The 57671-nt window shown below is 65.7% G+C and carries 39 protein-coding genes and 3 riboswitches (1 of these 42 running past the window's edge); of the genes, 12 read left to right on the top strand and 27 right to left on the bottom strand.

Annotated elements, in window-relative coordinates; all coding sequences use genetic code 11:
- From IVA81_RS02590 to IVA81_RS02580, 3 genes are all read right to left on the bottom strand, one after another.
- Window positions 1–712: the 5' portion of an ABC transporter substrate-binding protein gene (locus IVA81_RS02590; protein ID WP_247311803.1), read on the bottom strand. It extends 890 nt beyond the left edge of the window; only the first 712 of its 1602 coding nucleotides appear in the window; the start codon lies at window positions 710–712; its stop codon lies off the left edge, out of view.
- A gap of 185 nt (window positions 713–897) precedes the next feature.
- On the bottom strand, window positions 898–2331 hold the full coding sequence (locus IVA81_RS02585) for a PepSY domain-containing protein (RefSeq protein WP_247311800.1): 1434 nt from the start codon (window positions 2329–2331) through the stop codon (window positions 898–900).
- A gap of 12 nt (window positions 2332–2343) precedes the next feature.
- A complete protein-coding gene (locus IVA81_RS02580; protein WP_247311796.1) occupies window positions 2344–4701 on the bottom strand; it encodes a TonB-dependent receptor in 2358 nt (785 codons plus the stop codon).
- Between the two features lie 116 nt (window positions 4702–4817).
- Window positions 4818–5020: riboswitch (cobalamin riboswitch) on the bottom strand.
- Window positions 5021–5092: 72 nt separating this feature from the next.
- Here IVA81_RS02580 and IVA81_RS02575 point away from each other — a divergent pair.
- Window positions 5093–5665 carry a histidine phosphatase family protein gene (locus tag IVA81_RS02575; RefSeq protein ID WP_247311793.1) on the top strand — a complete coding sequence of 191 codons (573 nt, stop codon included), beginning with the start codon at window positions 5093–5095 and terminating at the stop codon, window positions 5663–5665.
- Here the strand turns inward: IVA81_RS02575 and cobT are convergent.
- From cobT to cbiE, 8 genes are all read right to left on the bottom strand, one after another.
- On the bottom strand, window positions 5658–6710 hold the full coding sequence (gene cobT / locus IVA81_RS02570) for a nicotinate-nucleotide--dimethylbenzimidazole phosphoribosyltransferase (protein ID WP_247311790.1): 1053 nt from the start codon (window positions 6708–6710) through the stop codon (window positions 5658–5660). The two genes, IVA81_RS02575 and cobT, sit on opposite strands and share 8 nt — an antisense overlap.
- A 10-nt stretch (window positions 6711–6720) precedes the next feature.
- Window positions 6721–7470, bottom strand: a complete 750-nt coding sequence (gene cobF, locus IVA81_RS02565) for a precorrin-6A synthase (deacetylating) (RefSeq protein WP_247311788.1) — start codon at window positions 7468–7470, stop codon at window positions 6721–6723.
- A 40-nt stretch (window positions 7471–7510) separates the two neighbouring features.
- Complete coding sequence (locus IVA81_RS02560) at window positions 7511–8188, bottom strand: energy-coupling factor ABC transporter permease (RefSeq protein WP_247311786.1); 678 nt, start codon at window positions 8186–8188, stop codon at window positions 7511–7513.
- 36 nt (window positions 8189–8224) lie between these two features.
- Window positions 8225–8444: riboswitch (cobalamin riboswitch) on the bottom strand.
- Window positions 8445–8489: 45 nt separating this feature from the next.
- Window positions 8490–9221, bottom strand: a complete 732-nt coding sequence (cobA, locus tag IVA81_RS02555) for a uroporphyrinogen-III C-methyltransferase (RefSeq protein ID WP_247311783.1) — start codon at window positions 9219–9221, stop codon at window positions 8490–8492.
- Window positions 9218–10528 carry a cobyrinate a,c-diamide synthase gene (locus IVA81_RS02550; protein ID WP_247311780.1) on the bottom strand — a complete coding sequence of 437 codons (1311 nt, stop codon included), beginning with the start codon at window positions 10526–10528 and terminating at the stop codon, window positions 9218–9220. Before IVA81_RS02550 ends, cobA begins: the two co-directional genes overlap by 4 nt.
- Complete coding sequence (gene cobM / locus IVA81_RS02545) at window positions 10528–11313, bottom strand: precorrin-4 C(11)-methyltransferase (RefSeq protein ID WP_247311777.1); 786 nt, start codon at window positions 11311–11313, stop codon at window positions 10528–10530. Before cobM ends, IVA81_RS02550 begins: the two co-directional genes overlap by 1 nt.
- Window positions 11310–11678 carry a cobalamin biosynthesis protein gene (locus IVA81_RS02540; RefSeq protein ID WP_247311774.1) on the bottom strand — a complete coding sequence of 123 codons (369 nt, stop codon included), beginning with the start codon at window positions 11676–11678 and terminating at the stop codon, window positions 11310–11312. Before IVA81_RS02540 ends, cobM begins: the two co-directional genes overlap by 4 nt.
- Window positions 11675–12856, bottom strand: a complete 1182-nt coding sequence (cbiE, locus tag IVA81_RS02535) for a precorrin-6y C5,15-methyltransferase (decarboxylating) subunit CbiE (protein ID WP_247311771.1) — start codon at window positions 12854–12856, stop codon at window positions 11675–11677. The genes IVA81_RS02540 and cbiE overlap by 4 nt, the downstream gene beginning before the upstream one ends.
- On the opposite strand from cbiE, the gene IVA81_RS02530 reads away from it, so the two are divergent.
- Window positions 12855–13601 carry a cobalt-precorrin-6A reductase gene (locus IVA81_RS02530; protein ID WP_247311769.1) on the top strand — a complete coding sequence of 249 codons (747 nt, stop codon included), beginning with the start codon at window positions 12855–12857 and terminating at the stop codon, window positions 13599–13601. The genes cbiE and IVA81_RS02530 overlap by 2 nt on opposite strands.
- Here the strand turns inward: IVA81_RS02530 and cobJ are convergent.
- Genes cobJ through IVA81_RS02495 form a run of 7 tightly spaced genes read right to left on the bottom strand, consistent with a single transcriptional unit; the run spans window position 13577 to window position 21484 of the window.
- On the bottom strand, window positions 13577–14311 hold the full coding sequence (cobJ, locus tag IVA81_RS02525) for a precorrin-3B C(17)-methyltransferase (RefSeq protein ID WP_247311766.1): 735 nt from the start codon (window positions 14309–14311) through the stop codon (window positions 13577–13579). The genes IVA81_RS02530 and cobJ overlap by 25 nt on opposite strands.
- Window positions 14308–15039 (bottom strand): precorrin-2 C(20)-methyltransferase, encoded by a 732-nt coding sequence (locus IVA81_RS02520; RefSeq protein WP_247311762.1) that lies wholly within the window; start codon window positions 15037–15039, stop codon window positions 14308–14310. The genes cobJ and IVA81_RS02520 overlap by 4 nt, the downstream gene beginning before the upstream one ends.
- 2 nt (window positions 15040–15041) lie before the next feature.
- The gene (locus IVA81_RS02515; RefSeq protein WP_247311760.1) at window positions 15042–15671 is read right to left on the bottom strand and encodes a precorrin-8X methylmutase; all 630 of its coding nucleotides are present in this window, start codon (window positions 15669–15671) and stop codon (window positions 15042–15044) included.
- Entirely contained in the window at window positions 15671–16834 is a 1164-nt protein-coding gene (gene cobG / locus IVA81_RS02510) for a precorrin-3B synthase (RefSeq protein ID WP_247311758.1), read from the bottom strand. Before cobG ends, IVA81_RS02515 begins: the two co-directional genes overlap by 1 nt.
- The gene (gene cobN / locus IVA81_RS02505) at window positions 16831–20079 is read right to left on the bottom strand and encodes a cobaltochelatase subunit CobN (protein WP_247311754.1); all 3249 of its coding nucleotides are present in this window, start codon (window positions 20077–20079) and stop codon (window positions 16831–16833) included. Before cobN ends, cobG begins: the two co-directional genes overlap by 4 nt.
- Window positions 20079–21113 carry a cobalamin biosynthesis protein CobW gene (gene cobW, locus IVA81_RS02500; protein ID WP_247311751.1) on the bottom strand — a complete coding sequence of 345 codons (1035 nt, stop codon included), beginning with the start codon at window positions 21111–21113 and terminating at the stop codon, window positions 20079–20081. The genes cobN and cobW overlap by 1 nt, the downstream gene beginning before the upstream one ends.
- Window positions 21110–21484, bottom strand: a complete 375-nt coding sequence (locus tag IVA81_RS02495; RefSeq protein WP_247311748.1) for a DUF1636 domain-containing protein — start codon at window positions 21482–21484, stop codon at window positions 21110–21112. Before IVA81_RS02495 ends, cobW begins: the two co-directional genes overlap by 4 nt.
- 95 nt (window positions 21485–21579) lie before the next feature.
- Window positions 21580–21800: riboswitch (cobalamin riboswitch) on the bottom strand.
- Window positions 21801–21840: 40 nt separating this feature from the next.
- Between IVA81_RS02495 and cobO the strand changes: the two genes are divergently transcribed.
- Both cobO and IVA81_RS02485 read left to right on the top strand, forming a co-directional pair.
- Window positions 21841–22476, top strand: coding sequence for a cob(I)yrinic acid a,c-diamide adenosyltransferase (cobO, locus tag IVA81_RS02490; RefSeq protein ID WP_247311745.1), 636 nt, complete (start codon window positions 21841–21843; stop codon window positions 22474–22476).
- A gap of 5 nt (window positions 22477–22481) precedes the next feature.
- Window positions 22482–23930, top strand: coding sequence for a cobyric acid synthase (locus tag IVA81_RS02485; protein ID WP_247311741.1), 1449 nt, complete (start codon window positions 22482–22484; stop codon window positions 23928–23930).
- Here the strand turns inward: IVA81_RS02485 and cobD are convergent.
- Both cobD and cbiB read right to left on the bottom strand, forming a co-directional pair.
- Window positions 23919–24884, bottom strand: coding sequence for a threonine-phosphate decarboxylase CobD (cobD, locus tag IVA81_RS02480; protein ID WP_247311737.1), 966 nt, complete (start codon window positions 24882–24884; stop codon window positions 23919–23921). The two genes, IVA81_RS02485 and cobD, sit on opposite strands and share 12 nt — an antisense overlap.
- Before the next feature lie 11 nt (window positions 24885–24895).
- Window positions 24896–25837, bottom strand: coding sequence for an adenosylcobinamide-phosphate synthase CbiB (gene cbiB, locus IVA81_RS02475; RefSeq protein ID WP_247311734.1), 942 nt, complete (start codon window positions 25835–25837; stop codon window positions 24896–24898).
- 121 nt (window positions 25838–25958) lie between these two features.
- On the opposite strand from cbiB, the gene cobU reads away from it, so the two are divergent.
- From cobU to bluB, 3 genes are read left to right on the top strand one after another with little or no spacing between them, the layout of a single operon-like run.
- On the top strand, window positions 25959–26462 hold the full coding sequence (gene cobU, locus IVA81_RS02470; protein WP_247311731.1) for a bifunctional adenosylcobinamide kinase/adenosylcobinamide-phosphate guanylyltransferase: 504 nt from the start codon (window positions 25959–25961) through the stop codon (window positions 26460–26462).
- On the top strand, window positions 26459–27241 hold the full coding sequence (gene cobS / locus IVA81_RS02465) for an adenosylcobinamide-GDP ribazoletransferase (protein WP_247311727.1): 783 nt from the start codon (window positions 26459–26461) through the stop codon (window positions 27239–27241). Before cobU ends, cobS begins: the two co-directional genes overlap by 4 nt.
- Before the next feature lie 4 nt (window positions 27242–27245).
- Complete coding sequence (bluB, locus tag IVA81_RS02460; protein ID WP_247311724.1) at window positions 27246–27878, top strand: 5,6-dimethylbenzimidazole synthase; 633 nt, start codon at window positions 27246–27248, stop codon at window positions 27876–27878.
- 140 nt (window positions 27879–28018) lie between these two features.
- Here the strand turns inward: bluB and IVA81_RS02455 are convergent, their stop codons facing one another.
- The 3 genes from IVA81_RS02455 to IVA81_RS02445 all read right to left on the bottom strand — a co-directional run bounded on the left by IVA81_RS02455 (window position 28019) and on the right by IVA81_RS02445 (window position 47190).
- The gene (locus tag IVA81_RS02455) at window positions 28019–29707 is read right to left on the bottom strand and encodes a ShlB/FhaC/HecB family hemolysin secretion/activation protein (RefSeq protein ID WP_247311721.1); all 1689 of its coding nucleotides are present in this window, start codon (window positions 29705–29707) and stop codon (window positions 28019–28021) included.
- A gap of 11 nt (window positions 29708–29718) precedes the next feature.
- Window positions 29719–46359: a leukotoxin LktA family filamentous adhesin gene (locus tag IVA81_RS02450; protein ID WP_247311718.1), complete on the bottom strand. Its 16641-nt coding sequence runs from the start codon at window positions 46357–46359 to the stop codon at window positions 29719–29721.
- Window positions 46360–46440: 81 nt separating this feature from the next.
- Window positions 46441–47190 (bottom strand): hypothetical protein, encoded by a 750-nt coding sequence (locus IVA81_RS02445; RefSeq protein ID WP_247311713.1) that lies wholly within the window; start codon window positions 47188–47190, stop codon window positions 46441–46443.
- A gap of 294 nt (window positions 47191–47484) precedes the next feature.
- Between IVA81_RS02445 and IVA81_RS02440 the strand changes: the two genes are divergently transcribed.
- Genes IVA81_RS02440 through IVA81_RS02430 form a run of 3 tightly spaced genes read left to right on the top strand, consistent with a single transcriptional unit; the run spans window position 47485 to window position 51511 of the window.
- Window positions 47485–48516: an ABC transporter substrate-binding protein gene (locus tag IVA81_RS02440; protein WP_247311711.1), complete on the top strand. Its 1032-nt coding sequence runs from the start codon at window positions 47485–47487 to the stop codon at window positions 48514–48516.
- Entirely contained in the window at window positions 48513–51200 is a 2688-nt protein-coding gene (locus IVA81_RS02435) for a hybrid sensor histidine kinase/response regulator (RefSeq protein WP_247311708.1), read from the top strand. Before IVA81_RS02440 ends, IVA81_RS02435 begins: the two co-directional genes overlap by 4 nt.
- Window positions 51197–51511 carry a hypothetical protein gene (locus tag IVA81_RS02430; protein WP_247311705.1) on the top strand — a complete coding sequence of 105 codons (315 nt, stop codon included), beginning with the start codon at window positions 51197–51199 and terminating at the stop codon, window positions 51509–51511. Before IVA81_RS02435 ends, IVA81_RS02430 begins: the two co-directional genes overlap by 4 nt.
- Window positions 51512–51865: 354 nt before the next feature.
- On the opposite strand, the gene IVA81_RS02425 is transcribed toward IVA81_RS02430, so the two are convergent.
- Window positions 51866–52342 (bottom strand): hypothetical protein, encoded by a 477-nt coding sequence (locus tag IVA81_RS02425; RefSeq protein ID WP_247311702.1) that lies wholly within the window; start codon window positions 52340–52342, stop codon window positions 51866–51868.
- A gap of 271 nt (window positions 52343–52613) precedes the next feature.
- On the bottom strand, window positions 52614–53522 hold the full coding sequence (locus IVA81_RS02420) for a LysR family transcriptional regulator (RefSeq protein ID WP_247311699.1): 909 nt from the start codon (window positions 53520–53522) through the stop codon (window positions 52614–52616).
- A 128-nt stretch (window positions 53523–53650) separates the two neighbouring features.
- Here IVA81_RS02420 and IVA81_RS02415 point away from each other — a divergent pair, with 128 nt between their 5' ends.
- The gene (locus IVA81_RS02415) at window positions 53651–54589 is read left to right on the top strand and encodes a ring-cleaving dioxygenase (RefSeq protein ID WP_247311696.1); all 939 of its coding nucleotides are present in this window, start codon (window positions 53651–53653) and stop codon (window positions 54587–54589) included.
- Window positions 54586–55212, top strand: coding sequence for an alpha/beta hydrolase (locus IVA81_RS02410; protein ID WP_247311694.1), 627 nt, complete (start codon window positions 54586–54588; stop codon window positions 55210–55212). Before IVA81_RS02415 ends, IVA81_RS02410 begins: the two co-directional genes overlap by 4 nt.
- Window positions 55213–55252: 40 nt before the next feature.
- Here the strand turns inward: IVA81_RS02410 and IVA81_RS02405 are convergent, their stop codons facing one another.
- Window positions 55253–56227: a magnesium transporter CorA family protein gene (locus IVA81_RS02405; protein ID WP_247311691.1), complete on the bottom strand. Its 975-nt coding sequence runs from the start codon at window positions 56225–56227 to the stop codon at window positions 55253–55255.
- A 201-nt stretch (window positions 56228–56428) separates the two neighbouring features.
- Window positions 56429–57397 carry an ABC transporter substrate-binding protein gene (locus IVA81_RS02400; RefSeq protein WP_247311688.1) on the bottom strand — a complete coding sequence of 323 codons (969 nt, stop codon included), beginning with the start codon at window positions 57395–57397 and terminating at the stop codon, window positions 56429–56431.
- Window positions 57398–57671 lie beyond the last annotated feature (274 nt).

Raw genomic sequence — 57671 nt, 5'->3', positions numbered from 1 at the left:
ATTCGACACGATCGACCATGATCTGCTTGCCGCCCGCCAGCCACGACGCCTTCTCCTGCCGCGGCACGTAATCGGTGAACTTCTCGAACACCGACTTGGCGCCGGGGACCCATTCGCTCTTGGCGAACTTCATCGGACCCGAGCCGACATATTCGGTGATCTGCTTGAACGGATCGGTCTTGGCGATACGCTCGGGCATGATGAAGGAGCACGGCGCGTTGTTCTTGGCCAGCGCATAGAGCATTTTCGGGAAGGGCTGCTTCAAGACCCATTTGAAGGTGCGGTCGTCAACAGCGGTCAATTCCTGCTGGATCGCAATGATCATCAGGCCCATCGGATCGCGTGCAGCCCAGCGCGACAGGCTGGCAACGACGTCCTTGGCCAGCACCGGCTCGCCGTCATGGAACTTGAGGCCCGGGCGCAGTTTGAACGTCCAGATCTTGCCGTCGTCGGAGGTCTCCTCGGACTCGACCATTTGCCGCTGCGGCTGCAGCTGCGCGTCGATGCCGTAAAGCGTGTCCCAGACCAGCGCGGCGGCATTGCGCACGACATATTGCGTGCCCCAGATCGGATCGAAATTGGCAAGATTGGCCTGCGGCACGAAGCGCAGGGTGCGGGCTGATGCGCCTTGCGCGATGGCCGGGGCCGAGACGCCGGTCAATGCCAGACCGCCCGCGCCCGCCAGTCCCTTCAATACGGTCCTGCGATCCATGAAGTCCTCCCAGTAATGCCGTGATGCCGGCCATCGTTGGCCAAGGGCAGGTGAAACCAGAGCCCATTGGCCTGCAAATGGTATGCCACTAACCGGACCTTCGCTAGCAGGATCTCACCGCCATTTGGACCGGCCAAGCCTCAAAGACCCGCCGCACGTTGCGACCGTGGCTGGTTCGCCTGGGGTCAGGCTGTCAGGGAGAGCCGCAAGCGCCGCCAGCCGATGACGACACCGGTCATGGAGAACGCGAACCCTAGCGCACAGAGTCCGACGATCAGGGCATCACGCAGACGCGGACGCGCCATGAGGATCGGGAAATCGAGTGTGTGCAGCGCGCTGTACACCCAGCGATAGGCACGACGCGAAGGGTCCAGCCGTTGCAGCACGTTGCCATCGGCGCCGTCGATGTCGAACCAGAGCTCGCCGCAGCGCGAGCGGTAGACCGGCGCACCCTGGATGGCGGATCGCGCGGGATAGTCATCATTGCTGGCCAGAATGGCCGGACCGACGTAATCTGCGGCAAGACGGGTCGTCAAGCCCCGAACCTCGCGCGCGCTCAGAAATCCGGCCTGTCCCGCATCGGAGGCCTCTTCTGTTCTAGCCAGCGCCTGCGAATCCAGCGCGATCCGGTCGCGTCGATAGACATTGCCGTCGAAGGCGAACCATTCAATCTCCCGGGCCGACGACGATATCGGCTGCTGGTCGAGCGACGAGGCAGCCGCCCAATCCGGCGCGGCGTTCATCGCGTCTGCTTCCGCCGAGGTCAGTTGCCCGCGCGAGAACAGGCGGCCGTGATCCATGGAGAGCCAGCCGCTGAATATCCAGGTCAGCACGAACACTGTCGCCGCAAGGCCGAGGATGTGATGCAATGCGTGCCACCCGCGGTAAGGTGAGGACATCCGGCGTCCGCGCACCTTGATCTGCAGGATCCCGAGCAGAGCGCCGAGCATCGCTGCAATCAAGGCCAGCAGTGACAGTGTCCAGACCACGCGATCCCACAGCGCCCAATTGCTTCTCAGGACCGTCGGATAGATCCAGTGCAACACGCTGCCGACGAGATTCCAGCCCCGCTCGCTTCGCGTCGTATCCAGCACGATCTCACCGGTGAGCGACGAGACATAGACCTCCGTCCCGGCAGGATCGGCGAGAGCAACGCGAAACAAGGGCCGGTGGCGATCAAAGCCGTTCGGCACGCTCCACTGATCGTAATCCGCCTGCGCGAGGAGCGTTGTGCGCGCCGCGTCGAGCCCGCGGCTGCGGGCGTGATCCTGCGCGATGACGCGCGCGATGTCGGAAGACGTTACTCGTGCGTCCTGTCCGTCGGAGGCCCGGACCGCGCGCAGACGCGATGGCCCCGACACGACGTAGACCGGCCCGTCACTCCGCTGGATCAGCCGAACGCGCGTGGCGTCCGCGACCCCACTGGCAGCGACCGCGTCCGCAACCGTGATCCTCTCCGCTGGGCGATCCACCGGCGCAAGGCCGGCAAAACGCTCCGCTTCCGTCAGCGACGGGAACGGAACGAAGTGCATCGCGATGCCGGTCGCGAACCACATCGCGAACAGCAGGCAGAACGCGATCCCGAGCCAGCGGTGCAGCAGGATGATCGCGCTCATCATGCGTTCAGCACCCTACCATTTGAACGCAGCCGAGAGCTCATAGGTGCGCGGCGCGCCCAGGAGGATCTGGTCGGGATAGAACGGATCACCCCAGATCGCGTAGCGCTTGTCGGTGATGTTGCGGACGCGGAAGGTCAGGCGGGCCTGGTCGACCGCGCCGAACACCGTCTTGGGGATGTCGACGAAGGCATAGACGTCGGCAACGGTATAGGCCTTCATCGTCACCGTGTTGGCGTCGGTGTTGTAGCGGTCGCCGACATGGCGGCCGGTGATGCCGAGCTCGACCGGCCACGGCGTGAAGAAGCGCCAGGACGCGCCGGCATTGGCGACGATGCGCGGCACGTTCGGCGGCGTATTGCCGGAGAACGAGCCGCCGCCGAAATTGTAATCGGCATAGCGCGCATCGACATAGGCGATGTTGCCCCACAGCCGCAGCGGATCGATCGGACGCACCGCAGCCGCAAGTTCCACGCCCTTCGACTCCTGCCGCCCGGCGATGTTGAGCTGCATGCCGCCGGCCGCGGCGTAGACGTTCTTGCGCAGGATGTCGTAGGCCGAGAACGACCACTCCGCCCTGTTGTCCCAGAACAGGTGCTTGACGCCGGTCTCGTAGGTGCGCGCGGTGGTCAAGTCGAGCGGCTGGGTCGGGCCCAGCAGGAAGATGTTGTTGGCGGCGATGTCGGCGCCGGTGGCGTACTGGCTGAAGAAGGTCAGGCCGGGCACGGCCTCCCAAGTGTAACCGATGCGGCCCGTCACCGGCGCCCAATCCTTTGTGAACGGGAAGCCCGCCTTCTCCAGCCCGTTTTTGTCGGTCGAGTTGCGGTCGAGCCCGATATGCTCGACGCGCAGGCCGCCGACCAGTGCGAAGCTGCGCGTCAGCTTCAGCCGGTCCTCGAACGACAGTGCCTCGTTGTCGATGCGCGCGGTCTGCTGCTGCGTCGTGAGCAAGCCGTAAAAGCCGCGGTTGGGATCGACGAGCGAAACGGAATCGCCAGGGAAGTTTGCCGCGCCGGGCCTGACGAAATCGAGATAGCTCGACGACAGAGTCGTGACCAGCCGGTTGTCGAAGCCTGCGATATCAGTATCCCAGATCAGGTCGGTGATGTTGCCGACCAGGCGCTGGCTGTGCGCGACATAGAAGCGCTCGCGATCGACCAGGTTCGTGGTGGAATTGAACGCCTCGATCTCGTTGTTGAACCAGGTCCGTTCTGCACCGTAGCCATAGGCCTGGCTCTTCAGCGTCAGGTCAGGCGCGAGCTTCAGCTCGAAGCCGCCGCGCAGCCAGACCTCCTGCGCCACGTTGCGATTGTCGAGGACGTTGTAATTGGTGTTGAAGGTACGGTCATCAATGGTGACAGCACCGAGATTGGTTCCGTTGTAGTTCGAGACGTAATTGCCGGAGACAATCCCGGTCGTCGCGTGCGAGCCGCTGTAGGCGATTGGCACCAGCGGCGCGCCCCAATAGGCTTTCGAGCGGTCCTCGCGATACTCGATCGCGCCCCAGATCTTGAGGCTGTCGGAGATGCGGTAGTTGAGCTGGCCGGAGACGTCCAGCGTCTTGGTGTTGGTGTCGTCGGCAAAGCCGTTGAGCGAGGAACGGCTGATGTCGAAGCGATAGTCGAGCCCCTGGACGTTGGTGTTGCCGCCGGAGCCATAATGGGCGCGGAACGAGTTCAGCGAGTCCCAGGAAAAGTCCGCCTCGTTCCGGATCGGTCCGGTGTGCGGCTGCTTGGTGACGAGGTTGATCGCGCCACCGGCGGCACCCTCGCCTGACATCAGCGAGGCCGGACCCTTGACGAATTCCACGGCCTCCAGATTGGCCGTGTCGGTGATCCGCGAGGTCATGTTCTGCGGACCGATCTTGATGCCGTTGTAGAGCGTGTTGATCTGGCTGTTGGTGAAGCCGCGCATCGAGAAGGCCGAGGGCTCGGCCGGATTATCGCCGGAGGTGACACCGACCGCGCCCTGGGCTACGTCCGAGACGGTTCGATAGCCCTGCTCGCGGATGGTTTCGGCCGAGATCACCTCGACGGTTGCGGGAATTTCGCGCACGGTCAGCCCGAGGCGCGAGGCGCTTTCGGCGATCACATTAGTGTTGAGCGGCGTCTGCGCCGTCGCAGCCGGCACGATCGGCTTCGGCGCTGCGGATGCGGTCGCCGGCCTGCGCGCGGCGGCGCGGCGTGCATTCTGCGCGTCCCGACCCGCCGGCCTGGCCTGCTTGCGGGATTGGGCGGGCGACACCTCGACGGGCGGCAGGGGTTCGCGGGCCTGCTGCGCAAGGGCCGCGGGCAGATCAAGAGCGGCAAAGGATGTGAGTGCGGCGGAGGCGAGCAGGAATTTTCGCGGTCGTGCAATACGGATGGAAGACACGGTTTTCGGACCTCGGTATGACGTCAGTGGCACGTCACAGCGAACGAGGTCTCACCTTTTGGCCTTGCAGCCGTCCGATGAAGCCGAATGTCTGTACTCCCCGACCGACATCTTCGCGTGTGACCACGGCTGACGGCAGGTCTCCTGGCTCGCGGGTCAGTACCCTGCATCGCCTTCCCGGGACCGAGATACCCAGTGGCTCATGACGCAAGATTCGCCGCTTACAGTTGCGGGGGCAGCCACGGCATTGGGGACAACCTCCCCGCACCGCATTCCCTTTTCATCCCCTCTCGGGGAAACCGTCGCGAGCATCTAGGATTACCATCAAGACAGAGTCAATGTGCCAGTTGCGGCGTTATGGCCACAACGACCAACTTCCTTGGAGATGAGCATGGAAGGCGAGACCTTCCTCTGGCTGATCCGGCATGCGCCGGTCGACGGCATCAAAGGGATCATCCACGCCGCCGACGCGCCGGCCGATCTCGGCGATCGCGCGCAACTGGAGGCGCTGCGGCGGCGTCTGCCTGGGAATGCCGCCAGCTATGCCAGCCCGTCGCGGCGCACGGTCGAGACGGCGCGCGCCCTGGGGCTCGAACCCGAGTTGATCGATGAATTCCGCGAGCAGGATTTCGGCGACTGGACCGGCCATCGGCACGACGAGCTCGCCGCAACGGGCGGCGATGTTTATGCGCAGTTCTGGAATGATCCGGCTGGCGGACGGCCGCCGGGCGGCGAGAGCTTTGCGGATCAGGTCGCGCGCGTCCGGCTGGGTCTGTCGCGGATCGGGGCCGGATCGGCCACGCTCGTCGTGCATTCCGGCACCATCCGCGCCGCGCTCTGCATCGCGCTGGATCTCACGCCACAAGCAGCCTTGCGCTTCGTGATCGATCCGCTGTCCCTGACCCGGATCGATCGCCTCGCGAGCGGCTGGCGCGTCGTTTCGGTCAATCAGCGGATCAGCTAGGACGATCCGGCACGTTGGCCTGCGCGAATGTTGCCATGCCGTTGTGAAGCGCGCAGGCGAGGCGCACCAGCGGCAGCGCGATGGCGGCACCCGATCCCTCGCCGAGCCTGAGATCGAGGCTGATCAGCGGCTGCACGTTCAATGCGCGCAGCACCAGACGATGCCCCTGCTCCGCCGATTGATGCGAGGCTAGCAAGAACGGCTGGCACGACGGGTTCAGCCGTGCTGCGGCGAGCGCTGCCACCGACACGATGAAGCCGTCGATCAGCACGGGGATGCGGCGCTGCGCGGCCGCAATGATCGCGCCTGCGATCGCCGCGATCTCGAGGCCGCCGACGGCGCAGAGGATTTTTTCAGGCGACGCACCCGCAACGCCATGACGCGCAATCGCGGCATCGATCACGCGCGCCTTGTGCGCCCGGCCGGCCGCATCAACCCCGGTGCCGTTGCCCGCGATCTCCTCGGCGCTGACGCCGAGCAAGCTCGCGGCAATCGCCGCCGATGTCGTGGTGTTGCCGATCCCCATCTCGCCGAAGATCAACAGATCGGGCTGGTTGGTCGCCGCACGCGCAATCGCGTGCTGGCCGGCCTCGAAGGCAAACGCCAGCTCCGCAGGCTGGAGCGCGGCCTCCACGCTGAAATCGCGGGTGCCGCGGCGCGGCTTGTCGGTGAGGATGCCGGCCATCTCCTCCTGCGCCAGCGTACCGGCGTCGACGACTTCCAAGCTCGAGCCAAGCTCGCGCGCCAGCACAGAGATCGCGGCGCCGCCGGAGGCGAAATTCGCCATCATCGCGATGGTCACTTCTTGCGGATAGGCCGAGACGCCCTGCGCGACGATGCCGTGGTCGCCGGCGAAGATGATGATCGGCACGCGCGCGGCACGGGGCTGCTCCGTCGCCTGCAAACCTGCAAGCTCGATCGCAAGCTGCTCGAGCCGGCCGAGCGCACCGGTCGGCTTCGTCAGCTGCGCCTGCCGCGCGATTGCCGCCTCGCGATGGATCGCGGAGATCTCGGGGCACTGTTGATAGACCCATTCGGGAAGCATGCTGCCTCGCTTAGCGCGTGCGCTTGAGAATGTAGCTGTCCATGATCCAGCCGTGCCGCGCGCGCGCGTCCTGCCGCGCCGCGACGATGCGCGGGCCGATCTCGGCCAACGCGCCGGACATGATGATCTGATCGGGCATGCCGAGATAGGCGCCCCAATAGATATGTAGCCCGGCCGGATCGAGCGACTGGAACGCCGTGCCGCCGTCGAGCATCACAACGACAGTGTCGACACCTTGCGGCCAGCCGCCTTCGCGCAAGCGCCGCCCCGTCGTGACCAGAAATGGCTCGCCGATGTCGTTGAGCGGCAGTGCATGTGCCGCGCACAGCGTCTGGATCGAGGTGATGCCGGGCACGACCTCGATGTCAGGCAGGGGATTGAGCCGACGCGCAATGCGCAGCGAGGAATCGTAGAGCGAGGGATCGCCCCAGATCAGCAGCGCGACCTTGCCCTCGCCTGAAAGATGTTTCGCGATCGTCTGCGACCAGGTCGCCGCGACCGCGTCGTGCCAATCGTCCACGCCCTTGCGGTAATCCGCTTCACCGGCATCGCGCACAGGAAGATCGAACTCGGCGATATCAGTCTTGTCGCTGGTGAGCACGTCCGCGCAGATCGTCCGCCTGAGATCGGCAAGATCGGACTTCGCCGTCCCCTTGCGCGGGATCAGGACGAGATCGGCCGCGTTGATCGCCTGAATCGCGGCGCGCGTGAGCTGGTCGGGATCGCCGCAGCCGATGCCTATCAGGGAGAGCGTGAGCATCGCGAGCGCGAAGGGCGGCGTACCGCCCTTCGCTGATCTCTCAAGCCGCGTTGTGCAGGCGCGGGGTGACGAGGCCGGGCGCGGTGACGCCACGCAGCGACTTCGCCAGCGCCAGCACGGCGAGATCGGCGAGCGGCTCGATCACGATGACCAGCGCGTAAGAAGCCGCGAACGTCGCGATGCTGGCGAGGTTGGTCATGGCAAAACCGGAGCCATAGAGCGCCCAGAACGCCACCCAGGCGATCACGCCGGCCTGATAGGTCGTCGAGAGCGCCAGCGCCTGACGATACTTCAAATCAACATAGGCGGTGTTGCGCGGGATGATCCGCGTGGCGATTGCCTGGATCGCGAACAGCGGCACCAGCAGCGTGGTGACGTTCATGCCATATTGCGGCAGGTCCGGCGGCTCAAAGAAGATGCCCTGGAACAGCAGCCCGAATGCGAGACCGAAGGCGGCAGGCGCCGCACCGAACAGCAGAAAGAGCGTCGAGCCCAGGATGAAGTGTACCTCCGACACCCCGACAGGGAAGTGCGGAAGGATCTCGAAGAAGATGAAGACGAGCGCGGTCGTGGCCAGCGTCCGCACGGCGAACGAGAGGATGCCCTGCTCACGCATGGTCTCGGCCGCGAGCTTCAAGGCAACGCCGCCTGCGGCGATGCCGGTTGCGTAACTCAATACGAGCTTGGCGTCCGACACCAATCCGGGTTCGATATGCATGGCTCAGTTCCTTCCTGCCGTCACACCCGACGGCCTTGGCCTCAAAACGTGCAGGGCCGGTCTCCTGGCTCGCGGTTCGCTGGGATCTCCGGCCTTCCCGAACCTTGCGGCCCAGTGGCGGATCGAAGTCCCTCACCGCTTACAGTCGCGGGGGCGGCTGGGGTTTCGGGCGCCGCAACTTGGTCCGCCCATCCCCATTCCCGATTATGCTCCGGCGCTTTGCGCCGCGTCGAGCACCATGCCTCTCCTGTGTGCCCCTTTCGGCGAGCCTGCGTCAAGGGGAGAAGGGCGGCCGGGGCCGTCACGACGGATAATCCCCCGCCAGCGCGCCGAACAGGATCACCGCAGCCGTCGAGGCGGCGCCGCCGCGGGCAAGCTGCTCGGCAAGCTCGGCGATGGTGGTGCGGACCAGCCGCTCGTCGGGGCGGCCGAGGGACTCGGCAAACAGCGCCGGCGTATCAGCGGCGAGACCGTGCGCGATCAATTTTACGGCAAGCGCCGGAAAGGTACGCCGGCCCATATAGACCACGGTCGTCGCTTCGGGGTCGGCCAGTGCAGCCCAGTTCAGATTCGGCGGCAGCTCGCCGGTGACATCGGCCCCGGTCACGAACTGCACCCGGCGCGAGGTATGGCGCCGGGTCAGGGGAATGCCGGCTTGCGCGGCGGCCACACAGGCCGAGGTGACGCCGGGGATGATCTCATAGCCGATGCCGGCTTCGCGCAACGTCTCCAGCTCCTCCTCGAGCCGGCCAAAAATACCCGCATCGCCCGACTTCAGCCGCACGACGCGCGACCCCGTTGCGGCATAGTCGACCAGGAGACGGTTGACATGGTGCTGCTTGGTCGAGGGTCGCCCGGCCCGCTTCCCGACCGCGACGAGATTGGCGCCGGGCCGGGCGAGATCGAGGATCGCGCCGGACGCAAGATCGTCATAGAGCACGACGTCGGCCTCGCGCAGCCGCGCGGCGCCCTTGAGCGTGAGCAGTTCGGGATCGCCGGGGCCGGCGGAGATGAAGGAGACAAAACCGCTCACCGGTCCTCCGCGATCAGATGGAAGAACGTGCCGGTGGCACGTCCGCGCTGCGAGCCGGTCTCGGCGATCACGGCGCCGGTTGCATCGTGCACGACCGCCAGCGGCTTATCAGGCTGCGCGACGATCGTCGAATAGTGGAATTCGTGGCCGCGCAGGCGTGCGCCGGCCTGATGGCCCGGTATCGGCGCGGCGAGTTCGGCGAGGCGGTAGCCCAGATGCATGCGGCGCTTGGCAAAGCTCGTCTCAAGCCCAAGAAGGCCTGTCATCTCATGGCGGATACCGTCCGCGTCGGTCAAAGCGGTTCCCAGCACCATATAGCCCCCGCATTCGCCGTGCACCGGCCGCATTTCGGCGAAGGCGCGCAAGCCGCTGCGAAAGCGCGCATTGGCTGCGATCTTGCCGGCATGAAGCTCGGGATAGCCGCCCGGCAGCCAGCACACGTCGGCGCTCGCGTCAGGCGCTTCATCGGCCAGCGGCGAGAACGGCAATATGTCGGCGCCCGCCGCGCGCCAGGCTTCCAGCATGTGCGGATAGACGAAGGAGAACGCGGCATCACGGGCTAGGGCGATGCGCTGGCCGGGCGGCGTCACGTTGAAACCACTCGCCGCCGGCTGCGGCGACCAGTTGGCAGCGAAGCGCAGCACCGCGTCGAGATCGACATGCTCGGCGACGAAGCGCGCGGCCTCGTCGATCAGCTTCCCGATTTCCGCCTGCTCTTCGGCCTGCACCAGGCCAAGATGCCGCTTCGGCAGGCTGATCTCGGCATGACGCGGCAGCGCGCCGAACACCGCAATGCCGGCGTCATTGAGCGCGCGCCGCACGAGGTCTTCATGGCGCGGACTGGCGACGCGGTTGAGCACGACGCCCGCAAGTCTGACGCCGGCACGATAGTCGCGAAGACCCGCGGCGATCGCCGCCGCCGTTTGCGCCTGGCCGGATGGGTCGATCACCAGCACCACCGGCCAGCCCAGCATCTCCGCGATGTCGGCGGTGGCACCGGTGCCGGAGACACCGCGCGCGGCGACGCCGTCGAACAGGCCCATCGAGCCCTCGGCGAGCACGACATCGGCATCCGCACCGCGGCGGACGAGATGCGCGATTGTCTCGCGATCCATCGCCCAGCTATCGACGTTGACGGAGGCCCGTCCCGTGGCCGCAGCGTGAAAGGCAGGATCGATATAGTCGGGCCCGCTCTTGAGGCACTGCACGTTCAATCCGCGATGGCGAAAGGCGCGCGCGAGCGCCAGCGTCAGCGTGGTCTTGCCGACGCCGGAGGCCGGTGCGGAGATGACGAGGCCGGCTGCCATCAGGTCGCCTCCGGAAAGCGCGGCTCGGCCCCAACCGGCCGATAGCGACGGTCGTAGTCGGCAGCATAGAGGCGACTCTCGTCGAAATCCGCAGCGCCAAGCGTTTTGCCGACCAGGATCAGCGCGGTGCGCTCCATTTCCGTGCCGACAGCGGCATCGAGTGTGCCGAGCGTGGCACGGACAATGCGCTGGTCCGGCCAGCTCGCGCGCCAGACGATCGCGACCGGGCAGTCCGCGCCATAATGCGGCGTGAGCTCAGCGACGACGGTGTCGAGCAGATGGATCGACAGATGAATCGCGAGCACCGCGCCGGTCGCGGCGAATGCGGCCAGCTTCTCGCCTTCAGGCATCGCGCTGGCGCGGCCGCCCGGCGTGCGCGTCAGCACGACTGTCTGGGCAAGGCCAGGCAGCGTGAGCTCGGTTTCCAACGCGGCCGCGGCGGCGGAGAAGGACGGCACGCCCGGCGTGACCGAACAGGGAATGCCAAGCGCCCGCAGGCGGCGGAGCTGCTCGCCCATCGCCGACCAGATCGAGAGATCGCCGGAATGCAGGCGAGCCACGTCCTTGCCCGCCGCATGAGCGGCGGCGATCTCCGCGACGATCTCCTCGAGCGACAGGGATGCGGTGTTGACGATGCGCGCGCCGGGCGGGCAATGCGCCAGCACGCCTTCCGGCACCAGTGAGCCGGCATAGAGACAGACCGGACAGGCCGCGATCAGGTCGCGGCCGCGCAGGGTCAGCAAGTCAGGCGCGCCCGGTCCTGCGCCGATGAAATGCACCGTCATGCGCCGTCTCCTTCGGCGATCGCCGCGGTCGCGGTGCGATCCTGCGAGACCACGCGTGTCGCAATCAGCCGCGCGCGAGGCCCGGCGGCAGCAAGCGCGGCGGCTTCGGCGATCGAACCCGTCCCGAATTTTTCGGCGACAAGCTTCGACTGCGTCGGCGTGTCGATGCCCGCCAACACGTCGGCCGGAAACGCTTTGATGGGGACGCTGCATTCGCGTGCGAGCTGCTTCAACGCCTCCGCGTTGGCCTTGTCGCCGACGGTCGCAAGCGCAGCAAGGCCTTCGGCACCGCCGGCTGCCAGCAGCGCTTCGCGCAACGAGGCCAGCGTGACGTCCCTCTTGAATCCGAGCCCCGCGACCTTCATCGGACCGCACTCCATTGCACCACGGGACGTGCCGCCTCCCAGGAGCGATAGCGGCCGAGCGGCGCGGCATGGGCGAGCTCGACCCGCATCAGCTCGCCACCGTGGCGCTGATGCAGCTCGCCGAGCAGCACTTCCGTCTCCAGCGTGACTGAATGTGCAACGAACCGCGTTCCAGGCGCGAGGCGCGACCAGATGGCATCGAACATCACGCTATCGAGACCGCCGCCAATGAAGACGGCATCTGGCGCTTCTAACCCGGCAAGAGCTTCCGGGGCCCTCCCCGTGACGACAGTGATCCGGTGCGCCAGTCCGAACGCCGCCGCATTGCTGCGGATGTTTGCAACGCGATCCTCGCGCACCTCGATGGCGATCGCCGTCCCGCCACACAGCGCCCACTCGACCGAGATCGAGCCCGAGCCGGCGCCGATATCCCACAGCCGTTCGCCGGGACGCGGCGCCAGCGCCGAGAGCGCGAGCGCGCGCACCGGCCGCTTGGTGATCTGGCCGTCGTGGACGAACAGATCGTCCGGTAGCCCTGAGCTGCGGGGGATGCCCTGCGTTCCCCTCGCCCACAAAGCCACCGCGACCAGATTTTCGGTGACCTCCTCGGCAAAGAGGTCGACGCGATGCTGGTCTGTGTATTCCCGTGGCCCGCCAAGCGCCTCGAGCGTCCACATCGGTGACGGGCCCCATCCGCGCGCGGTCAGCCATTTCGCGAGAGCGCCGACCGCCGCTGCGTCGCGCATCAGGCAGATAATGTGCGCATCTCGCACGAGATGCGGCACCAGACGCTCGAACGGCACGGCATGGAGGCCGATGCACGTCGTGGCCTCCAGACGCCAACCCAAGCGCGCGGCTGCGAGGGAGAAGGTCGAGGGCGACGGATGCGCGATCCACTCGTCGCTACCGAGCTTTTCAGCAAGGCTCGCGCCTGCGCCGTGCCAGAACGGATCGCCGGAGGCGAGCACGGCCGTCGGCCGGTCGCGGCAACTCAGCACGATATCCGCGTCGAACGGCACCGGCCACGCACGGCCGCGGCTGCTCACGCCGGCCAGCGCGAGGTGTCGTTCACCGCCGAAGACGGTTTCGGCATCATTGAGCGCCTTTCGGCTTGCCTCGGATAGCCCGGCAAGGCCATCTTCGCCGATACCGATGATGGTCAGCCAGGGATCAACCATGACACGCGCGCTCATTCTGGGCGGAACGGCCGATGCGAGCCTGCTCGCGGAGGCGGTCGCGCGCGCAGGCATTGTTGCCGTCTATTCCTATGGCGGCCGCACCCGCGCGCCCGCGGAACAGCCGCTGCCCACCCGCATCGGCGGGTTCGGCGGTGTGAGCGGGCTGGCCGACACCATTCGTCGTGAAGGCATCACGCATGTGATCGACGCGACGCATCCGTTCGCAGCGGAGATGAGCCGCAATGCGGTCGCGGCCTGCGCGGAGACGGGCACACCGTTGATTGCACTGGAGCGCGCGCCCTGGACCAAGGTGCCCGGCGACAACTGGATCGACGCCGCCGACGTCACCGCCGCGGCTGCCGTGCTGCCCGAGGCGCAGGCAAACGTGTTCCTCGCCATCGGCCGCCAGCACATCGCGCCGTTCGCGATGAAGCCGCAGCACACCTACACGCTGCGCTTCGTCGATCCGCCCGAAGCGCCCCTGCCCTTTGCGGCGGACGTGATCGTATCGCGCGGGCCGTTCACCCTCGACGGAGAGCTGGAGATGATGCGTACGCGCGGCATCGCGTGGATCGTCGCCCGCAATTCCGGCGGCGACGGTGCGCGCGCCAAGATCGACGCGGCCCGCATGCTCGGCCTGCCCGTGATCATGATCTTGCGGCCGGAGCTGCCCCGGCGCAGGCGGGTTGAGAGCCTCACTGATGTGATGCAGTGGCTCGGTCATTCGACCCGCCTCGGCGCATAGACCCAGCGGCCGACGCGACGCGTCTGCGAATTGCCGACGATCACCAGCGTGCGCATGTCGGCCATCTCTGGTGTCGCTTCCTTCAGCGTGACCGTCTTGATCTTCTCGTCGGCCGCGCTGACAGCGCGCGCGAAGATCACCAGGCGCTCGCCGCAACCTGCGTCCTTCAGCACCGCGAGCGCGCGGCCAAATCCTTCGGGCCGGCTGGCCGAGCGCGGATTGTACATCGCAATCGAGAAATCGGCTTCTGCGGCAAGCCTCAAGCGCGTCTCGATCACCGACCAGGGCTTGAGATTGTCCGAGAGATTGATCGCGCAGAAATCATGGCCGAGCGGCGCACCGGCGCGGGCGGCCGCCGCCAGCATCGCGGTGATGCCGGGCAGCACGCGGATCGGCAGCTCCCGCCATTGCGGTGCCTGTTCGAGTGCCTCGAATACGGCGGAGGCCATCGCGAACACCCCGGGATCGCCGGAGGACACGACGACGACCTGCCCGCCTTCGGACGCAAGCCGCAAAGCCTCGCTGGCGCGCTGCAGCTCCTCGCGATTGTCGGAGGGATGCAGCTTCAGTCCCGGCCGCGCCGGCACGCGCGCGACATAGGGGGCATAACCCAGAACGTCGGTCGCGGACGCCAGCGCGGCTGTCACCTCGGGCGTCACCAGCGCATCGCTGCCCGGCCCGAGGCCCGCGATGGTCAAGGTGCCCGTCATTCGGCGGCGTCCAGATGCCGGCCCTTGCCGTGCACCAGCACGATCGCGAAATAGGGACAGTCCGCGCCATCGATCTCGGCGAGCCGCACCACGCGCTCGCCCGGCATGGTGCCGCGCTCGACCAGCCAGGCATCGTCCAGCCGTCCGGCGGAGCTGAGCGCCCGGCGCACCTTTGCGAGATTGCGGCCGGTCTTCATGACGACGAGCGCATCGGAATCGCGCATGCGCCGCTCGAGCTCGTCTTCGCCAAGCGTTCCCATCAACACCGTCGTCACGTCGTCGCCGAGCGCGATCGGCTGTCCGACGCCATTCCAGCAGCCGACCATGCCGGGAATGCCGGCGATCACGTCGATCTCGACCCGGCCTTGCAGGCGCGTGTGCAGATGCATGAACGAGCCGTAGAAGTAGGGATCGCCCTCGCAGAGCACGACGACATCGACCGCCCGCGCAAGCCGCGCCAGGCGCTCGGCCCATTCGTCGTAGAAGCCCGCGAGCAGCTGCACATATTCGGCGCTGTCGAAGGCGATCTCGGTCGTAACCGGATATTCCATCGGATATTCGGCGACATCCGTCGCCAACATCCCTTCGACGATACGCCGCGCCTGGCCCGGACGGCCCATCTTGCGGAAATAGGCGACATGCTTCGCGCCGCGCACGGTGCGGTCGGCGCGCACGCTCATCATATCAGGGTTGCCGGGGCCGAGACCGCAGCAGATGATGCGTCCCATCGCTATTCGCTCCGGCTCGCTAGGGCATTCACGGCGGCGACCGTGATCGCGGAGCCGCCGAGGCGGCCTTCGACCGTGAGTGCGGGGACCGGCGGATCGGCCATCAGCGCAGCCTTGGATTCGGCTGCGCCGACGAAGCCGACGGGGCAGCCGATGATCGCCGCCGGCCGCGGACAATCGCGGTCTTCCAGCATGTTGAGCAGATGAAACAGCGCGGTCGGCGCATTGCCGATCGCAACGATCGCACCGTCGAGATGCGGCCGCCACAGCTCGAGCGCAGCAGCCGAGCGCGTGTTGCGCATTGATTGCGCCAGTGCGGGAACCGCGGTATCGCCGAGCGTGCAGATCACCGCGTTCGCCGCGGGAAGCCTTGCGCGCGTAATCCCTTCCGAGACCATGCGCGCGTCGCACAGGACCGGCGCGCCCTTCTGCAAGGCCGCGCGCGCGACGGTCGCCATATCAGGCGTGAAGCGGATATGCGCCTCCAGGCCAACCATGCCGGCGGCATGGATCATCCGCACCACGACCTGCTCTTCATCAGGCGAAAAGCGCGCAAGGTCCGCCTCGGCGCGGATGGTCGCGAAGGACTGACGATAGATCGCCGCGCCGTCGGTTTCATAAGTGTGCGGCATCAGTGCCCTCCCACCAGGATGGAGGGATCGCTGACGATATCGGCGCCGTTGAGCCCACGCAGGACCGGCTCATCACGCGTCGAGCCGCCGCGCACGAGATCGAAGCCGGCGCGTGTCGCGACCAGCGTGACTGCGGCCGTGCCGGAATGCGCGCAACCCTTGCCACAACCGGAAACGTGGAGACGCGCATCGGCGGCGATGCGCGGCGCCAGCGCCGCGGCCAGTGCGCGCGTGTCGGCATGGGCTTCGCGGCAGCGCGGCGCGCCGCTGCAGGCGATGACGCGCAGCGCGGGGTCGAAGGGCTCGGTAATGAGGCCCGCCGCGTTCGGCATCTCGCGCTTGCCCTCGCTCAGCACCATCCGCCATGGCGTCATGCGCAGTGCATGTCCGCAACCGGCAAGTTGATGCAGTGTCGTGTTCAGCATCTGCCCGAACGCGACGCCGACCATCGCGCCTTGCGGATAGTGCCCGGGACGCGACGCCGCCATCACGGGCGCAGGCTCGGTCTCCCCGCGCAACGATTGAGGCAATGCCGCGCCGGAGGCGATGTGGGCCGCCATGCGCCCTCGCCCAGCCCTCGCGCCGCCGGAGACCAGGAACCAGCTTGCGAGCGCGAGCGCCGTGCTGACGGCCTCGCCGCGTGCGACCGAGCGGCCGAGCCTTGCACCATCGGCCCGCACCAGGAGACGGCCCGACCGATCGCGCTCGATACGTATGTCGGCGGAATCGCCGGCGAGCACCCGCGATCTTCCATCATCGATGGCAAAGCCGAACTTGGTGGGAAGCGCGAGGGCGCTATCGGCGAGCGCCTCCTCCAGCTCGGCGGCGAGCGACTGTGTTTGGTCGCCGCCGCTCCAGAACGGCATCACCAGAATATTGCGCCGGGCTTCGATATCGGCGTCGGGATCGAGCAGTGCCAGTTGCGAGAGGCCGTCGAGCAGAGGCCGATGGCTTTGCTCGCTGACGCCCCGGATCTGCAGATTGGCACGGCTCGTCATATCGATGAGACCATTGCCGTGTTGCCCGGCGAGCTCAGCAAGCCCGGTGATTTGTGCTGGTTCAAGGCGCCCACCGAACGGACGCACGCGGACCACGAGCCCGTCGCCCGATTGCATCGGCCGCAGCGCGCCGGGACACCAGCCCTTGACCGCAGACGCGCTCATGATGCCTCCCGCAAGGCAGCCGCGATCGAATTGCGACGCGTTTGCCAGAGCGCCGCATCATGCAGGCGCGCAAAACAGCTTTCCATCGCGGCGAGCGCGGAAGGATTTTCGCCGGCCATGAAGGCGCGAACGTCATCATTGCCGAGCGTCGCATCGTAATAGAGATCGAACAGATGCGGTGGCACGGCGCCGGCGAGATGCGCGAACGCGGCCATGTGCTCCAGCGTCGCGGTGATCTCGGCAGCCCCGCGAAAACCATGACGCATCATGCCGGCGATCCAGGCCGGATTGGCGGCGCGCGCGCGAACGACGCGCGAGATTTCCTCGGTCAGCGTGCGCGCGTGCGGCTGCTCGGGACGCGTCGTATCGAGGTGGTAGAGCGCCGGCCTCCTCGCGCCGAGATGCACTGCGGCGGCCGCAACGCCGGCTTCATGCGCGGCATAGTCGGCGGCGAGCAGCAGATCGGTTTCCGGCAGATCCTGGAGGTGAACGAAGGCATCCGCGGATGCGAGCCGCTGCTCGATGCCGGCACGATCTGGCTTGATCTCTCCATCGGCGGAGAACGCCCAGGACGAGGCCGTCAGCCAGGCTTCGCCGGCCGCATCGCGCGTCTCTGGCGTGAAGGCATCCGGAATCGCCGAGAGGCCGACGCCGCATTGTCCGGGACGCGGCGCGAACACGCGGGATGTGCGATGACGATATGGATTTTCGTCGCCCTCCTCCTCGCGCGCTGCGAGCGCCTCGGCGGCCGCCTCGAACAATTGCGCGAGACCCGCGAAGACGTCGCGGAACAGGCCCGAGACGCGCAGCGTGACGTCGATGCGGGGCCGGCCGAGCTCGGCCGGCGCGATGATGTCGTAGCCGGTGACGCGGCCGGAGGCGTGATCCCAGCGCGGCGCGAGGCCGGCCAGATGCAGCGCCATGGCGAATTCCTCGCCCGCGGTGCGCATCGTCGCCGAGCCCCAGAGATCTACGACGAGGCCTTTCGGCCAGTCGCCGTGATCCTGCAAATGACGGCGCAGCAGCTCTTCCGCGAGCCTGATGCCTTGCGCATGCGCCGACGGCGTCGGCACCGCGCGCGGATCGACGGCAAAGAGATTGCGACCGGTCGGCAGCACGTCCTGACGCCCGCGATAGGGCGAGCCCGATGGCCCCGGCGCGACGCGCTGGCCGGCAAGCGCGGCACGCAGCGCGTCGCGCTCCGCATCGCCGCAGGCGCCGCGGCCGAAAACGTGCAGGCCGTCGCCGAACTGGCTTTCCTTGAGATCGCAGACGAAGCGGTCGATCCGCGGGATCGCTTCGGCCGGCGCGGCCGAAGCATCGAGGCCGAGATCGTCTTCGAGGCCCGCCGTACGGGCCTCGTCACGGATCGCAGCGATCAGCCGCTGTCGACGCGCGGGATCGAGACCGTCGGCGGTCGAGTATTCGTCGAGGAGACGTTCGAGCCGGCGCAGGCCATCCGGCACCGCGGAGTTTTCCAGCGGTGGCGGCAAATGACCAATCGTCACGGCGCCAATGCGCCGCTTGGCCTGCGCGGCCTCGCCGGGATCGTTGACGATGAAGGGATAGATGATTGGGAGATCGCCGATCAGGGCTTCTGGCCAGCAGCGCGATGACAGCGCCACGGATTTTCCGGGAAGCCATTCCAGCGTGCCATGCGCGCCCATGTGCACGACGGCATCAACTCCCTGCCCTCCGAGCCAGAGATAGAACGCGACATAGGCATGGCGCGGCGTGCGGGCGAGATCGTGATAATCGGCATCGCGCATGGCCGCATCGCCACGCTCGGGCTGGACCGCAATAACGGACCGACCGCATTGGATCGCGGCGAAATGGAACGCGCCATCGCGACAGCTCGGATCATCCTCCGGCACGCCCCAGGCTTGCGCGAGATCATCCTGCAAGACTTGCGGCAGGCGCGAAAGCGCCGCGCGATAATCGGCAACGCGCCAAGTCAAACTCTGCTTCAGCAGCGCTTCACCGAGCGCATGGACCGGCGCGACATCGAAGCCGGCCTCCGCGAGATCGGACAATAGTGCCTCGACCGAAGCCAGCGCATCGAGACCGACAGCGTGCGCGATCTGGTGCGGGCGTCCCGGATAGTTCGAGAGCACGATCGCCAGGCGCTTCTCGCCGGCAGGCTTCTGCGCAAGACGCCGCCAGGCCGCGACGCGTGCGGCGACCGCCGTCACACGCTCCTCATCCGGCCGATGTGCCAGATGCGAGAATTGCAGATCGGGATCGCGCTTCCCAGCCGACTTGAAGCTCACCACGCCCGTGAACAGCCGACCGTCGACCTCGGGCAGCACGACATGCATCGCAAGATCGCCGGGCGAGAGGCCTCGCAGCGACTCCGCCCAATCCTCGCGCCGCGCCGTCGAGAGCGCGACCTGGAACACCGGACACGATGCAACATCGAACGCCGTCGTGCCGTCGTCGCTGAGGGCCGAGAACGCCGTCGCGTTGACGATCGCCGCCGGAGGATTTTGCGCGAGATACGCGCGCAGCCAGTCGGCGACGCCCGGAGCCTTTAACGAGGTGACGAACACGCCGTACGCGTCAAATCCCTTCTCGCGCAGCGCGGCGATCAGGGCATCGACCGGGCCGGTGTCCGCGGCGGTGAGATAGGAGCGATAGAACGCCACCAGCGCGCGCGGCTTTCCTTCGCCGCTCACCGGCGCAGGAATGACGCCGCGCGCGGGGTCGTAAAATCCCATCTCGGGCACGGTCATCTCGCCGACGACCGGCCCGGCGTAGAGACCTGAGGCCAACGCGAGCTGCGCAATCGTAGCGTGCGCGGCGACCGGGCCGCCGGTGTCGCAGAGCACCTTGAGCCGGCGCAGCGTCGAGACCGGCAGAGTCGAATACGCGTCGAGCCGCGTGTCGTCACGACCATCGGCCGGCAGCACGGCAAGAACGATACCGCGATCCTTCGCCAATTGATGCAAGGCAGCCAGCCCATACGCCCAATAGGACTCCCCGCCGATCAGGCGCACGAGGATGCCACGCGCCTGCGACAGCGTGCGCTCGATATAGGTGTCGACCGAGAGGGGGTGACGGAGCTCCGCGAGATTGGCAAGCCGCAGCGTCGGCAGGCTGCCCTGGCCGCGCCGCCAGCCGGCGGCGAACGCGGCGAGATCGGAATCCGAATACGAGAGCACCACGAGATCGGCCGGGTCCTGGCCGATGTCTCTTGGCGTCGCGGTCTCCTCCAAACCACGGCTCTCGCGGAAGACGACGTGCATCAGATACCAAGTCCCGCTTTGATGGCGGCCTCGTCGATATCGCCGTGCTCGCCGATCACGACGAGCTTTGACTGCCTGACACCTGCGCCCCAGGGCTTGTCGAACTGGTGGCGCACGCGCTCGCCGACTGCCTGCAACAGCAGGCGCATCGGCTTGCCCGCGACCGCGATATAGCCCTTGGCGCGCAGCACGTTCTGCTCGCGCGCCAGGCGCTGGACCGAGGCGACCAGCGCATCGATGTCAGCCACTTCAGGCAGATCGATCACGACGGAGGCGAAATCATCGTGCTCATGCTCCTCCTCGCCGTCATGATGCGAGGGGCGCGCGGCGAGATCGTTCTCGGCGGCGGCGCCGAGACCGAGGATGAGGCGTGCATCGATCGCGCCGTCGGTGACAGGGAGCATCGGCACGCGCCGCGGCATCTCGGCCGTGATCGCGGCCTTGGCGGCTTCAATGCCGGCGGCGCCCGCGAGATCGGCCTTGGTCAGCAGCACGATGTCGGCGCAGGCGATCTGGTCCTCGAACACTTCCGACAGCGGTGTCTCGTGATCCAAATTTTCGTCCGCCGCGCGTTGCGCTTCCACCGCAGCCGGATCCGGCGCGAAGCGGCCGGCCGCGACGGCCTCGGCATCCGCGAGCGCGATCACACCGTCGACCGTGATGCGCGAGCGGATCTCCGGCCAGTCGAACGCTTTCAGCAGCGGTTTCGGCAGCGCCAGGCCCGAGGTCTCGATCAGGATGTGATCCGGTCGCACCGGACGCGCCAGCAGTTTTTCCATGGTTGGAATGAAATCGTCGGCGACGGTGCAGCAGATGCAGCCATTGGCGAGTTCGACGATGTTCTCCTCCGGGCAGTTGGCATCGGCGCAGGACTTCAGGATTTCGCCGTCGACGCCCTCGCTGCCGAACTCGTTGACGAGCACCGCGAGCTTCTTGCCGTTTGCATTGGTGAGCAGATGCTGGATCAGCGTGGTCTTGCCGGAGCCGAGAAAACCTGTGACCACCGTCACCGGAATTTTTGCGAGCGAGTTCATTCGGCGGCCTCCGGCACGACGGCAACAGGGGGAATGCGGGCAAGCGATTGCTTGCGGAAGATTTCGGGACGGCTGCGCCAGGGCACGAGCCCGTCGGGCGCCGCCGCATAGGCCGCCGCACCCGCGACCACGTCCTGCGCATTGGCATCCGAGAGGCGGCCATAGACATAGGACCAGCGGCCGGGCGCGCTGAGCGCCACGGAACAGCCCTGGCTGCAGGCCGACAGGCATTCGACGGGAACCACATTGATGCCGTCGGGCACGCCGGCCTCGAGGATCGCGCCATGCAGGCGCTTTCCGGGCGTCGTCTCGCCCTCGCCAGGCGTCTCGCCGGCACGGCAGGTGATGCAGACGTGAAGTGTGACGGTCATCGCCTCTTCCACAATAAACAGCGGGAGGCGATGAGGCACACGGACCATTCTTCAGAAGGCCCGTTTCCCCGTCGCGGAACACCCCGTCCGCCGGTCCAAAACTCGTCCGCGCTGGCAGGTCTCCCGGCTTGCGGAGCAGGGACTTGCCCTTCGATCCCCGCCTTCCCGATTCCCGGGGGAATCAGTGGCTTCGGGCATCTCTCCGGTCACGGTCGCGGGGGCGGCTGCAGTTTGGACCCAAATCTTGCCGATTCGGACCCTATCGCATTCCCTCTTCGCCTGTCATAGGACAGGAACCAACGCCGGGCCACCATTTGCCGGTGGCCGCCTCTTGTCAAGCCGAAGGACCGGGACCGATGACGCCTGAACCGGATACCCAAACAGCCGAGGAAACCGACGCCCGCCACGCCCAGAAAATGGCGAAGAAGAAGGCCGCCCGCGACAAGATCATGGCGACCAAGAGCGGCGAAAAGGGCCTCATCATCGTCCACACCGGCGCCGGCAAAGGCAAATCGTCCTCGGCCTTCGGCATGATCGTCCGCTGCGTCGCCCATGGCTTCCCCTGCGCGGTCGTGCAGTTCATCAAGGGCGCCTGGGACACCGGCGAGCGCCGCCTGCTCACTGGCCATTTCGGCGATCTCTGCCAGTTCCACGCGATGGGCGAAGGCTTCACCTGGGAAACGCAGGACCGCGCCCGCGACATCGCGGCCGCACGCGCCGGCTGGGAGAAGGCCAAGGAGCTCATCCTCGACGAGAGCTTGCGCATGGTCGTGCTCGACGAGATCAACATCGCGCTCCGCTATGACTATCTCGACATCGCCGAAATCGTCGAATTCCTGACGACGCAAAAGCCTGCGCTAACGCACGTCGTCCTCACCGGGCGCAACGCCAAGGACGAGCTGATCGAGATCGCCGATCTGGTCACCGAGATGACGCTGGTCAAGCACCCATTCCGCTCGGGCATCAAGGCGCAGGCCGGCGTCGAGTTCTGAATTCGATGGCGCGCGCATTGATGATCCAGGGGGCGGGCTCGGACGTGGGCAAATCGCTCATCGTCGCCGGCCTCGCGCGCGTCTTTACGCGGCGCGGCCTGCGCGTGCTTCCGTTCAAGCCGCAGAACATGTCGAACAACGCGGCCGTCACCATCGATGGCGGCGAGATCGGCCGCGCGCAGGCGCTGCAGGCGTTTGCCGCCGGCGTCGAGCCGCACACCGACATGAACCCGGTGCTGCTGAAGCCCGAGACCGATGTCGGTGCGCAGATCATCGTGCACGGCAAACGCATTGCGACCGCGCGCGCCCGCGACTACGCCGCGATGAAGCCGTCACTCATGGGCGCCGTGCTGGAGAGCTTCGAGCGGCTGAAGGCGCGCGCCGATCTCGTGCTGGTCGAGGGCGCCGGCAGCCCGGCCGAGGTGAATTTGCGCAAGGCCGACATCGCCAATATGGGCTTTGCGCGCAAGGCCGACGTGCCGGTCGTGCTGGTCGGAGACATCGACCGCGGCGGCGTCATCGCCCAGCTCGTCGGCATCAAGACGGTGATCGACCCCGACGATGCCGCGATGATCCAGGGCTTTGTCATCAACAAGTTCCGCGGCGATCCCACGTTGTTCGACGACGGCTACAGACTGATCGAAGAAAAGACCGCCTGGCGCGGCTTCGGCGTGCTGCCCTGGTTTCCGCGTGCCGGCGAGCTGCCTGCTGAGGACGCGCTCGGCCTCAGCGACGCGCGCAAGCCGGGCCAATGCAAGATCGCTTGTCTGGCGCTGTCGCGAATCGCCAATTTCGACGATCTCGATCCGCTCAAGCTCGAGCCCGGCGTCGATCTCGTGATGGTGCGTCCGGGGGAAGCCATTCCCGGTGACATCAGCCTCGTCATCATCCCCGGCTCGAAATCGACCCGTGGCGACCTCGCCTTTCTGCGCGCGCAGGGCTGGGACATTGATCTGCTCGCGCATCACCGCAGGGGCGGCCATGTGCTCGGCCTCTGCGGCGGCTATCAGATGCTCGGGCGCAGCGTTGCGGACCCGGAAGGAATAGAAGGCCCCGCGGGCGAGACGCCCGGTCTCGGACTTCTGGATGTCGCAACTGTCATGAGCCCGCAGAAGACGCTGACACGCGTCTCCGCCGTGCACGCCGCGACGGACCAGCCCATCGAGGCCTACGAGATCCACATCGGCCGCACCGACGGGCCCGATCGCGCGCGGCCGTTCGCGAAACTGAACGGCGAGCCGGAAGGCGCGATCTCGAGGGATGGCCGCGTGCAGGGCAGCTATTTGCACGGCCTGTTCACGTCTGATGATTTTCGCAAGGCGTATCTCGCAAGGCTCGGCATTCCCGCAGGCGGCGAGCCCTATCACGCCAGGGTCGAAAGCACGCTCGATGCCCTCGCCGATCACATCGAGAAGCATCTCGACGTCGAAGGCCTGCTCGCGCTAGCGCGCTAGGACTTCGCCGATCCGCTTCCATTCGGATTCGCGGCCGGGAAGCCCGAGGCGTAGCCATGTCGGCCTTTGTGCGAAGACACGCGACCAGATCTGGCTTTGTGCCAATCTCTCCTGCGCGGCGAGCGCGTCCGGTGTCTCGTAGAGACGAAACAGCGGCGTCCCCCCAAGCAGCATCCAGCCTTGCGACTGCGCCATGGCGTCGAGGCGCACACAATCGCCCGCGAGCCGCACTGACGTGGCTTTCGCCCAGGCATCGTCGCGCAAGGCGCGGCACCCAATCGCAATTGCCGCCCCTGATACGGGCCATGGACCCGACAATGCCGCGAGCTTGCCTATGTCGGACGAATTGCCAAGTGCAAAACCGAGCCGCAGGCCGGCAAGCCCATAAAACTTTCCGAAGGAGCGCAAGATCAGTAGTCCCGGCCGATCTCCTTCAGGCGCAAGCGATAGCTGCGGGACGGCATCGGCAAAGCTTTCGTCGATCACGAGACGGCCGACGCGCGGCAGCAGCGCGAGCAAATCCTTTGGCGAATGGCAACGGCCGTCGGGATTGTTGGGATTGACGACGATGGCGAGGTCCGCGCCAGCCAGCGCGTCGAGCTCGCAGACCTCCTGCACATCCCAGCCGGCGGTCGACAACACCCCGGCATATTCATTGTAGGTCGGAGCGAGAGTGCGCGCGCGGCGGGGGGCCGCGAGTTGCGGCAGCAATTGAATGGCGGCCTGGGCACCGCCCATCGCCAGGATCGGTGCTTGCGTGCGATAAGCGTGCTGCGCCGCCTGATGTAGCGCCTGGATCTCTGCGCGCGACGGCAACGCGCTCCACGCGCGCGCACTCACCTCGCCCACGGGATAAGGCAGCCGGTTGATCCCCGTCGACAGGTCAATCCAGTCCTCCGCGCGTCCGCCGAAACGCTGCTGGGCCTGATCGAGATTTCCACCGTGCTCGCGCATGCCCCGTTCTTTCACGCGAAGGCCAGGATCGCAAGGAGGCCTGCGAGCAGCAGCATGGCCCGGCGATAGACCGTCAGTGCCTCGCCGATATCCGCGGCGCGTGGATCGCGCGCGCCCCCGTTCAGCCAGGGCTCGTCGGTGACGCTGCCGTGATAGATGCGGGGGCCGCTGAGCCGCACACCGAGTGCGCCCGCCATGGCCGCTTCGGGCCAGCCGGCATTGGGCGAACGATGACGGCGCGCATCGCGCGTCATGCACGACAGCGCCTCGGACCGCCGCGGCGCCAGCAGCACGAACAGGAATCCGGTCAGCCGCGCTGGTATGAAATTGGCAACATCGTCGATGCGCGCCGCGGCCCAGCCGAAGGCTTCATGCCGTTCGCTGCGATGGCCGATCATGGAGTCCAACGTGTTGATCGCCTTGTAACCTAAAATGCCTGGCAATCCGAACAGCGCGCCCCAGAACACCGGCGCCACGATTCCGTCGGAAGCATTCTCCGCAAGGCTCTCGATCGCCGCGCGCGCGATGCCGGCTTCATCGAGCGCCGCGGGATCGCGGCCAACGATACGCGAGACTGCCTCGCGCGCGGCGGCGATATCGCCAACCAGCAATGGACTTGCGACCGCAGCCACATGATCATGCAGCGAGCGCGACGCGACCAGCGGCCAGGCCAGGACACCCACAATCACGATCTGGATCCAACCCGAGGGAAGCAAGAATTGAAGCGCCCAACCGATCACAACGGAGAGCGCAATCACCAGGAGTGCTCCGGCGGTGCCAGCAGCGCGGCGCAGCGCCGGAGGATCGGCCGCGCGATTCCAGCTGCGATCCACGGCGCCGATCAGCCGCCCCAGCCAGGTCACGGGATGCCCGATCCGCGCGAACAGCCATGACGGCCAGCCCACCAGGGCATCAACCGCCATCGCCACCACCATCGCGCCCGCAAAGCCCACACCTGCCTCCTGTCCCGCTCCTGTTGCGCAAAGCGAGACGCGAGCGCAAGCCCCCCGCCGCCTGATTTCGGCTTTGTCTTTGGCCGCGTTTGGTGATTAGTCAGGCCCACAGGAGACTTTCATGGCCGTCATCTTGATTACGGGCGGAGCGCGATCGGGCAAGAGCAAGCGTGCGGAAATGCGCACGCGCGCCTTTGCCGGGCAGCCCATCTATGTCGCGACGGCCGAGGCGCTCGACACTGAGATGGAGGCGCGTATCGCCAAGCATCGCGCGCGGCGCGGAACCGACTGGATCGAGCGCGAAGTGCCGCTCGATCTCGTCAGGGTGCTGGTCGCAACCGACGGCGGCGGCGCAAGGCTGGTGGATTGCCTGACGCTGTGGCTCTCCAACCTGATGCATGAACAGCGTGATTGGGAACGTGAGGTGGGCGAACTCGCAGGCACCCTGCCCCGTCTGAAAAGCTCAGTCGTCTTCGTCACCAACGAAGTCGGCCTCGGCATCGTGCCCGACAATGCGCTGGCCCGCAGCTTTCGCGACGCCGCCGGAATCATGAACCAAATGATCGCTGATGTTGCCGATGAGGTTGAGTTCGTCGTTGCCGGCCTGCCGATGAAGTTGAAATGATGCCGCGTACCGAGCTTCTCAAAGACATCATTGCCGATCTCAGGATGGCGGCATCGTTCGTGACGATCCTCCCTGTGTCATCGTCGAAGCTTGCGGCTGACGGCGCGATCGCGCGCGCGACCTGGGCCCTGCCCGTCGCGGGACTGCTGGTCGGCCTTGCCGGCGCGTTGGTCTACAAGATCGCCATCCGGTTCGGACTTACACCGAGCCTTGCTGCCCTGCTCGCTTTGGCGACGACCGCCCTCATTACCGGCGCGCTGCATGAAGATGGCCTTGCCGACACCGCCGACGGGCTCGGCGGCGGGCGAACGCGCGAGCGCAAGCTCGAGATCATGCGCGACAGCCGGATCGGCACCTATGGCGTCTGCGCGCTGATCCTGTCCTTCGGCCTGCGCTGGAGCGCGCTGGCGACGATCGCCAATCCTTTCGCCGTCACGCTGGCGCTATGCGCCGCGCATGTTGCTGCCCGCGCGGGCGTGCCGGCCTTCATGTCACTGGTCCCACCCGCACGGCCGGACGGGCTTTCGGCGAGCGCGGGAGCGCCACCTGGCCGCAGCGTCGCCATCGCTTTCGCGCTTGGAACGCTCGCGCTTGCCCTCGCGTTAGGGCCGGGCAAGGCGCTGGTCGGCCTGATTCTGCTGTCGCTCGCGGGCCTGATGCTGGCGCGGCTCGCCATCCGTCAGATCGGCGGACAGACCGGCGACATCCTCGGCGCGTTCGAGCAGTCGGGTGAGATCCTGATCCTGCTGGTTGCGGCCGCCTTCCAGATGGGGCGCTAGCTTCATGGTCGAGTTCGATGACGCCTTCCGCCAGCATTTGCGCGAGCTGTTCGTGTGGCGGCGCGACGTGCGCCGCTTCCGAGCTGACCCGCTGCCGGACGGCGCCATCGACCGCCTGATCGAGACCGCGTGCCTGTCGCCCTCGGTCGGCCTGAGCCAGCCCTGGCGCTTCGTCATCGTGGACGATGCCGCACGCCGCCGCGCCGTGACCGACGATTTCAGGGCATGCAACGCCGACGCTTTGGGTTCTTATGCCGGCGAACGCGCGGCGCGCTACGCCACGCTGAAACTGTCGGGCCTCGAGCAGGCCCCCGGTCACCTCGCGGTGTTCGCCGACAAGGCCAGCGACATCGGCCACGGCCTCGGCCGCGCCACCATGCCGGAGACCACGGAATATTCCGTGGTCTCCGCGATCACCGCGATGTGGCTCACCGCGCGCGCTGACAGCATCGGCATCGGCTGGGTGTCGATTCTCAGTCCGGATCGTATCCACGCCATTCTCGACGTGCCTGATAGCTGGAAGTTCATCGCCTATCTCTGCATCGGCTACCCGGAAATCGAATGCGATCAGCCCGAGCTGGAGCAAGCGAAATGGGAGCATCGGCGCGGCGCGGAGGAGTTCACGCTGCGGCGTTAGCCAGAGCGCCTTTCCTCAGTGATCGACGCACCCAAGCTCGTCATGCCCGGGCTTGTCCCGGGCATCCACGTCTTCGTTTTGACGCCAAAGAACTTGGATGGCCGGGACAAGCCCGGCCATGACGGAGAAGATACTTTCCGCTACGACTTGCTCCTGCCGGCCACCGCCGCCACGGGCGCCGGGCTTTCCGGCTTCTGGAACATCAACAACGGCCGGAAGATGACGCGGCCATAAGCTTCGTAATGGTTCTGGGTCGACACCGCCATCTTTAGCGGTGTCGCGTAATTTGCCTCGAACGTCATGAATGACGCGTAGGTCCAGGAGAAGCCGACGCCGACGGACGCCATTTCGGTGACGCCGGGGAAGGTCGAATACACCGCACCCCAGTCGGTGAAGACGTAAGTGTCGAACCCCCTGAGCCATTGCGACCAGTTGTAGTGCAGCTCGGCGTTGAAATAATAGCCGCTGTCGCCGGAGGCCGCATTGGAGGGATAACCGCGTACGGTGGTGGGACCGCCGATCGAGAAGATCTGATCGCCCGGCAGCAGCTTCTCCTGCGTGTACTGCCAGCTCGCCAGCACATTGGCGCTGAAGTTCTGGGGCCCCGCGGCGCTGGTCGCGATCAGCGAGCCGGTATAGGTGTTGAACGCGCGGTTGTTGCCGAGCACGTGGTCCTGCCAGGCGATGTAATTCACCGCCGGCGACACCGTGATCGAATAGGTGTTGCCGGACTTGGTCACCGACACGCCCGCCGTGGTCCTGTCGTAGTGATCGTCGGTGACGGCGACCGTGGCGAAGCGGCTGACCGTCTTGCCCTCGGTCAAGGCGGCGTTGAGCAGCACCAGCCAGTCCTGCGTCACCCAGACCGGCTGGCTGAAATTGACCGCGGCCTGGCTCGAGCGACCGGTGACGTCGAGCGCGACGAAGGGCCCCTGGATGATCTTGATCTTGCCTTCGGTGTAGCTGACGCCGGCGCGGCCGCCCCAGGGATTGACCGGGATGCTGTAGGCGACATTGCCGTTGAGATTGCCGTCGGAGCGGACGCCATAGAAGGTCAGGCGGTCGTCGACGCCGAACAAGCCGTGGCGCTTGTAAAAGGCCCCGCCCTCCCAACGCCCGGTATTCTCGGCGCCCTGGTTGTCGGTGAAGAGCTGCAAGGTGTCGATCGGCGGCTCGATCACCGCGAATTGCAGGTCGGTGAGGCCGAAGCTCGTGCCGGGCTGCAGCAGCGCCTTGATCTGCACGTCGTTGGTGCGGTTGAACCAGATCACGTCGCGGTTGAGCTTGGGAACGTCGAGGACCTCGCCTTCAGGCTCCTTCACGCGATCGAGGATGTAGTCGGTGCGGGTCTGCTTGTTGCCCTCGACCGTCGTCTTCTGCAGCCGGCCTTCGGTCAGCTTGACGCGGACGACGCCGCCCTTGGCGTCCTGCTCGGGCAGCGTCGCGATGCCCGTGACGATACCGCGCGCGGCATAGACCGCGTTGATGTCAGCAACGAGTTGCAACAGTGAGGCGATGTCGACGTCCTTGCCGACATATTTCTTCGCGATCTCATCCAGCTCGGCCGGCGTGATGAACTTGGACTCGTCGAACGTGACCTTGCGCAGGCGGAATTTCGGCCCGCCCGGCTTCAGGAGCTGGGACTTCTCCCGCTCGCCGCCGATCACCGCCGGCCCTGTGAGCTTGGGCGGCGCGCTCTGCTGTTCGAGCTGCCGCCGCTGCCGGTCGACGTCGTTCTGAATCACGCCGGGATTGATCGACTGGGCGCGTGCGGCAACGATGCAGGACGCTGCCAGCCCGACCGCCAATGCTGCCCCCCGAATCCGCATCCCGAATCCAATTACCATGCCTCTGCGAGACGGCCAATCGCCGGCTTCGCCGTCTCGACCGCAGCGTCCTTCCAGCCCGGACGTCCCGCACGCTGTCCCTTCTGGCGCAGCTTGCGCATGTCGCTGAGGCCCTCGATGTTGACGGCGGGACCGGAGCCGACGGCCTCGACCGGCCGCGGCGTCAGCAGCGCGTCGAGCCGCGCCTGGCCGGAGAGACCGAGCAGGTAGAACGTGCCGCCGTCCTTCTTCGCGAGCCAGGTCTCGATGTTCTCTTGACCCTGGCTGTCGACCGCGATGTTGCGCACCATGCTGGCGCCGGTGAAGTCGTAGCAGCAGGTATGGGTCGGGCCGTAATTGGTCACGGTCGCCGAGATGTTGCCGGTGTAGAACACCACATAGGCGTTGCTGACATTGGCGTTACCGACCTGGCTCATCGTGAACACGCCGCCCGGCTGGTAGAGCTGGAGCGACGGCCAATTGGACGGCGCCGGCGAGCGGTTGTTGAGCAGCACCTGCGCGTTGGCCGTGGTGAGCATCAGCTGACCCGGCACATAGCCGTTCAGGATCGAAACGGCCGGTGCGTCCGTCCAGAAGGTCGCGTCCACCACCCTGAACTGATTGACGATGATGCTGTCCGGATCGATCGAGATGTTGGCGGACTTCGCGACGCCGCCGTTATAGCCGGTGATGTTCAGGATCAGCGGGATCGCCGGGTTGGACCGGATCTGCTCGCCCTTGACGTTGATCGTATCGGCCGCGAGATCGAGTTCCCGCACGACGCTGACCCAGTTGATCGAGAGGTCACCCGGCGAAGTCAGCTTGACGATGTTACCCCGGATACGGTCGAGCGAGACCGAGCCAGCCGAGGCGAAGCGCGTATCGCCATTGGCGGAGATCGACCCGCCGCGGATCGAACCCGTATCGGAGCGCAGATCGATGTCGCCGGCGTCGCCCGGGATACCCGTCGTGGTGAGCTGGCTGAAGACGATGTCGTTCACCCCATGCAGGGTCTGCGTGCCGCCGCTGACGGCCGTTCCGAGATTGATCGCCCCTGCCGTCGCGGTGATGCCGAGCGAGGTGCCGACATTGAGATTGTCCCAATGGACGACAGTGCCGCTCAAGACCGCGTTGCCGGTCGAGGCCGTGAGGTTATGACCGGTATTCGTCCCCGCCGCGATCAGCCTTGCCGAGCCGTTGGCTGAGACCGAGCCCAGTGTCGCCACGCCGCCAGCCATCACCGTTTGCGCCAGGATGAAACCGTTGTCCGCGCTGACGATGATGCTGCCGGCACCGCCGTTGATGCCCGTCGCCGTCAGCGCGTTGAAGGTGACGTTGTCGCGGGCGTGGATGGTCTGCGTGCCGCCGCTCTGCGCGGTCTGCAGCGTGATGCTGCCCTGCCCCGCGATCGCACCGAGCGACGTCCCGACATTGAGCGTGTTCCAGTTGACCGGACCGCCGGCGGTCAGCAGGCCCGAACCAGTCGTCGCAGCCAGCGTGTTGCCGGTGATGGTCGTGGCGGCCAGCAGCGTCGCCGAACCATGGGCCGAGACCGAGCCGAGCGTGGTCGCGCCGCCCGACATCACCGTCTGCGCCAGGATGAAGCCGGTGTCGGCGGTGACGTTGATGCTGCCGACGTCGCCGGCATTTCCGGTGGCGGCGAGCGAATTGAACGTCACGTTCTGGGTCGCGTGGACCGTCTGCGAGCCGCTGCTGTCGGCGGTGCCGATGACGATGCTGCCGTTGTTCGCGACGGCTTTGAACCTGCCGCTCGCGCCGGTCGCCGTGCCTGCGACCACCTGGTCGAGCGTCAGCCCGCCCGTACCGATGATGTCGACGCTGCCCTTCACGGCCGACAGCAGGCTCACTTCCGTGTCGGTGAGAGCCTTGACGTAGATGTCGCCGGCGCTCGCGCTTGCCGACAGCCGCGCGGCGCTGAAGGTGAACCGGCCCGTCGCGTTACCGATGCCGTTCGATGCGCTCAGTAACACTTCGGCGCCTGCGCCGGAGGCGAGGAATTTGGTCTGGCCGTCGCCATTGTCGATGATCGCTCCGAGCGAGGCAACACCGCCGGCGGTGACGATGATCGAGGGCGCGTTCGAGGCGGCCGCGTAGGACAGCGGCGAATTCAGCTGGCCGATCGTCGCGTCGCCCGTGGTGGTCACCGAGATCAGTCCGGCCGCGTTGACGGCCGAATAGGCGCCCATCGACAGCGTCGCAGCTACCAGCGTCACGCCGTCCGAGCTGCTGGTTGCAACCACCGGCGCCGCGCTGGTGCCGGCCGCAAAGGTCATGCCGCGATTGGCGAGCAGCTGCATCAGGCCGCCGCTGGTGATGCTGGTGTTGATGGTGAGCGCGCCGCGCGCAACGTTCAGCGTCAGCGCGCCGCCCGCCGTCAGCGTCCCGTAGGTGCCGCTCGTGCCGACCACGAGATCGCCGGTGACCGCGAGGAGGCTGAGGTCGCCGACTGCCGAGCCGGTCACAGCACCGGAGATGTTCACCTGCAGCGGCTGGAATGTCGATCCGTTGAAGCCGATGCTGCCGCTGGCGCGCAGGTCGAGGTCAGTGCCAAGGATGTGGATCGCGCTGCGATCCGTAAAGCCGGCTTCGGCGTAGATGCTGCCGGTCGCAGCCAGCTGGATCGCATTGCCGGCGGAGATGTTGCCGAGGATGAGATCGCCGGTGGTCTGCTTCACATAGATGCCCTGCGCCGACGAGACCTGGTCGAGCTGGTCGTTGCCGGGGTCGGCGAACGCGATCTGGATCGCATTCGGATTGGTCGCGGGATTGCTTCCGGCGGTCCCGGGGGCACCGATATTGCCGTGCTCGGCGATCAGGGTCAGGTTGCCGATATCACCCGATATCACGGCCCCGCCCACATTGGCGGAGATGCTGGTCACGGCGTCGAGCTTGACGTCGCCCCGACCGGTGACCTCGATGCCGTTAGCCCGTGCGGCCGTGATCGGACCGTAATTCGCGGTGACGCCGCCGAGTGCGAGGCTGTTCTTGCTGCCGAGATAGATATTCGTCAGCGCCTTGGCCGAGATCGCGATCGGGTTGTCGACCACGACGAGATTCTGCTGCGACAGGCTGACCGTATAGGTCGTGACATGGGTCGTCGGATCCGTGACCGCGCCGACGGTGAGCTGACCGGGACCGGCCGTCGCGAGCAAGCCCCTCTGCTCCGGCGTCAGCGACGAGGAATCGACGCTGGTGAAGGTGAAGGTCTGGGGCGCCGCCGAATTGCCGACCGAGCCACGCGGCGCGTAGAACATGATCTGGTTAGCGCTGACATTGGCCACGACGTTGTCGTCGATTGGCGGCGGTGCCGCGCCGACGGCCGACGACGAGACCGTGTAGGCGAGCTGGCTCTGCGTCCACTGTGAGCCCGCGGTGATGATGCCGTACACCCGCTCGGTCGATGCGAGCGTATAGGTGTAGTTCGCGTTGTAGGCATCGAGCGCCGTCTGCAGCGCCGTGTTGCTTGGCAAGCGCTGATTGGCGGTCGAGACGCCGTCGAACAGCTTGGTGAACAGGGTCGTCGACAGCGAGCTGCCGAACAGGGTCGCCAGCGGATCTGCGGGCGCGGTGCCAAGCAAATTCGTCAGCGAGCTCTTGAGCTCGTCGGTGCTGATCTTGCCGAGCAGGAACTGATCCCGCAGGAACCGCGTCGTCGCCTCGGCCTTCATCTGCGTCGTCGTGACGTTGGCGGGATCGATGCCGAGCTTGGCAGCCACCTGCGCCCGCAGCACCGTCAGTCCCACCGAGGTTGGATTGTAGGTGCTGCCGTTCGGGAACGCGATGTTCTTGAGCTGGAAGTAGTCGTTATAGGCCGACGTCACCATGGACTGGTAGCTGTTGACCGCGTTGGTGGCGGCGTTGCCGCTGAGCAGATCGAGGCTGGTCCAGACGTTCTGGAGATGCTGGCTCTGCGCCTGGGTGAGACCAACCGCCGCTCGGCCGTTCAAAATGCTGGCCTGGTTGCCGTCGGAGCCGGCGGCCTCCAGGAAGACCGGGCCGCCGGTCGACTGGATCGTGCCGAGGCGCAAATCGCCCTTGGACTGGACGATATAGGTGCCGGTCGCCGAAGCGCTGTCGAGAACACCGCCGTCGACGGTGCCGTCGGCTTGGACCGTCCCCGTCGCCTGGATCACCAGCGGATTGATGTTGGTCAGGGTGGACGCGCCGTTGACGACGGCGCTCGTCGCGCCGATTGCGCCCGCGGTGGAGTTGATCTCGATATTCTTGCCGATCACGACGGGGGTGGCGACGTTGTAAGCGGCCGCCGAGTTGATGTCGCCGGTCGCCGAGATGAAGACGCTGCCCTGCGGCGCGCGCCCGGAGACACCCGAAGCGACGGCGACCTGGTTGATCGAGAGCGAGCCGACGGCCGCGATTGCGATGTCGCGATCGATCGACGTGGCGGTCAGATTGCCGCCGTAGACCTGCACCTGGACCGGCGTGCCGCTCGCGCCGAGCGAACCGATGCCCCCATCGGCCTGCAGCGTCACGTTCTTGCCCGAGATCATCGGGTTGTTCGCGTTCGCCCCGGACGTAATGGCCGAATTGGCACCGGTGGCGATCAGCGTCGTCGAACCCGAGAGGTTGTTGATCGGCCCGTTGATGACGATGCCGGAGTTCGAGCTGACATTGACCGTGCTCGCGCCGCCGCCGCTGAACTGGATGTTGATCGGGTTCGACGCCTTGACCGTGTTGGTCAGCGTCAGGGTCAGGTGATCGTAGATCTGCTGAAACCAGTCGAAATGGGCGTCCGCACCGCAGCAATTGCCAGAACTCGTGTTGTAGCCACCGCCGTGATAACTGCCGGTCGCCGTGACCACCTCCTGGAAATTGGCGGTCTGCAATTGGCCGGTATTGCCGCCCCCGCCCGTGGCCTGCATCACGTTCTCGACCAGGCTGATGGTGCGGGTCCAGTTCTCTCCGGTCGCCGCATTCGGCGTGTAGTGCCAGCCATAGTCGAACTGCGTGCTGGTCACCGGACGATCGAGCGTCGCCGTGTCGACCCACTGGTAGTACATGTTGGGCTTCACGGCGTACTGGATGCCAGCCGTTCCGCTCATGCCGGTCAACATCGCGCCGGTGTACGCGCTCGCATTGACGCCGGCTGTCCTGTACGTCGACACCTGCTGTCCACCCGACGCGGACGGATTGTAGACGTACCAAGTCGTCTGCTGCTGAAGCTGATCGACGATCTGAATCACGCTGGGCGCGCTGACGCCGGTGTTGATGGTATTGGTGACGAGCTGGAGCCCGGTGGAGTTGTTGACCGTGATCGTGCCCGCACCGCCCTTGACCGCGATCGTGCCCTGGGAGGTGCCGTCGGTCGATGTCGAGATGATCTTGCCGTTCAGATAGACGTAGCCGCCCGAGCCCTGCACCACGCCGTTCACGAGGATCTGGTCGGTCAGCGCGTTGTACCGCACACCGATCTTGATATCGCTGGCGACCAGCGGCGCGGCAGCTGCCGTGATGTCGTAATAGCTGCCGTTCCGCGCGTTGGCCTGGGCCTGGGCGAAGGCCGCGCTGTTACCCTTGAGGCTGTTGATGGCGGACAACGCGCCGCTGCCGATGTCGACCGAGTAATTGCTGCTCGTGCCGCTCTGGATCAGCCCGTTGACGTTGATGACACCCGCCGAGATGATGATCGCCTGCCCGAGGATGAAGGGCGCGTTCGCGGGGTTCTGGTATCCCGAGGGCGTGGTCGAGGCCCAATTCGTGATCGCGTTGGTGTTCGCGGTCCTCGGGGTGATCACATCGTTCTGGATGTTGACGACCTGGAAATAGGCCCCGCACCCATCGCAATTGAACGGCGAGTAGAACCTGGCCGTGTGGTTGGTGGTGACGGTGTTGCCCTGGGCATCCGTCGAGGTCGTGGTGTAATCGTAGGTCGTGTTGCTGAAGACGCCCTGGCCGGCATAGGTGTTCCGTTCCCACGGCGCGGTGACGATCGGTTGGACCGTCGGCCCTTCCATCGCCGCGAGCGTGGCGGTGCTGCCCACGCTGCCGCCGCCTCCGTTGGGCGTGCCGTTGCCCATCGGCAGGAAGATTGCCGAATAGAGCGACAGGCCGTCGTAATAGGTCATCAGCATGCGCGCGGTGAAGACGGTGCTGTTGGCGGCCGTTTGTTGAACGCCGGTATTTCCGTCGACGCAGCAGTAATAGAAATACGGGTGATTGCCGCCTGCGCCGATATGCGGGCTGGTCGCGTAGTCGCCATAGGCGCCGAGATAGGTCGCCGCCGCCATCACCGCCGTCAGCGTGTCGTTGTCGGCCGGCTTGTACTGCACACCGGCCCATTGCGCGGTGACATCGTGGTTCGAATTGTAGAAGCTGCCGATACCGCCGAGGAACACGAACGAACCGTTGGGCGCCACCATCTGGATGGTGGCGGCATTGAGCGACTGCGACGCGACGATGCTGCCCAGATTGTTGGTGATCTTGAGCAGGCCACCTTCATTGGTGACGATGCCGTCGAAATAGATGTCGGGCTTGCGGGTCAGCTGGTTGCCGCTGCCGTCGACGCCGAGCCCGCTGTTGGGATCGACGCGGTTGTAGGTCGCCGAGATGTCGATGATCGGCGTCGCGCTCGGCGTGGCGGTGAAGGTCACGTTGGAATGCGAATCCGGATCGACATGGTCGATCTGGCGGTAGGTGATGTTGCCGCCGGTCACATTGGTGACCGTGAGGTTCGCGAAGTCCATGAAGTCGAGACCGCGGTTCTCGACCTTGATCATCGGCGAGCCGCGCGCGATGACCGCCGGCGCCGAGTGACCGGCGAGGCTGTTTCCGCTCAGCTTCTGAGCCAGGATCGAGACGTTGCCGGCGGACACCAGCATGTCTCCGAACGCGAACGCGTTGCCGGGGGCGTCGGAGGTGTACGGCGCCTGCTGGATCAAGGCGTTGATCTGACGCTGGAAGTCGCCGGTCGGATCGGCGCCGGACGGGGCCATCGTCGGCGTCGGCGTCCGGATCGCGAGCGCGGACCGGATCTGCGTCTCGGTGAGGCCAGTCAGCGTGACGAGCTGGTTGACGACGTTCTGGTAGGGATTGAAGCCGCCGACGATGGTGTACTGCACCGTCTGGTGGTTCCAGCTCTTCACCGGGCTGAAATGATCGACGTCGGCGACGTATTCGAGCGTGGATGATAGCGACGAATACGGACTCGTCGTGCTCAGGGTCGGCGAGCTTGCACCGAGATCGATCGTGATCGTCACGTCGTTGTTGATGCCCGCCACCACCAGGCCGTTGAGCGCGACATCGCCGGTTCCGCTGGTGTGGCTGTGGTTGTCGCTGTTCTTCGCGCTGAAGATGTCCAGATACGGATTGTAATTGCTGCCATTGCCGGACGCCGTGACCTGCCCCTGGGTTGCGCCCAGGTAGATGTCGCGGACGCCGAGCACACGCGAGCCGTCGGAGAGCGTCAGGGTGCTGTCGCCCCCGGCATTGGCCGTGCCGCGGTAGAGGGTCGAGATCGGAATGGCGGTATTGTTGTAGACGACCGTCGTCGCAGTCGCCTGGATGCTGCTGAAGGTGATGGTGTCGCCCGACATGCCGGCGAAAATATTGATGTCGCGCCAGGCCTGGATCGTCGTGCCGCTGTCGACGGTGACGTCCTGGTCGGCGTGCACCCAGGTATTGGTGCTGGCGCCAACGCCGGCGATCGCGCCGTAGAGGCTGGCATTGGCGTTGTTGGACGCCGCCATCTTCGCAGCCGTGCCGATGAAGATCTTGCCGACGCTGAACAGCTCGCGGGCATGGATGTTGACCGCAAGCGTGGCGTTCGCCGTCATGTTGGATTCGGCGCCGCCGCCGGCAAAGAAGCTGGCGGTGGCCAGGCTCGCCGTGTCCCTGGTGTTCAGCGTGTTGTAGGCCTCGATGTCGATCACGCCCGTCGACGTGCGCGGGTCACCGTTGAGGCTCAGGATCGTTCCGGCGCCGATATTGGTGGTGACGGTCTGGGTGACATGCGAGTCGCTCAGCGCAGCGGCACCCGAGAACGAGCCGCCGGACCCGGAACGCGCACCGCCGCCGGCCTGGTTGACGATGTCGTTGGAAATGACAGCGATATCGCCGCCATCCGTATTGATGATCAGATGCGTTCCGATCTCGGCGGTGGTGGTCGAGGTGACGTCATTCTGCGCCTTGCCGGCGGAGACGCCGGCCGTGGACGCCTGGTAGGCATCGCCGTTGGAGGCATAATTGGTGGTGTGCGTGGCCCTGACGCTGAGGCCGCCGAAATAGAGCGTGTCGTCGGTCGTAGCGCCGTCGAACCGCGCATTGGTGACTGCGGTCGAGCTGGTCGTGGCGACCGCCGCGGCGCCGGCGTAGGTGCCGCCCGCACCGACCGTCGCGTTGGCGACGTTGGTATCCTTGCCCGTGGCGGTGATCTCGAGGATGCCCGTGTAGTTGGCGTGATTGAGGCTATCCATGTCCGCAGGCGCGCCCAGATAGGCATAGGTGTGCGCGTTCGAGGAGGTCTGAGCGACGGTCGCGCCCAGGGCCAGGAAACCACTCGAAAGGCCGGTCGCCTCGGCGTATTGAGCGCTGTCGTTCTGAGCCGCGATGAGCACATCGGCGTTCGGAAGCTCGATCCCGGTTCCGCCATACGCGCTGACGGTCGCGTTCTGGGAGGCTTTGGCGTAACTGCCCTGCGCGCCGATCAGCGAACCGCCGCCGCCGGCAAGCGCCTTGGCGTAGGTCGTCGTGCCATAGATCGTCGTCGTGCTTCCGTCAGTGTTGGTCTGCGTACCGATGATCGGGACGAGCGCCATCGCGGTCACGGCGAGCGCGCCGCCCGAGAAGATGGCGTTGTCGCCGACATCGGCCCTAACAGTAGCTCCGACCGTCGACTGGGCGATGGCGACGCCGACCGCAGCACCACCCACCGAGACGCCGATCGCCTCGCTCGACAGATTGGGCGTGATCGATGCCGTCACCAGCGTGCCGACACCGTTCGCGGACGTGGTGATCGAGGAACCCGCGCCGATCTCGGCGGTCACGCTCGAATTCTCGTGCGCCTCCGCATCCGCGCCGACGCCGGCGAGGATGCCGCCGCCCAGCGCCGTTGCGGTCGTCGACAACGTGCCGGCTCCAGCCGCGCCCACCGCCAGCGTCGAGGCATTGATCGTGGCATCGTCCAGAACCTTCGCCGCGACCGAGCTCGACCGTCCGGCCGTCGCGACCGAAGCGCCGACCGCTGCGGCACCGGCGGTGACGCCGCCTGTGAAGACCACTTGGGTCGAGGAATCCTGCGCCATGACGGCGACGCCGGTGCCGCCCGTGCCGGTGATCTGGCCTCCGAGCTGCGCTGTCACGGTATTGGCGACATTGCCGACCGCAACCGCAGCCTGCGCGCCGAAGTAAAGCGCCGCGCCGCCCGCGATCGCCTCGGTGTCGATGGTCTTGCCGGCATAAGGCCCGGTGTCGGCGTCCTTCACGACCGCTGCAACGGTCACGGACGGCGCGGATACGATCGCGCTCAGATTGGCCAGCACGCTGCTGTTGACGCTGGTGTAGCCGATGCCGGCGCCGATACCGACGTTCTTCGCGAAGCCGGCGCCGAGCAGGTACATCTTGGCCGCATTGGCGCTGGTGGCGCCGACATTGACCTGCGTGCCCGTGACGTTGCCGCCTGCAATCTGCGCGGTGACGCCGTCATTGCCGCCGGTCAGCACGCTACTGACGTTGTAGGTCGACGTCACACTGGCACTGTTCGGATTGCCGGCGGTGCCGCTCGCGACCGCGTCGCTGCCATGCGTATTGTTGGTGCCGGCATTCACGGAGGCAATGGTGCCGTTGCCGTTCTGGTTGAGTTGGCCGGTCTGCTGCCCCTGCGTATCCGGATCGGCGGTGTTGGTGCCGCTGATGATGACGCCGACGGTCGCACCGATGCCGACGCTGCCGCCGATGCCGGCGGTGACCGCGTAGGACAGCACTTCCTTGGTGCTGAGCGCGCCCACATTGATCGCGCCGGACGAATTCAGATTGCTGTTGCGGCTTTCCGCGACGGTCTGGCTCTTGAACACAATGATGTTGGCCGCTGCACCCACGCCAACGCCCGCCCCGCTGGCGCCGACCGCGAGCGCGCCGGCGATCTCCTTGATCGCAACGTCCTCGTTGGCGTTGATGGTCACCGCGCCGGCCGCACCGCCCGTCACCCCCTGCAGCGTGGTGTCGTAGACGCCGGCGATGGTGGTGTTGTTGGCGATCTCGATGTTGGCCATGCCGGCGATCGCCGCCGTGCCGGTCGAAAGCGCACCGCCGATCGCGTAGGCCTCGAAGCGGTTCTTGGTCTTGGCCTCGACGTCGAGCGCGCCGCTCAAATTGAGCGCGGTCGTGTGCGCAGCGCCGTTGCCCTGATAGTGGAACTCGTCGCCGACATAGGCCAGGGTCCGGTTCGAGGAGACCTGGACCAGGAACGCCGCGCCGATCGCGGCCTGGCTGCCATAGGCACCGGAGCCGTTCGCGGAGAAGATGCCGGTGTTGTTGTTGGCGTTCACCGTCAGTGACGAAGCCGTCAGCGCGCCGCCGTCGACATAGGCTTCCGTGGTCGCCTGGAAGACGTTGAGCCCGACCGAGCCGGTGTTGAAGCCGATCGCGATCGAAGATGCATCCTGCTCCGCATTGGCCTTCACGGTGACGGCGCCGACCGTCTCGCTCGACGACTGCACGCCGCCGACCGTGGCATTGGTGATATAGGCGAAGGTCTCGCGCGACATCGTCGTCGCGATGATCGTCGCGCCACCACCGCCGCTGCTGCCGTAGGCGATGCCGGCGCCGAACGCGCCGGAATAGGAGAAGCTCGACGCGGCGACCTCGATCTGCGGCTTGAGCGTCGAGGAGGTCAGGCGCGTGTCGATGGCCGCGCTGTCGATATAGGCTCGCGTCGCCCCGCTCATCACATTGGTGATGGGGTTGATCATGATCGCGATGCTGGAACTCGCGGCAAGCGAGGCGACGTTGGTCACGACGGCCTGGTGGGAACTCGCGACCACGGCAAGGCCGCGCACAATGTCCTGGTTCTCGGAGAGATCGGGCGTGGTGTCGGTCGGCGCATGGGCGGTGCCGAGATCGAACGCGTGGACGAGCGTGCCGTTGTTGACCGACAGCGTATCGGTGGTGCTGGTCCCGAGCGCGTCGACCTTGGTGTTGGCACCGGTGATATAGGCTGCGGTGGTTCCGGTGATCTGGTTGGTCACCAGCGAACCCGCGCCGCCGGCTGCCCCCTTGCTGATCGACAGCGCACCGGCAAACACGGCCGCCTTGTCGTTGTTGCCTGCAATCACGCCGACGTTGTTGGTGGCGGTGACATCGGCGCCGTTGGTGCCGTTGGTGCCGGCGGCGGTGATGCTGGCGGTGACGTTGGTCCCCATCAGATTGGTGGCGACCGAGCCGGCCAGCCCGACCTGCGAGGACATCGCGATACCGACCGCGATCGTCGAGATGCTGGCGTTCGAGTTCGCACCGATCGCAACGTTGCCCGAGGCCGTCAGCTTGGACCCGGTGACGCCGGCGCTGACATTGTTGGCGATGCTGCTGTAAACCAGCGCCAGGCCCGCGGCGCTGCCTTGCGTCGAGGCGCCCGCGACGGCGGCCGTTCCGGTGATGCTGGAATTGTCGGTCGCGGTGACGGACACGTTTTTGGCCGTGACGCTCGATTGCGTCGTGCTTGACAGGCTGTTGCCAATGGCCGCCGAGACAGTATTGGAGATGCTGCTGATCGTCGTGCCGCCGACGCCCGCGAACTGTCCGGTCGCAAGGCCAAAGCCGATCGTGACCGCCTGGATCTTCGAGGAGTCGACCGCACTCACACTGACATTGCCGTTGCTGCCGGCCGTCATCAGGACGTTGGCGATATAGGCCGAATGCGTGGTCGCGATGGTGTTGTAGACGATCGAGGCGCCGACATTGTTCTTGCCGGCCTGGATGAGGCCCGCAACGGAGACGATGCTGGCGCCCGGCCCGTTACCCGCACCGTCGTTGAGCGCGGCCGCGCTGAAATCGATGCAGTTCTGCCCGCCCGTGCCGCCGGCGACGGTGCAGGTATCCGAGGCGAGAAGATTGTTGTTCGACTTCTTGACGAGGTTGCCGAGCGCCGTATCCAGCGCCGACACGGCGCCGCTGTCCGCCAGCACCGTCACGCGTCCGACGTTGATGCTCACCGTCGCGCCGCTGTTGATATAGGCGGTCGTAGTGGGCGTGATCTCGCTGACGACGATCGCGCCGGCAAGTCCGTTGGATCCCGCCCCGCCCGAGGCCGCACCGGCCGCGATCACGCTGGCGCTGTCGGCCATCACCAGCAGGGTGTCGTAGTTGGAGATCGACGTGCTGCGGATATGCGCATCGGTCGCGTTGCCGCCGGTGGGATCGGCGATTGAGGCATAGGTCAGTCCGATGCCGACGCCGGCCTGGCCACCCGATATGTAGAGCGAGCCGCCACCGATCGCGATGTTCGTCGTCTGGTAGGCGTCGACTTCGAGCGCGCGATTGACGCCGGTCGACTGGCCCGTGATCGTCGAGCTCTCGATATAGGCATTGGCGCTGTCCGTGATGATGCCGACGGAGGCCGACAGCGACGCCGCATTGGATTTCGATCCCACCACGCCGAGCGCGACGACGGTCTCCGAGCCGCCATTGAGCGCCTGCACCGTCACCGAACTCTGGTTGTTCACAGTGGTGCCGTAGATATAGGCGAGCGTCGCATTGTTCGACATCGCCGCGGCGATCGCGCCGCCGATCGCGGCCCCCTGGGCGGATGCTCCGGCCAGATTGAGCGCCGCGGAGCCGGACCCATTGTTGAGCATGGTGTCGTTCAGCGCCTGGACGATCGTGTTGGTCACCACGGTCCCGGTCGTGGTGAACTTGTTGACCGTCGTGTTCCTGATATAGGCGCTGGTGCCGAGCGCGACGTCGCTGATCGACGAGCTGCCGGCGAGATCGATGCTGAAGCCGTCGGTGCTCGATCCCGAGGACGAGCCGATCTTGCTCGCGGCCGTCGCCACGCCCGCGGCCCCTCCGGTCGCGCCTGCGCCGGCAGCGCCCGCCTTGTCGGAGAAACTGGACGCCTGCGGCTCGGAGATCGATGCTGCGACGGCGGCTGCCGTGATGCGCCCGGAAGTGGTCGCGCTGAGCGTGAGATTGTCGACGTTGACGGCTCCGCTGCCGCCGCCATTGCCGGCAAACGGATCGTCGGCGCTGAACGGCCCCGGCCGGATGTCGGAATGATTGTCCCCGATATAGGCGGAGGTGTCGGTGTTTGCACCGAGATAGGCGACCGCCAACCCGACCGCCGAACCGCCGCTGGTGTTCCGGCTCATCGCGCCGGCCAGTGTCACGACCGACAGATCCTGCTGTGCCAGGATATTGACGGTCGGGGCATAGACGGTGGCTTGGCTGGAGATTGACGCATGCGTCGTGTTGTTCAGGAACCCGAGCGAGGTAATGCCGTTCAGCGCCAGCGCGCCGGCGGCTTTGCCGTTTGTCGGCGCGACAGCGACGAACTGATCGGAGGTGATCGCGTTGACGGCGATGTCGTCCGCCGCCCGTACCGTCGCGCCGTCGGAAATGCCGGCGATGGTGTTGGTGTTGAACTGGACGAGATTGAGCGCGCCGCCGACCGAAGAGCCGCCCGACGTGTTGCCGGTCAGGAAGCCGAGCGTGCCGACATTGCCGGCGGCGTCGATCGACGCGGTCGTCGTGGTCGCCGCGACCTGAATGCTCGTGTTGTAGGTGTGGAGGTCGCCATTGTCCATTCCGACCGACCAGCCGGTGCCACTGCCGCAGGCCGCCGCCGCGCAGGTTGCCGTCAGGTTCGCGCTGCCAGCGACCCACGCCGTCGTGTTGTTGTTCACGACGAAATGGTTCAGCGAGCCGGCGATGCCGATCGTGTCGCCGGCGTCCGCCGTGGCATTGGCGTAGCTGGTCAGGATGTTGCCACCGACGCCGAGACTGCCGTTGAGGTGGCTCAGAACCGCGCCGAGCCCATCCCATTTCAGCCAGGTGTTGGTGATGGGCAATTCCGTGGTGGCATCGACGGCGATGTTCGCCGCGTTGATCAGGGTGCCGCTGCCGACATAGGCGTTCGAACTGTGGGTGAAATTGCCCCAGGCGACGGCCGCGCTGATGGCCGTGCTCTCGCCGGACACCACGTCCTTGGTGATTGCGCTGGCGGTCGCATTGCTGCGAACGCCGCGATCGATGACGTTGCTGGCCACGGCGACGTTGCCGCTGGCATAGATGCTCGGCGCGCCGCCGCTCGGATTCTGCGCGATCGCAGCGGTCGCACTCTGGGTGCTGTTGGCCAGCGAGAGCGCACCGGCGGCCTTGAAATTGAAGTTCAATGGCACCAGCGACGACATGTGGTCCTGGATGATCGACGTCGGCGCCGTGACGCTGCGCAGTCCTGTCTCGATCGCCGCGATCAGCGCCGGCAGGCCGGCGATGGACGACGCCATCGTGGAATTGCTCGTGGTGTCGGAGGTGGCCTCGACCAGAACGGAGCCGTTCATCCGGCTGGCGGTATCGGTACCCAGCGATGCGCCGAGCGTCGCGGTCACCGACGTCGTGATGTCGCTGATCGCGAACGCACCGCCGACGCCGCCGCTCGCCCCGAGGCCGGGGGCCGCGACCGAGGTTGCGCTAGTCGAGAACGAATTGTTGTTGATCGCGCGTACCTTCAAGGTGCTGCCGCTCGTGTTCACCGTGCCCGCCGCAAGATGCGCGCCGCTCTCGACGTTGGCGATCGTCGTCACCGATCCCTTGGAATAGGCCACCGTCGGGACGATCTGCGCGCTCGTCGATGCCGCGAGGGCAGAGACGGCGATGGTCGCATCATTGAGCGCCTTGATCTCGAGGTTGCGGCCGGCATTGATCGTCGCGCCCGAGGCTACGTTGGTCGTGGCGGTGCCGTCGATCTTGCCGACGACGACGCCGGCGGCGACCGGCGTGAGGCTGCCGAGCAAGGTGGACGCGATGGCCGGATCCGAGGCGGTTTCCGATGCATGGGCGGAAATGGTGACATCGCCGCGGCCGTTGATGTCGGCATGGCTGTTGATGTTGATGGTCGCCGTGGCGCTGGCCGCGACATAGCCGCCATTCAGCCCGAGCAGCGAGGCGGCGAGCGTTGAGCCGACGAGCGCGAAATCGCCGGCCAGCGATCCGTTCAGGAAACTCGACACGGCCGTCGACGTCGCGGTGATCGAGATCGTACCGCCGGTGATCTTGCCGTCGACAGTGATCGCGGTGGCGGCGGTGGCCTGGCCGGACAGCTTGATGTCGCTCGCTGTTGCCGTGAGCGTCACGTTGCCGTCGGTGTAGTTGGACCCGCCGAAATTGACCGCCTGGGCCAGGATCTGCGCGCCATTCTTGATATCGATGTTCGGGGCATCGATGATGACGTTGTTGGCGTTGCCGGTCGAATGGCCGGAGCCATCGAGACGACGGGCATCGATCACCGCATGCGCGGCGAGCGTGATGGAATGATCAGCCTGGATGAGGTAGTTGGCACCGGCGCTGAGACCGGCGAGCGCAGCCGCGACAGAGCTGTTCGACAGCGTCACCCCGGTGTCGCCTTGGGCCGCGTCACCGACGACCAGGTCGGTCGGGTCGATCAGCAGCGTGCCGGCCTTGCCGCTGTCCGCGCTGAGGTTGACCTTGATGCCTTGGCCGATGTCGATGACGCCGTTCGCGCTGAAATCGACGAGACCGGCATTGCCGGTCTTCGCGCTGGCGTTGAACTTGGCCCCGCCCGCCACAGTCAGATTCTGGGTCGCCTTCAGGCGGATCTCACCGGCATCGCCGGTCCTGCTCGCGATATTCAGCCTGGCGTTCTTGCCGACCTCGATGTTGTTGCCGGCCTGAACGGTGATATTGCTCGGCGCCGAGGTTTTGCTGCGCGCGGTGAGGCGCCCGTTGACCCTGGCGTTGTTGACGGCACCGATATGGATCGAGCCGTTGCTGACGGTGATCGCGCTGGCGCTGCGCAGGCCCTTCGAATTGACCGAGGCTGCGAATTTCGCGGCGTGGTCGAGATTGGCGATGTCGCGCTGGCTGGCGCCGCCGACGAAGACGTTCTGCCCGGTCAACCGCACGCCATCCTGGGCGTTGATGCGGCCATAGATGCGGATGTTGCCGTCAGGCGAGACCGGAAATGAGCCCGCCATGAGATTGCCGACCGCCGTGCCGTTGATCGCCCCTCCCGGACCGATCAGGCTGTCGGTGAATTCGCGCGTCGGCGTCGAGACGTTGAGGCTGCCGACATTGACCACGCCGCTGCGGCCGACCACGAAACCCTTGGGGTCGGCGAAATAGACGTTACCGCCGATCGCGCCGTTCATGTAGGAGTTCAGCGTGCCGTTGACGTAGACCGGCGCGTCGCGAACGATGTTGACGAGATTTCGCGTCCCGGTCGGCAGTTGCAGGTTGACGGTGTTGCCCTGCCCGACGCTAAACTGGGAGAACGAGTTGAAGGCGTTGTTGCCCGAGACCGTCGACGTCGTGACGTTGGTGACGCTGCCGGAGGTCTGCAAGGAGGTCCCGGTGCGGCCATCGGGAACGATGACGTTCGCTGTCTGCGCCTGAAGACGGACGCTGAACACCGGCAGGAAGACCATCTGCATCGCGCAGAGCAGCGACATCGAACGGAACCGCGCAAGTCCGCGCAAGCCCGGTTCGTTCTTGTCTCGCCTCGCAGCCGGCCCGTGCATATCAGATTCTCGTCAGAACTGGCCGGGGGGCAGCTTGAAGATGTCGGGGCTCTTGGCGTCGGCCACGTAGAACAGCAGCAGGCTGGTCGGCGTCAGCACACGCTGGTTGTTCTCCTTGTTTTCGAACGTGCCCTGGAGCAGCAGGATCACCGAGCGGTCCTTGGCGTCGCTGCCGCGGAACATCACGATGCCGCCGGCGACGGGCATGTTGACCGCGATGGAATCGGGCTTGAAGCCTTCCCCCATGAAATGGGCGCGCAGGATGTTGGCGTTGGAGAACAGCTTCTCCGGCGTCATCGCCGTATCGGTCCCCTTCGACCAGACGGCGCCGATCTGGATCAGCGACTTCGACTTGTAGCCGAACACGTAGGAGAGCTCGGCGGCCCCGCCGCTCGGCAGCAGGTCCGGAACGGACAGCAGGATGCTGTGCGTCAGCTCGGACGCGTTGTCCTGCGCCTTGATGGTGTCGGGCTTGACGTTGAAATCCTTCGTCATCGCCGCGCGCACATCGGCCTCGTTCATGCCAAACTTGGCGGAGCGGAAGCCGTCAATCGCTTTCGACTTGTCCTCCGCTCCCGGTGCCTCGGCCGACGGTGCCCCGGCGGCGACGGGCGTGCCGGCTGCAGCGGGAGCACCGGTGGCAGCGGCTCTGGGTGCCGGTGCAGCCTTCTGCTTCGGCACGGCGCCCTGGGCCGCGAGCGGCCCGGCTGCAACGGAAGTGAACAGGCCGACGACGGCCGGAATGAGATAGATTTTGCGCATCGAAAACCTTCGAAACAACTTGAAACAACGCTTCAAAAATCGGCAGCTGCGAAATCGGCTTCCCCGAGCCGTCGTCGCAACCGAGACGGAAATGCTGCAACGCCACAAGGCGTTACAAGGCGCCACGGAGGAGACAAGACTCGAAACAGCGACTCTCTGGCAGCGTAGGAATACGGTATCGGGCTGCCAAACGCTGCGAATGAGCATTCATAAGCGCATTTTTTCATCAATTGTGGACACCGGCCGTTCGCGCTAAGCATCCGAACTGGGGCAAGCCATCATGCAAAGAATTCCATGACCGAACGGCGTTCCGCTTTCGCGGTCGATCGCCGCGGCTTCATTCGCCTTGTGGGCGCAACCACCGCAGGATGGATCACGCTCGGCGCAACGTCGGATCGCATGCGCATCGTGGCCTCACTGACGGCATTGCCCCTTGACGACGAGCTGACCAGACGGAGCATGATCGACAGCGCGACCTCCCGCCTTGGCGGTCTCGTCGTCGGCTTGAGGCAGCGCGGCTGGGTCGAAGGTGTCAACTTCCGCCTCGAGCTTCGCTCGACCTTCGGCGCACCGGACAGGCTGAAGGCGGCGATTCAGGAACTGCTCGACCTCAAGCCGGACGTGATCCTGACGGGATCGACGATCGAAACCGCAGCCGTCCTCGCAGCCACCAAGACCATCCCGATCGTTTTCGCCACGGCCAACGATCCCGTCGGCAACGGTTTCGTCGCAAGCCTCGCCCATCCCGGCGGCAACGTCACCGGTTTCACCAACAGCACCGCCGAGATGGGCGGCAAATGGCTTCAGCTGATCCGCGAGGCCGTGCCTGACGTCGCGCGTGTCGGCATCCTGTTCAACCCCGCGACCACGCCGCGCGGCGGGCGTTTCTTCCTCGAATCGATCGAGCAGGAGGCCGCGGCATGCGGCGTGTCCGCGATCCCCGCCCCCGTCGACGCGCCTGCGGAGATCGACGAGGCCATCAGGCGCATTTCCGAACCGCCCAAGGCGGCGATGGTCGCACTGGTCGATAGCTTCCTCGTGGTCAACCGCAAGGCGGTCGTCGCGGCAGCCGACAAATATCGCGTGCCCACGATCTACCCGTTCCATTATTTCATGGATGCGGGCGGGTTGATGAGCTACGGGCCGACGCTGGAGGTGCGCTCGGCCGACTACGTCGATCTCATCCTGCGCGGCACCAAGGCGGGTGATCTTCCGGTGCAATCGCCGCGGAAATACGAGCTGCTGATCAACCGCACCGTCGCCCGCACGCTGGGATTGACCCTGCCATTCACCCTGCTCGCGCGTGCCGACGAGATCCGCGAGTGAACGAGACGGTCGACCAGGGAGCTTTGCGGACGCCTCCCGGCCGGCTGTTCCGCAAATATCTCTACTCGATCGTCGCCCTCGCCTTTGCCGCGCTCGCCATCAACACCGGCTTCGACGTCTGGTTCTCCTATCGCGAGCAGAAGCAGCTTCTGGCGGCAACCCAGCGCGAGCAGGCAGCGTCCGCGGCGATTCAGATCGGCCATTTCGTCGGCCAGATCGAAAACCAGATCAGATGGCTCTCGCGTCTGCCGCCGGAGCTGTCGACCAACGAGGACGAGCGCCTGAACGCGATCCGTCTCCTGCGCCTCTCGCCGGCGATCGCGGAAATCGCCGAGCTGGACTCGCGAGGGCTTGAGCAGGTGCGCGTGTCGCGCCGTGTCGCCGACAGGGTCGGCAGCAAGGCCGACCTCTCCGCCTCGCCCGCCTTTCGCGGCGCGAATGAAAGCCGGGCCTATTACGGGCCGGTCTATTTCTTCGGCGATACCGAGCCGTACATGACGCTTGCCACGCGCGGCACCGGCCGCAATCCCGATGTGATCGTCGCCGAGGTCAATCTGCGCTTCATCTGGGACCTCGTCACCGGGATCAGGGTCGGCAATACCGGCAAGGCCTATGTGGTCGATCGCATGGGGGTCTTGATCGCGCATCCCGATTTGTGGCGGGCACTTCAGCGTAGCGACCTCTCCGGCCATGCGGACGTCCGCGCCGCGCTCGATGGCGTGGGGCCGGCTTCAGGCGGATTGGTCAAGGAGGATCTGACCGGTCAACGCGTGCTCTCGACCTATGCGACGGTCCCTTCGCTCGGCTGGCTGGTGTTCGTCGAGCTGCCGCTCACCGAAGCCTATGCGCCGATTTACGCATCGATCGGCCGTTCGACCTTTCTCCTCGTCGTCCTGCTGGCCGGTGCGGTGCTGGTGTCTCTCTTTCTCAGCCGGCGCATGGCGGGGCCGATCCAGCTCCTGACGCAGGGCGCGCGGCGGATCGGGAGCGGGGATCTCGGCTTGCGGCTCGCGATCAAGTCCGGCGACGAGCTGGAAGCCCTCGGCGACCAGTTCAACCGCATGGCCGCGCACCTGCGCGACTCCTACGCCACGCTCGAGCGCAAGGTGGTCGAGCGCACCTCCGAGCTGGAGAAAGCGCGCGATCACGCCCTTGCCGAGCACGATGCCGCCGAGCGCGCGCGGAGCGCGGCGGTGGCGGCCAATGAGACGAAATCGCGCTTCCTCGCCGTCGTCAGCCACGAGCTGCGCACACCGCTGAACGGCGTGATGGGCGTGCTGCAATTGCTCGACGACGGCAGCATCAGTGAAGCGCAGCGGCGCCACCTCGCGACCGCTGCGGCGTCGGGCGAAACGCTGATCGCACTGGTCGATGCCGTCCTGGAATATGCCCGCCTGGAGGCCAGCACCGAGACTCTGGAGCCGCGCAATTTCCGCCTCGACCAGCTCATCGACGCGGCCGCCGAACTGATGCGTCCCCAGGCCTTCGGCAAGGGACTGACCTTCGACCTCGCCTGCGATGCGTCGGTCCATACCTCGGTGCATGGCGATCCGGTCAGGCTCAATCGCATCCTGCTCAATCTGATCGGCAATGCCATCAAATTCACGCCGTCAGGCGGGATCACCGTGAACGCGGCCGCCGAGCGACACGACGATCGTATATTGCTGCGCATCACCGTTCGCGACACCGGCATCGGCATCGCTCCCGACATGCACGAGCGGATCTTCGAGGATTTCGTGCAGGCCGACGACAGCATCGCGCGACGCTTCGGCGGCACCGGCCTCGGCCTCGCGATCGCGCGGCGCCTCGCCCGCCTGATGCGCGGGGAGCTGACGGTTGCGAGCACGCCGGGCGCGGGCAGCACGTTCACGCTTCAAGTGCCGCTCGGCCTCGCCGCGAGCGGCGTCGCGCAGGGCGAGCTTCCGATCCCGTCGCGGCAGCTCCGCGTGCTCTTGGTCGACGACGATCCCGTCAATTGCGAAGTCGGCGAGGCGATCCTGAAGAGGCTCGGCCATCTCCCCACCATCGCCAGGAACGGCGCGTCTGCCGTCGCACTTGCCCGCGACCAGGCGTTCGACGTCATCCTGATGGATCTGCACATGCCCGACATGGACGGCGTGGAGGCGGCCTCGCGGATCGGCAAGCTCGGTCTGCCGAAGATGCCGCGCATCATCGCCGTGACGGCGGACGTGTCGTCCATCGCGCGCGAGCGGCTCGCCGGCGCCGGCATCGCCAAGGTCGTGAGCAAACCGATCCTGATCAACGCGCTGCGCGAGGCGATCGAGGAGGATTCCCAAGACCCGGCAGCGGCACAACTTACCGCAGGTGCATTGATCGACCTGCACTTTCTCGATGACCAGAAGGAGCTGCTGGGCGCGGCGCAAATCGCAAAACTTCGTCACCTGCTGGAGGAGACCAGCGACAAGTTGATCGCGGACATCAGCAAGGCGGCAGAGATTGGCGATCACGCGCAGCTCACACGATCCGCCCATCAGCTCGGCAGCGCGGCGAGCGCGCTCGGCCTCGCGCACCTGTTCGAGCGCTGCCGAGAGATCGAAGAGGCCGCGCCCACGCTGTCCGCGCCCGAATGCGAGAGCGCCGCCCGCAAGCTCGCCGCGCTTCAGAAGGCCTCGATAAGCGCGCTGGACGAACTGCTCAGGCCCGTCGAGCAGCGTTCGGAGTGACCATGCACGAAATAGAACTCGATGCCAGCAGTTGGAAAACCGCTCAGGATTTTCGGCAAGCGCTCAAGACTGCAATAGGAGCGCCGGAATGGCATGGCGACATTGTGGGCGCATTTCTGGACTCGATTTTTGGAGATGGGATGAACGCCCTCAAACCTCCCTATGTGATCAAAGTCGTGAACACGTCCAATTTGGCGCCCGATGTGAAGGAGCTGGTCCACGATTTTTCATCTGCGATTGCAGGGACACGCGCGCGTCGGCTTGCGCGCATTGGTGAGGATGTTGCGGTTCGGCTCGAGATCGAAAACTAGGAGGATGTGCGATAGACTCCCCAACTAGCCATTGCAAACCCAGCCGCGCGTCCAGTGTGTGGTCTGTCATGGTGCTGACCTCAACGGGACTGCCATCGCGCCGGGGATTGCGTCCCGTTCGCCCACCTACATGTTTCGGCAGCTCTATGACTTCAAATCGGGCGCGCGGAAGGGCGCCAATAGCGAACTCATGAAACTGGTTGTCGAGAATCTCAGCATCGACGACATGATCGCGCTGGTAGCCTATTCAGCGTCACTCAAGCACTAACCCGGCCGGCAATGTGCCGCCGGCCGGGCCAACACGCCACACAAGGGATCAACTTCCTTCGTGCGGGACCTGTGAACATTGCGCTGTCATGAGCCGGAAGTTTTGACGACGAGCTTTATGTTCAGCATGTTGACGCCCTTGAATGGGTTCGGCGCGCTTTCGATTGTCCCCGTACCCGTGGCGTTCGCATAGGCCCCTGTGCCCGACAGGATCGTGTATTCGCCCGTCGATTTGCCGTCTTTCGCCGAACCGGTGTAGCGCGCCGTAATCGAACCTTCCTCGAACGTGTAAGTGCTATAGCCGAAGAAGGGGCCCGACCCTTTGAGCAAGTCCGAAGTATTGACGAACTCTTTCACTCCGATACGACCATCGTTGAAGACGGCGACCCCAAAGAATTTGCCAGACACAACCGTCTGCCCTTCGACGTTTGCGGCCTCTATTACCTTGAGGTCGATCGGCTTCGTGACCAGCTTGAACTCAAGCACGCGCTCACCGGCTACAGCGGTTGACGCCGCGACGGCCAATGCCACGCCAGAAAGGAAAAAGGTGAGAGACTTCCGCATAGGTTCCTCCTGCGCTTGTTGAAATCAAGTCGAGAAGTGCCGGCGAGCTGCACATCATGCCCCGGCTCTTCGCGGCGGCACGAAAGGCAGCCCTCGGCAACGCCCCGGTAGCGACTGAAGCTCGCTGTAGCCTAAGGCGCGAAGTCGGGACGCAAGTATGAGTCCCAAGCGATGGGAAGAAAGTTCAGGTTCCGTTACGGTATAATAGTGTCCAGCCACCTGCACTGGACTCTCGGTGGGTCGCCTACTAAGCAAGTCTTGGTCATCTTGATCAGATGGGCGTGCCCGCCTCCTCCTCGCGACCAAAACGCTCGACGAGGAAATCGATGAACAGCCGCACTTTCACCGACAAATGCCGCGTCGGCGGATAGACCGCGTAGAGCGCGAGCGGCGGCGCAGAATAGTCGCCCAGCACCGTTCGCAACCGGCCCTTCTTCAACGCATCGGCAGCAATGAACTGGGGCAGCAGCGCCAGCCCCCTGCCCTTGATCGCGACGTCGCGCAGCACTTCGGCATTGTTGACGCAGAGCGACCAGGCCGGCTGGATCCAGTGATCGCCATCAATGCCGGTCAGCTTCCATTGGTTGCCGGTGAGCAGGAAGCCGTAGGTGAGCGAGGCGTGCTCGCGCAGATCCTGCGGATGCCTAGGCGTGCCGTGACGCGCGAGGTAATCCGGCGAAGCGCAGATCATGCGCGGTATCGGCATGATTTTTCGCGCGATCAAGCTCGACGATTCCAATTCCGCGATCCGCAAGGTCACGTCGAAGCCGTCTTGGACCGGATCGAGCAGATCGTCGCTGAGCACGATCTGGAGCTGAAGCTCGCCATAGCGCGCCATGAAATCGGCCAGCACGGGCCCGAGCCGCATGGTGCCGAACGACATCGGCGCGTTGACGCGGAGCAGCCCCCGCGGCGCCGACTGGGCCTGCGTCACCGCCTGGTCGGCCGCCTCGACTTCCGAGAGGATGACGAGCGCGCGTTCGAAATAGCGCTGGCCGTTCTCGGTCGGGCTGGCATGCCGCGTAGTCCGGTTCAGCAGCTGGACGCCGAGACTCTCCTCGAGGTCGGCGATGTATTTGCTGATCGCCGAGCGCGACAGCCGCAACTGCCGACCTGCCTCGGCAAAGCTGCCGCTTTCGACCACCTTCACGAAGGCCCGCAGACTGCCGAGCTTATCCAAGGGCCCGCCCTGGCGATTGTTTCCAAATCGTAGACATAGCGGTCATATTTGCATGGATTGTCTCCAATCCAAAGCGGAACAATATTTCCCACCAGAGCAAGACGCTCCCCGAGCTTTGGAGGACGACAATGTCTGGACTGCACCACGTGACCGCGATCGCCGGCGACCCCATCCGCAATTTCGGCTTCTACACGAGGGATCTCGGCCTGCGCTTCGTCAAGAAGACGGTCAATTTCGACGATCCCGGCACCTATCACTTCTACTACGGCGATGAGACCGGCCGCCCCGGCACCATCCTGACCTTTTTCCCGTGGGCGGGCGTTTCGGCCGGGCGTCGCGGCGTCGGCGAGACCCACCAGACCGCTTTCCGCGTGCCGCAGCGCTCGCTCGGTTACTGGACCCAGCGCTTCACCGAAAAGGGCATTGCCTACGAGGCGCTGGAGAAGCGCTTCGGCGAATCCGTGCTGCCGTTCACCGATCCTGACGGCATGGCGCTCGCGCTGGTCGGCATATCAGGTGCCGAGAGCGAGCCCGGCTGGAGCAATGGCGAGGTGCCGGCCGAGCATGCGATCCGCGGCTTCCACGGCGTGACCTTGCTGCTCGACAGCGCGGCGAAGACGGCTGCCGTCCTCACCGACGTGTTCGGCTTCAAGGAGACCGGACGCGAAGGCTCGGTGATCCGCTTCAAGACACCTGGCGACGTCGAGGGTAGCGTGGTCGACATCTACGAGGCCAAGGGCTTCCTGCGTGGCCATCAGGGCGGCGGCTCGGTGCATCACATCGCCTTCCGCGCGGCTGACGATGCCGAGCAGGGCCGGATGGCGCAAAAGCTCGTGAGCAATCACGGCCTGCATCCGACCGAGCAGCGGGACCGCAACTACTTCCGCTCGATCTATTTCCGCGAACCCGGCGGCGTGCTGTTCGAGATCGCGACCGACATCCCCGGCTTCGCCGTAGACGAGCCCGTCGCGACCCTGGGACGTGACCTCAAGCTGCCTGTTTTCCTCGAGCAACACCGCAAGCAGATCGAGGGCGTTCTGCCGAATTTGGAAGAGACCGCGTCATGACCGAGAGTGCTTTCATCCATCGCTTCGAGCCCGCGACCCGCGCAGGCTCCCCTCCGCTCCTGCTGCTGCACGGCACCGGCGGTGACGAGACCGACCTGCTAGGGCTCGGCAAACTGATCTCATCAGGCTCCGCCCTGCTCTCGCCGCGCGGCCGCGTGCTCGAGCACGGCATGCCGCGCTTCTTCCGGCGTCTCGCCGAAGGCGTGTTCGACGAGGAGGACGTGCGCCGGCGCGCGCACGAACTCGGCGACTTCATCGCGGATGCGCGAGAGCAATACGGCATCACCGCACCGGTTGCGGTCGGCTTCTCCAACGGCGCCAACATCGCCGCCGCGTTGTTGCTGCTGAAGCCGGATGTGCTTGCAGGCGCGATCCTGCTGCGCGCCATGGTGCCGCTGTCGGATCCGCCAACAGTCGATCTTGCGGGCAAGCCGGTCCTGCTGTTGTCCGGACAAGACGATCCAATCGTGCCGGCCGGCAATTCGGCACGGCTCGCGGCACTGCTGTCGCAGGCTGGCGCGAATGTGAGCCACAGGATCCTACCGGCGGGCCACCAATTGTCGCAAGCCGACGTGACGTTGGCCCGCGACTGGATCGGCAACGTCGACGCCGAGGCAGCATGACCGAACAGCGGCGCATCGTTTCCGAACGGTGCGCCGCCTGTCAATCGAACCAGCCGCGCCGCTTGAACCAGATCAGCGGCAGCACACCGCTGGCGATGATCGCGAGCCAGGCCAGCGGATAGCCGAAGCTCCAGTCGAGCTCGGGCATGTGCTTGAAGTTCATGCCCCAGATGCCGACCAGGATGGTCGGCGGCACGCCCACGACGGACACGATCGTCAAAATCTTGAACAGCTCGTTCTGCTGGATGTTGATGAACCCGAGCACCGCGTCGAGCAGCAGCTGGATCTTGTCGGACAGTCGCGTCTCGTAATCGCTGAGCGAAACCACGTCCTTCGACACGGCCTCCAGGCGCTTCTTCGACGCAGCCGTGATCCATTCACTGCCGACATCGCCCGCGAACGACGCAACGCGGCCAACGCCGAGTAAGACGTCGCGCGCCTTGGCGAGGCGATCGGCCAGCTCGCCGATGTTCTCCAGCGCCTCGCGCATCCTGCGGCTGGAGCGGACCGGCCGTTGCGTGCGGACGAGGCCACCCCTGAAGACGCCGCGGGAGAGCCTGTCGACCTTCGCGCCGAGATGCTCCAGGACATCGGCGCCACGGTCGATCATGGCTTCGAGCACGCTGGTGAACACGCACATGCCGTTCTCCAGGCTGTCGTCGGAGCCGATCCGCTTGCCGATATCGTCGAAGATCGGCAGCTCTGCAAAGCGCACCGTGACCAGCACATGCGGGTCGATGACGAATCCCACCGGCGTGATCTCCGCCTCGTTGTCCTCGTCGAGCCGGACCGCCGGCGAGCTGAGATAGAGCGTGCCGTGGTCGAGGATGAGGCGGCTAGACGCTTCGATCTCGCTGAGGGATTCTTCCGAGGGGATGCGGATGCCGAGCAGTCGTTCTACGAACTGCTTCTCCTCGTCAGTCGCGTTCAGGAGATCGGCCCAGATGATCTCCGAGGGCATTTCCGCACCGATACTCTGCCAGTCGTCGGACGGCCACCTGTAAAGCTTGAGCAAGAACCGAACTCCGTGGCCGCATCGTCATGCCGGACGGTGCATCCGGCCGTCATCTGACGTGCTAACGCATCAGGGTTCCAAACGTTCAATGTCTTGCGACGGGCTGCGTTGAGCTTCGAGCGAAATTCGCTTCCAACGAGCTCTCCGCTTCTCGACATGCCGCTACACCGCGCAAGCTGAACCGGCGGGCAACGAGCGCGATCACTCGATCACCTTGTCGGCACGGGCGAGCAACGTCGGGGGCAGCTCGATTCCCATAGCGCGAGCGGTATGGAGATTGATGTTGAGTGCGAATTTTGTGGGACGTTCGAACGGCAGATCACCTGGCTTTGCGCCTTTCAAGACGCGATCAAGCTGCAAGATCAATTGCCGACCAGCTTCGGCAAGATCAGGCCCGAAAGCCAACAGGCCGCCGCTTTCGGCCCAATCGGACGAAGGAAAGATTGCAGGCTTGTTGCTCGAGCCGATCAACTTGACAATCTCGGCCTTGTGACGCGAGAGCACGACATCCGGCGGAATCATCAAGGCGTCGAACCTGCTGAGGACGTCCGGGCGCAGTGCGTTTGCAAGATCGGCCGTATCGGCAATCTTGATGATCTCGACATCAAAGTCCAGCTTGCGGCCGGTTTCCTGAACCGCACCGAGGCTCAGATTGCCACCGCCGGTAATGGCTGCGATAGCGGCCAGACGGACCGCGCGCGGCGCAACTTCGCGCAGCAATTCGACGAGCTTTACGTTCGTTTCCTCTGCGAAAATCGCAATTCCCGTGACGTTATGGCCGGGACGAGCGAGACTTTCCGCCAGACCCGATGCGACAGGGTCAACCCCGACAATGGCAACAATGGGGATAGTCTGCGTCGCTCTGTATGCCGCTATCGCCGCGGGAAAGCTCTGCGCGAGGATGGCGTCGATGCCGCCTTCCCGCGCAACTGCCTTGGCAAGATCTGGAAGAAGATCAACTTGTCCTGCGGCGCTTCGAATATCCAACCGAATATTGCGACCTTCGATATAACCCAGGTCCTGCAAATTCCTCCGAAGGCCGACCAGCTCCGACGGATCAACCGGCGACAGCAGTACAACATGAGCTGATCTGGCCGGAGTTTGACCGGTTGCAGTGAGTGGCCATGCTGCGGCGGCACCAAGTGCCGTGATGAACTCGCGCCGCTTCATGTCGGTCCCCAGGGCTCGGGAGCACATCGTAGAGGTTCCGCGCAGTCAGGCAAATCGTCTGGAAGGCCGTGGCTCAAATTGCTCGAACGCGGGCGGTCGAGGCAAGCGTGGCTCGGCGTCCGGTCTACCACCGACCGCCCCATTACGCTGGCTTAAGCAATCGTCGGCTTAGGGTCGATTCCGTTGAAAAAGGCTGCAGCAATCCGATGTATTGGCGCCAGCGTGGATGCGAGCGAACGGCTGTATCAGCCTTTTATGCGGGCCTGATGGTTTG

It is taken from the genome of Bradyrhizobium sp. 141 (assembly GCF_023074055.1).
Classification (GTDB): Bacteria; Pseudomonadota; Alphaproteobacteria; order Rhizobiales; family Xanthobacteraceae; genus Bradyrhizobium.
This window is presented reverse-complemented; position numbering and strand designations above follow the sequence as displayed.

Excerpts from the sequence above, each read along its gene's own strand:
- IVA81_RS02440 (WP_247311711.1), top strand. The coding sequence starts at position 47,485 with ATGACCGAACGGCGTTCCGCTTTCGCGGTCGATCGCCGCGGCTTCATT.
- cobS (WP_247311727.1), top strand. The coding sequence starts at position 26,459 with ATGATGCCGCGTACCGAGCTTCTCAAAGACATCATTGCCGATCTCAGG.
- cobG (WP_247311758.1), bottom strand. The coding sequence starts at position 16,834 with ATGAGCGCGTCTGCGGTCAAGGGCTGGTGTCCCGGCGCGCTGCGGCCG.
- cbiE (WP_247311771.1), bottom strand. The coding sequence starts at position 12,856 with ATGGTTGATCCCTGGCTGACCATCATCGGTATCGGCGAAGATGGCCTT.
- IVA81_RS02410 (WP_247311694.1), top strand. The coding sequence starts at position 54,586 with ATGACCGAGAGTGCTTTCATCCATCGCTTCGAGCCCGCGACCCGCGCA.
- IVA81_RS02530 (WP_247311769.1), top strand. The coding sequence starts at position 12,855 with ATGACACGCGCGCTCATTCTGGGCGGAACGGCCGATGCGAGCCTGCTC.
- IVA81_RS02515 (WP_247311760.1), bottom strand. The coding sequence starts at position 15,671 with ATGCCGCACACTTATGAAACCGACGGCGCGGCGATCTATCGTCAGTCC.
- IVA81_RS02415 (WP_247311696.1), top strand. The coding sequence starts at position 53,651 with ATGTCTGGACTGCACCACGTGACCGCGATCGCCGGCGACCCCATCCGC.
- cobF (WP_247311788.1), bottom strand. The coding sequence starts at position 7,470 with ATGCTCACGCTCTCCCTGATAGGCATCGGCTGCGGCGATCCCGACCAG.
- cobO (WP_247311745.1), top strand. The coding sequence starts at position 21,841 with ATGACGCCTGAACCGGATACCCAAACAGCCGAGGAAACCGACGCCCGC.
- IVA81_RS02425 (WP_247311702.1), bottom strand. The coding sequence starts at position 52,342 with ATGCGGAAGTCTCTCACCTTTTTCCTTTCTGGCGTGGCATTGGCCGTC.
- IVA81_RS02520 (WP_247311762.1), bottom strand. The coding sequence starts at position 15,039 with ATGGGACGCATCATCTGCTGCGGTCTCGGCCCCGGCAACCCTGATATG.
- cobT (WP_247311790.1), bottom strand. The coding sequence starts at position 6,710 with ATGCTTCCCGAATGGGTCTATCAACAGTGCCCCGAGATCTCCGCGATC.
- IVA81_RS02575 (WP_247311793.1), top strand. The coding sequence starts at position 5,093 with ATGGAAGGCGAGACCTTCCTCTGGCTGATCCGGCATGCGCCGGTCGAC.
- cobW (WP_247311751.1), bottom strand. The coding sequence starts at position 21,113 with ATGAACTCGCTCGCAAAAATTCCGGTGACGGTGGTCACAGGTTTTCTC.
- IVA81_RS02445 (WP_247311713.1), bottom strand. The coding sequence starts at position 47,190 with ATGCGCAAAATCTATCTCATTCCGGCCGTCGTCGGCCTGTTCACTTCC.
- IVA81_RS02550 (WP_247311780.1), bottom strand. The coding sequence starts at position 10,528 with ATGGCAGCCGGCCTCGTCATCTCCGCACCGGCCTCCGGCGTCGGCAAG.
- IVA81_RS02585 (WP_247311800.1), bottom strand. The coding sequence starts at position 2,331 with ATGATGAGCGCGATCATCCTGCTGCACCGCTGGCTCGGGATCGCGTTC.
- cobM (WP_247311777.1), bottom strand. The coding sequence starts at position 11,313 with ATGACGGTGCATTTCATCGGCGCAGGACCGGGCGCGCCTGACTTGCTG.
- IVA81_RS02485 (WP_247311741.1), top strand. The coding sequence starts at position 22,482 with ATGGCGCGCGCATTGATGATCCAGGGGGCGGGCTCGGACGTGGGCAAA.
- cobD (WP_247311737.1), bottom strand. The coding sequence starts at position 24,884 with ATGCGCGAGCACGGTGGAAATCTCGATCAGGCCCAGCAGCGTTTCGGC.
- cobJ (WP_247311766.1), bottom strand. The coding sequence starts at position 14,311 with ATGACGGGCACCTTGACCATCGCGGGCCTCGGGCCGGGCAGCGATGCG.
- IVA81_RS02455 (WP_247311721.1), bottom strand. The coding sequence starts at position 29,707 with ATGCGGATTCGGGGGGCAGCATTGGCGGTCGGGCTGGCAGCGTCCTGC.
- IVA81_RS02540 (WP_247311774.1), bottom strand. The coding sequence starts at position 11,678 with ATGAAGGTCGCGGGGCTCGGATTCAAGAGGGACGTCACGCTGGCCTCG.
- cobU (WP_247311731.1), top strand. The coding sequence starts at position 25,959 with ATGGCCGTCATCTTGATTACGGGCGGAGCGCGATCGGGCAAGAGCAAG.
- IVA81_RS02400 (WP_247311688.1), bottom strand. The coding sequence starts at position 57,397 with ATGAAGCGGCGCGAGTTCATCACGGCACTTGGTGCCGCCGCAGCATGG.
- cobN (WP_247311754.1), bottom strand. The coding sequence starts at position 20,079 with ATGCACGTCGTCTTCCGCGAGAGCCGTGGTTTGGAGGAGACCGCGACG.
- IVA81_RS02560 (WP_247311786.1), bottom strand. The coding sequence starts at position 8,188 with ATGCATATCGAACCCGGATTGGTGTCGGACGCCAAGCTCGTATTGAGT.
- IVA81_RS02450 (WP_247311718.1), bottom strand. The coding sequence starts at position 46,359 with ATGTCGCTGCTCTGCGCGATGCAGATGGTCTTCCTGCCGGTGTTCAGC.
- bluB (WP_247311724.1), top strand. The coding sequence starts at position 27,246 with ATGGTCGAGTTCGATGACGCCTTCCGCCAGCATTTGCGCGAGCTGTTC.
- IVA81_RS02495 (WP_247311748.1), bottom strand. The coding sequence starts at position 21,484 with ATGACCGTCACACTTCACGTCTGCATCACCTGCCGTGCCGGCGAGACG.